Origin of the sequence: Bradyrhizobium tropiciagri (assembly GCF_018130545.1) — a bacterium.
GTDB classification, from domain to species: domain Bacteria; phylum Pseudomonadota; class Alphaproteobacteria; order Rhizobiales; family Xanthobacteraceae; genus Bradyrhizobium; species Bradyrhizobium tropiciagri_A.
Map to the genome: position 1 here is coordinate 1 of NZ_JAFCKF010000014.1, position 57,671 is coordinate 57,671.

At 64.6% G+C, this 57,671-nt stretch carries 49 protein-coding genes and 1 pseudogene (1 of these 50 running past the window's edge); 23 read left to right on the forward strand and 27 right to left on the reverse strand.

Features of this window, described 5'->3' with window-relative positions; genetic code table 11:
* The 4 genes and pseudogenes from JQ616_RS39575 to JQ616_RS37650 all read left to right on the forward strand — a co-directional run.
* A pseudogene (locus tag JQ616_RS39575) lies at window positions 1-98 on the forward strand (chemotaxis protein CheW); the annotation flags it as partial.
* 43 nt (window positions 99-141) lie between these two features.
* Window positions 142-531 (forward strand): response regulator, encoded by a 390-nt coding sequence (locus JQ616_RS37640; protein WP_212023242.1) that lies wholly within the window; start codon window positions 142-144, stop codon window positions 529-531.
* A 35-nt stretch (window positions 532-566) separates the two neighbouring features.
* Window positions 567-1,424 carry a CheR family methyltransferase gene (locus tag JQ616_RS37645; RefSeq protein WP_212023243.1) on the forward strand — a complete coding sequence of 286 codons (858 nt, stop codon included), beginning with the start codon at window positions 567-569 and terminating at the stop codon, window positions 1,422-1,424.
* Between the two features lie 3 nt (window positions 1,425-1,427).
* Window positions 1,428-1,745 (forward strand): PilZ domain-containing protein, encoded by a 318-nt coding sequence (locus JQ616_RS37650; protein ID WP_212023244.1) that lies wholly within the window; start codon window positions 1,428-1,430, stop codon window positions 1,743-1,745.
* Between the two features lie 180 nt (window positions 1,746-1,925).
* Here the strand turns inward: JQ616_RS37650 and JQ616_RS37655 are convergent, their stop codons facing one another.
* Complete coding sequence (locus tag JQ616_RS37655; protein WP_212023245.1) at window positions 1,926-2,234, reverse strand: hypothetical protein; 309 nt, start codon at window positions 2,232-2,234, stop codon at window positions 1,926-1,928.
* 152 nt (window positions 2,235-2,386) lie between these two features.
* Between JQ616_RS37655 and JQ616_RS37660 the strand changes: the two genes are divergently transcribed.
* From JQ616_RS37660 to JQ616_RS37670, 3 genes are all read left to right on the forward strand, one after another.
* The gene (locus tag JQ616_RS37660) at window positions 2,387-3,019 is read left to right on the forward strand and encodes a response regulator transcription factor (RefSeq protein ID WP_092121810.1); all 633 of its coding nucleotides are present in this window, start codon (window positions 2,387-2,389) and stop codon (window positions 3,017-3,019) included.
* Between the two features lie 171 nt (window positions 3,020-3,190).
* Window positions 3,191-4,930, forward strand: a complete 1,740-nt coding sequence (gene araD, locus JQ616_RS37665) for an L-arabinonate dehydratase (RefSeq protein ID WP_212023246.1) — start codon at window positions 3,191-3,193, stop codon at window positions 4,928-4,930.
* A 146-nt stretch (window positions 4,931-5,076) separates the two neighbouring features.
* Window positions 5,077-5,796 (forward strand): ribonuclease activity regulator RraA, encoded by a 720-nt coding sequence (locus tag JQ616_RS37670; RefSeq protein WP_212023247.1) that lies wholly within the window; start codon window positions 5,077-5,079, stop codon window positions 5,794-5,796.
* 238 nt (window positions 5,797-6,034) lie between these two features.
* Here the strand turns inward: JQ616_RS37670 and JQ616_RS37675 are convergent, their stop codons facing one another.
* The 8 genes from JQ616_RS37675 to JQ616_RS37710 form a co-directional block, all read right to left on the reverse strand.
* On the reverse strand, window positions 6,035-8,140 hold the full coding sequence (locus JQ616_RS37675) for a S9 family peptidase (protein WP_212023248.1): 2,106 nt from the start codon (window positions 8,138-8,140) through the stop codon (window positions 6,035-6,037).
* 197 nt (window positions 8,141-8,337) lie between these two features.
* A complete protein-coding gene (locus tag JQ616_RS37680; RefSeq protein ID WP_212023249.1) occupies window positions 8,338-10,056 on the reverse strand; it encodes an ABC transporter permease in 1,719 nt (572 codons plus the stop codon).
* Between the two features lie 146 nt (window positions 10,057-10,202).
* Entirely contained in the window at window positions 10,203-11,267 is a 1,065-nt protein-coding gene (locus JQ616_RS37685) for a substrate-binding domain-containing protein (protein ID WP_212023250.1), read from the reverse strand.
* A gap of 23 nt (window positions 11,268-11,290) precedes the next feature.
* Complete coding sequence (locus JQ616_RS37690) at window positions 11,291-12,343, reverse strand: ABC transporter ATP-binding protein (RefSeq protein WP_349630107.1); 1,053 nt, start codon at window positions 12,341-12,343, stop codon at window positions 11,291-11,293.
* Window positions 12,344-12,605: 262 nt separating this feature from the next.
* Window positions 12,606-13,790: a pyridoxal-phosphate-dependent aminotransferase family protein gene (locus tag JQ616_RS37695; RefSeq protein ID WP_212023252.1), complete on the reverse strand. Its 1,185-nt coding sequence runs from the start codon at window positions 13,788-13,790 to the stop codon at window positions 12,606-12,608.
* Between the two features lie 132 nt (window positions 13,791-13,922).
* Window positions 13,923-14,693 carry an LssY C-terminal domain-containing protein gene (locus JQ616_RS37700; RefSeq protein WP_249137847.1) on the reverse strand — a complete coding sequence of 257 codons (771 nt, stop codon included), beginning with the start codon at window positions 14,691-14,693 and terminating at the stop codon, window positions 13,923-13,925.
* 96 nt (window positions 14,694-14,789) lie between these two features.
* Window positions 14,790-15,515, reverse strand: coding sequence for a thermonuclease family protein (locus JQ616_RS37705; protein WP_212023254.1), 726 nt, complete (start codon window positions 15,513-15,515; stop codon window positions 14,790-14,792).
* 125 nt (window positions 15,516-15,640) lie between these two features.
* Complete coding sequence (locus JQ616_RS37710) at window positions 15,641-17,368, reverse strand: hypothetical protein (RefSeq protein WP_212023336.1); 1,728 nt, start codon at window positions 17,366-17,368, stop codon at window positions 15,641-15,643.
* 369 nt (window positions 17,369-17,737) lie between these two features.
* Here JQ616_RS37710 and JQ616_RS37715 point away from each other — a divergent pair, with 369 nt between their 5' ends.
* Window positions 17,738-18,589, forward strand: coding sequence for a caspase family protein (locus tag JQ616_RS37715; RefSeq protein WP_212023255.1), 852 nt, complete (start codon window positions 17,738-17,740; stop codon window positions 18,587-18,589).
* 176 nt (window positions 18,590-18,765) lie between these two features.
* On the opposite strand, the gene JQ616_RS37720 is transcribed toward JQ616_RS37715, so the two are convergent.
* Window positions 18,766-19,644 carry an efflux RND transporter periplasmic adaptor subunit gene (locus JQ616_RS37720; protein ID WP_212023256.1) on the reverse strand — a complete coding sequence of 293 codons (879 nt, stop codon included), beginning with the start codon at window positions 19,642-19,644 and terminating at the stop codon, window positions 18,766-18,768.
* Between the two features lie 70 nt (window positions 19,645-19,714).
* Window positions 19,715-20,605, reverse strand: coding sequence for an alpha/beta fold hydrolase (locus JQ616_RS37725; RefSeq protein ID WP_212023257.1), 891 nt, complete (start codon window positions 20,603-20,605; stop codon window positions 19,715-19,717).
* Window positions 20,606-20,661: 56 nt separating this feature from the next.
* On the opposite strand from JQ616_RS37725, the gene JQ616_RS39990 reads away from it, so the two are divergent.
* The 3 genes from JQ616_RS39990 to JQ616_RS37740 are packed head-to-tail and all read left to right on the forward strand — an operon-like array spanning window position 20,662 to window position 21,942.
* Entirely contained in the window at window positions 20,662-20,826 is a 165-nt protein-coding gene (locus JQ616_RS39990; RefSeq protein ID WP_433996040.1) for an SNF2-related protein, read from the forward strand.
* Window positions 20,823-21,062, forward strand: coding sequence for a hypothetical protein (locus JQ616_RS37735; RefSeq protein WP_212023259.1), 240 nt, complete (start codon window positions 20,823-20,825; stop codon window positions 21,060-21,062). The genes JQ616_RS39990 and JQ616_RS37735 overlap by 4 nt, the downstream gene beginning before the upstream one ends.
* Complete coding sequence (locus tag JQ616_RS37740) at window positions 21,049-21,942, forward strand: HNH endonuclease (RefSeq protein ID WP_212023260.1); 894 nt, start codon at window positions 21,049-21,051, stop codon at window positions 21,940-21,942. The genes JQ616_RS37735 and JQ616_RS37740 overlap by 14 nt, the downstream gene beginning before the upstream one ends.
* A 730-nt stretch (window positions 21,943-22,672) precedes the next feature.
* On the opposite strand, the gene JQ616_RS37745 is transcribed toward JQ616_RS37740, so the two are convergent.
* From JQ616_RS37745 to JQ616_RS37760, 4 genes are all read right to left on the reverse strand, one after another.
* The gene (locus JQ616_RS37745) at window positions 22,673-22,918 is read right to left on the reverse strand and encodes a hypothetical protein (RefSeq protein ID WP_212023337.1); all 246 of its coding nucleotides are present in this window, start codon (window positions 22,916-22,918) and stop codon (window positions 22,673-22,675) included.
* Between the two features lie 250 nt (window positions 22,919-23,168).
* The gene (locus JQ616_RS37750) at window positions 23,169-23,378 is read right to left on the reverse strand and encodes a cold-shock protein (RefSeq protein WP_029084280.1); all 210 of its coding nucleotides are present in this window, start codon (window positions 23,376-23,378) and stop codon (window positions 23,169-23,171) included.
* A gap of 189 nt (window positions 23,379-23,567) precedes the next feature.
* A complete protein-coding gene (locus JQ616_RS37755; protein WP_212023261.1) occupies window positions 23,568-26,006 on the reverse strand; it encodes an adenylate/guanylate cyclase domain-containing protein in 2,439 nt (812 codons plus the stop codon).
* 135 nt (window positions 26,007-26,141) lie between these two features.
* A complete protein-coding gene (locus JQ616_RS37760) occupies window positions 26,142-28,229 on the reverse strand; it encodes an AsmA family protein (protein WP_212023262.1) in 2,088 nt (695 codons plus the stop codon).
* 211 nt (window positions 28,230-28,440) lie between these two features.
* Here JQ616_RS37760 and JQ616_RS37765 point away from each other — a divergent pair, with 211 nt between their 5' ends.
* The gene (locus tag JQ616_RS37765; RefSeq protein ID WP_212023263.1) at window positions 28,441-29,115 is read left to right on the forward strand and encodes a Crp/Fnr family transcriptional regulator; all 675 of its coding nucleotides are present in this window, start codon (window positions 28,441-28,443) and stop codon (window positions 29,113-29,115) included.
* Between the two features lie 385 nt (window positions 29,116-29,500).
* Window positions 29,501-30,136 carry a pyridoxamine 5'-phosphate oxidase family protein gene (locus JQ616_RS37770; protein WP_212023264.1) on the forward strand — a complete coding sequence of 212 codons (636 nt, stop codon included), beginning with the start codon at window positions 29,501-29,503 and terminating at the stop codon, window positions 30,134-30,136.
* An 18-nt stretch (window positions 30,137-30,154) separates the two neighbouring features.
* Here JQ616_RS37770 and JQ616_RS37775 read toward each other — a convergent pair whose 3' ends face one another.
* The 4 genes from JQ616_RS37775 to JQ616_RS37790 all read right to left on the reverse strand — a co-directional run bounded on the left by JQ616_RS37775 (window position 30,155) and on the right by JQ616_RS37790 (window position 36,873).
* Window positions 30,155-33,307 (reverse strand): efflux RND transporter permease subunit, encoded by a 3,153-nt coding sequence (locus tag JQ616_RS37775; protein WP_212023265.1) that lies wholly within the window; start codon window positions 33,305-33,307, stop codon window positions 30,155-30,157.
* Between the two features lie 13 nt (window positions 33,308-33,320).
* Window positions 33,321-34,238 (reverse strand): efflux RND transporter periplasmic adaptor subunit, encoded by a 918-nt coding sequence (locus JQ616_RS37780; protein ID WP_212023266.1) that lies wholly within the window; start codon window positions 34,236-34,238, stop codon window positions 33,321-33,323.
* A gap of 275 nt (window positions 34,239-34,513) precedes the next feature.
* On the reverse strand, window positions 34,514-35,167 hold the full coding sequence (locus JQ616_RS37785; protein WP_212023267.1) for an OmpA family protein: 654 nt from the start codon (window positions 35,165-35,167) through the stop codon (window positions 34,514-34,516).
* Between the two features lie 137 nt (window positions 35,168-35,304).
* Window positions 35,305-36,873 carry a caspase family protein gene (locus JQ616_RS37790; RefSeq protein ID WP_212023268.1) on the reverse strand — a complete coding sequence of 523 codons (1,569 nt, stop codon included), beginning with the start codon at window positions 36,871-36,873 and terminating at the stop codon, window positions 35,305-35,307.
* Window positions 36,874-37,349: 476 nt separating this feature from the next.
* On the opposite strand from JQ616_RS37790, the gene JQ616_RS37795 reads away from it, so the two are divergent.
* Window positions 37,350-38,156, forward strand: a complete 807-nt coding sequence (locus JQ616_RS37795) for an N-acyl homoserine lactonase family protein (protein WP_212023269.1) — start codon at window positions 37,350-37,352, stop codon at window positions 38,154-38,156.
* An 8-nt stretch (window positions 38,157-38,164) separates the two neighbouring features.
* Window positions 38,165-39,097 carry an NAD(P)-dependent oxidoreductase gene (locus JQ616_RS37800; protein ID WP_349630108.1) on the forward strand — a complete coding sequence of 311 codons (933 nt, stop codon included), beginning with the start codon at window positions 38,165-38,167 and terminating at the stop codon, window positions 39,095-39,097.
* A 187-nt stretch (window positions 39,098-39,284) separates the two neighbouring features.
* Here JQ616_RS37800 and JQ616_RS37805 read toward each other — a convergent pair whose 3' ends face one another.
* Window positions 39,285-39,845 carry a MarR family winged helix-turn-helix transcriptional regulator gene (locus JQ616_RS37805; protein WP_433996041.1) on the reverse strand — a complete coding sequence of 187 codons (561 nt, stop codon included), beginning with the start codon at window positions 39,843-39,845 and terminating at the stop codon, window positions 39,285-39,287.
* A 178-nt stretch (window positions 39,846-40,023) separates the two neighbouring features.
* On the opposite strand from JQ616_RS37805, the gene JQ616_RS37810 reads away from it, so the two are divergent.
* The 5 genes from JQ616_RS37810 (at window position 40,024) to fahA (ending at window position 45,599) form a co-directional block, all read left to right on the forward strand.
* On the forward strand, window positions 40,024-41,652 hold the full coding sequence (locus tag JQ616_RS37810) for an FAD-dependent oxidoreductase (RefSeq protein ID WP_212023271.1): 1,629 nt from the start codon (window positions 40,024-40,026) through the stop codon (window positions 41,650-41,652).
* Between the two features lie 9 nt (window positions 41,653-41,661).
* On the forward strand, window positions 41,662-41,889 hold the full coding sequence (locus tag JQ616_RS37815) for a DUF2783 domain-containing protein (protein WP_050425419.1): 228 nt from the start codon (window positions 41,662-41,664) through the stop codon (window positions 41,887-41,889).
* A gap of 27 nt (window positions 41,890-41,916) precedes the next feature.
* Entirely contained in the window at window positions 41,917-42,870 is a 954-nt protein-coding gene (locus JQ616_RS37820) for an MBL fold metallo-hydrolase (RefSeq protein ID WP_212023272.1), read from the forward strand.
* A 2-nt stretch (window positions 42,871-42,872) separates the two neighbouring features.
* Entirely contained in the window at window positions 42,873-44,219 is a 1,347-nt protein-coding gene (hmgA, locus tag JQ616_RS37825) for a homogentisate 1,2-dioxygenase (protein WP_212023273.1), read from the forward strand.
* A gap of 108 nt (window positions 44,220-44,327) precedes the next feature.
* The gene (fahA, locus tag JQ616_RS37830) at window positions 44,328-45,599 is read left to right on the forward strand and encodes a fumarylacetoacetase (RefSeq protein WP_212023274.1); all 1,272 of its coding nucleotides are present in this window, start codon (window positions 44,328-44,330) and stop codon (window positions 45,597-45,599) included.
* 103 nt (window positions 45,600-45,702) lie between these two features.
* Here the strand turns inward: fahA and JQ616_RS37835 are convergent, their stop codons facing one another.
* Both JQ616_RS37835 and JQ616_RS37840 read right to left on the reverse strand, forming a co-directional pair.
* Window positions 45,703-46,014 (reverse strand): DUF1272 domain-containing protein, encoded by a 312-nt coding sequence (locus JQ616_RS37835; protein ID WP_212023275.1) that lies wholly within the window; start codon window positions 46,012-46,014, stop codon window positions 45,703-45,705.
* An 87-nt stretch (window positions 46,015-46,101) separates the two neighbouring features.
* Window positions 46,102-46,578 carry an Lrp/AsnC family transcriptional regulator gene (locus tag JQ616_RS37840; RefSeq protein WP_212023276.1) on the reverse strand — a complete coding sequence of 159 codons (477 nt, stop codon included), beginning with the start codon at window positions 46,576-46,578 and terminating at the stop codon, window positions 46,102-46,104.
* Between the two features lie 123 nt (window positions 46,579-46,701).
* Between JQ616_RS37840 and hppD the strand changes: the two genes are divergently transcribed.
* On the forward strand, window positions 46,702-47,820 hold the full coding sequence (hppD, locus tag JQ616_RS37845; protein ID WP_212023277.1) for a 4-hydroxyphenylpyruvate dioxygenase: 1,119 nt from the start codon (window positions 46,702-46,704) through the stop codon (window positions 47,818-47,820).
* A 51-nt stretch (window positions 47,821-47,871) separates the two neighbouring features.
* Here the strand turns inward: hppD and JQ616_RS37850 are convergent, their stop codons facing one another.
* From JQ616_RS37850 to JQ616_RS37870, 5 genes are all read right to left on the reverse strand, one after another.
* Complete coding sequence (locus tag JQ616_RS37850) at window positions 47,872-49,188, reverse strand: MFS transporter (protein WP_212023278.1); 1,317 nt, start codon at window positions 49,186-49,188, stop codon at window positions 47,872-47,874.
* Window positions 49,189-49,341: 153 nt separating this feature from the next.
* Window positions 49,342-50,451 (reverse strand): CaiB/BaiF CoA transferase family protein, encoded by a 1,110-nt coding sequence (locus JQ616_RS37855; protein WP_212023279.1) that lies wholly within the window; start codon window positions 50,449-50,451, stop codon window positions 49,342-49,344.
* Between the two features lie 318 nt (window positions 50,452-50,769).
* Entirely contained in the window at window positions 50,770-51,570 is an 801-nt protein-coding gene (locus tag JQ616_RS37860; RefSeq protein WP_212023280.1) for an FAD binding domain-containing protein, read from the reverse strand.
* Window positions 51,571-51,581: 11 nt separating this feature from the next.
* On the reverse strand, window positions 51,582-53,921 hold the full coding sequence (locus JQ616_RS37865) for a xanthine dehydrogenase family protein molybdopterin-binding subunit (protein ID WP_212023281.1): 2,340 nt from the start codon (window positions 53,919-53,921) through the stop codon (window positions 51,582-51,584).
* 90 nt (window positions 53,922-54,011) lie between these two features.
* Window positions 54,012-54,497, reverse strand: coding sequence for a (2Fe-2S)-binding protein (locus JQ616_RS37870; RefSeq protein WP_024583646.1), 486 nt, complete (start codon window positions 54,495-54,497; stop codon window positions 54,012-54,014).
* 404 nt (window positions 54,498-54,901) lie between these two features.
* Between JQ616_RS37870 and JQ616_RS37875 the strand changes: the two genes are divergently transcribed.
* Together JQ616_RS37875 and JQ616_RS37880 are read left to right on the forward strand one after the other, a co-directional pair.
* A complete protein-coding gene (locus JQ616_RS37875; RefSeq protein WP_249137836.1) occupies window positions 54,902-56,617 on the forward strand; it encodes a PQQ-dependent dehydrogenase, methanol/ethanol family in 1,716 nt (571 codons plus the stop codon).
* Window positions 56,618-56,645: 28 nt separating this feature from the next.
* Window positions 56,646-57,671, forward strand: partial view of a c-type cytochrome gene (locus tag JQ616_RS37880; RefSeq protein WP_349630109.1) — the 5' portion only. It continues 198 nt past the right edge of the window; 1,026 of the gene's 1,224 nt are visible here — the first part of the coding sequence; its start codon is at window positions 56,646-56,648; the stop codon falls past the right edge of the window.

The window sequence follows — 57,671 nt, forward strand, 5'->3', positions numbered from 1 at the left end:
TCGCCGGCGGCGTCCACCGCCTCGACGGCCAGCTCATGGTCGTCCTCGATATCGATCGCGTGCTCGAACTGGTGCCCAAAACAGCTGCTGCAGCGTAACGTTTCGCCGCGGAGACGGCGAATTCTACAAGGAGGCCTACACATGAAGACATGTCTTGTCGTCGACGATTCCGGTGTGGTGCGAAAGATCGCGCGCCGCATTCTCGAAGCAATGCAATTCACCGTCATCGAAGCCGAGGACGGCGCGGTTGCGCTCGAAGCCTGCAAGCGTGCACTGCCGGATGCGGTGCTGCTCGACTGGAACATGCCCGTGATGGACGGCTTCGAATTCCTCGTGCAGCTCCGCCGCATGCCCGGTGGCGATCAGCCCAAGGTCGTGTTCTGCACCACCGAGAACGGCATCGACCACATCTCGCGGGCGCTGCATGCCGGTGCCAACGAATACATCATGAAGCCGTTCGACAAGGACATCGTGATCGCGAAATTCCAGGAAGTGGGTCTGCTGGCGCTCGATGCGTCGGCCGAAGCCTAATACCCAGTTTCAACCTTTGCTTTTGCGAGGCTCCCGTGACGCCCCCCGACTACGAGTATCTGCGTAAGCTCTTGAAGGACCATTCCGGTCTCGATCTGTCTGCGGACAAGCAATATCTGATCGAGAGCCGCCTGCTGCCGCTGGCACGCAAGAACGGCCTGTCCAGCATCCCCGACCTGGTCGCCAAGATCCGGGCCGGCTCGTCCACCCACACCGTCCAGGTGGTCGAAGCCATGACCACCAACGAAACCTTCTTCTTCCGCGACAAGGTGCCGTTCGACCATTTCCGCGACACCATCATGCCCGAGGTGTTGAAAGCGCGCGCCGCGCGCCGCAGCGTCAGGATCTGGTGCGCCGCCGGCTCGACCGGCCAGGAGCCCTATTCGCTGGCGATGTGCCTGAAGGAGATGGGCGCGGCGCTCGCGGGCTGGCGGGTCGAGATCATCGCGACCGATCTGTCGCAGGAGGTGCTGGAGAAGTCGAAGGCCGGCATCTACAGCCAGTTCGAGGTGCAGCGCGGGCTGCCGATCCAGCTTCTGGTCAAGTACTTCAAGCAGTCGGGCGAACTCTGGCAGATCAATCCCGAATTGCGCTCGATGGTGCAGCATCGTCAGCTCAATCTGCTGCACGATTTCTCCCAGCTCGGGACCTTCGATGTGATCTTCTGCCGCAACGTCCTGATCTATTTCGATCAGGACACCAAGATCAACATCTTCAACCGTCTCGCCCGCCTGATGGAGCCCGACGGCTTCCTGGTGCTCGGCGCCGCCGAAACCGTGGTCGGTCTGACCGATACGTTCAAGCCGATTCCCGAGCGCCGTGGCCTGTACCGCCCGAGCGGCGTGCGCCCGGCGCTTGCGATGCCGAGGCCAGCCATGGCGGTCGGATATTGAGCGATGACCGAGGACGGCAAATCCGTTGAGCGGGTCACCTTCAGCCGGGGCGTCGATGTCTGCATCATGGCCATCGACGGCACCTGGCGGCGCGATTGCCAGCTCAACGCCATCTCCGACAACGACGCGTCGTTGACGGTCGAGGGTTCCATTCAGGGGCTCAACCTGAAGGAGTTCTTCCTGCTGCTGTCCTCGACCGGGCTCGCCTATCGCCGCTGCGAACTGGTCCGCGTCAACGGCACCGAGATGGACATCAGCTTCCTCAAGGGCAAGCCGAGCAAGCGCCGCTCGGCAGCCGACGAAGAGCGGGCCAGGGCTTGAAGTCAAGCAGGGCTTGAGGTCCAAGAGGGCCTGACGTCAAGACGGCCGCATCTGGCCCGGGCGGGCATGGCCTGCCGACAATCCGAAATGATGTTTGGAACGGATCGCCGCCCCATGGGTTGGGCGAGGTTCGGACGATTTGGCGCGATTGCCGCGAACCGGACGGTTGCCGGCCCTGGGTCAGTTCAAAACGCGCGCCGGTGCCCCTGAACCGCGCAGCCGGTCGAGTGCCACGCCGAGGCCGCTGCCGCTGGCCTTCAGGGCGGTCGAGGCTGCGACATAGCGCGGGGTGACGTCGTCAAGCACGAAGATATCGGCGGCGGCGTCCTGCTCGGCCAGCAGGGCCTCGCGCGCAATCGCCGCTTCGATCAGCCGCAGGCTCGCCTGGACATGGCCAATCAGCGCGACCAGGTCGGTCACGATCAGGTTGTAGGGATCATTGCCCTCGTCCAAACACACTGCAACGCCGTCCACCGCTGCATTTTCCATGCATGTTTCTCCACTGCCCCAGTTTTAGGGAACGCGGTGCTACTTGTGCGTTAAGCGGACGTCCCGTACAAATACGGGTCCATTGATCGAGATGGTCTAGTTAGTTCTTGTGCAGTCTGGGCAGCACGCTTCACCACTGATGGACGATGCATATGGTTGAGAATGGCGCTCCTCGCGGGGAAATCTTTGTAGTCGACGACGATCCCGCCGTTCGCGAGACGCTTTCCGTGGTCCTGTCGACCGCCGGTTACAAGGTAATCTGCTTTGCGGACGGTGCGGCGCTGCTCGCGGTGGCGCGCAGCCGGACCCCGGCCTGCATCCTGCTCGACGTGCACATTCCCGGCAAATCGGGCCTCGATATCCTGAAGGAGTTGCACGGCGAGGATTACCCGGCGCCAATCTTCATGATCTCCGGGCAGGGCGACATCACGATGGCGGTCAGCGCCATCAAGAACGGCGCGCTCGACTTCATCGAGAAGCCGTTTCGCGGCAATGAGATCGTCAGCCGCCTGAATGAGGCGATCGACGCCTATACGCGGCGCCAGGCCGAGACCTCGGCATCGCGCATCGCCGCGCTGCACTTCCCGGGCCGCGAGCCGCTGACCCGCCGCGAGCGCGAGGTGCTTGAGCAATTCACCGCCGGCGCTTCCAACAAGGAGGCCGGGCGCCATCTCGGCATCAGCCCGCGCACCATCGAGGACCACCGCGCCAACATCATGAAGAAGCTCGGCGCGCGCAACGCCGCCGATCTGGTCCGTATCGTGATGACGGCGCAGCAGAAGTAAGCCCAAAGCCGGTCTTGCCCTGATTTTCGCATCGCCGAGTTTGTGCAGCGCACGTTCGGCGAGCGGCACATCTGCGCCTGGCGCGGGACGACACGTCCGGAAATCCTGTATATGCGTGGCGTAGGGCCTACGCGCCGTGACCGCGCGCGAGCAAAGTCGAGACACATGGCGATGACGAAAAAGAACAAGACCCCGGATCAATTGCGCAGCGCGCGCTGGTTTGCGCCCGATGATTTGCGGGCCTTCGGCCATCGCTCGCGCGCGATGCAGATGGGCTACGCGCCGGAGGAATGGCGCGACCGGCCAGTGATCGCGATCATCAACACCTGGTCGGACGCGCAGCCCTGTCACATGCACTTCAAGAGCCGGGTCGACGACGTCAAGCGCGGCGTGCTGATGGCCGGCGGATTTCCGCTGGAGCTGCCTGCGCTGTCGCTGTCGGAATCGCTCTTGAAGCCGACCACGATGCTCTATCGCAACATGCTGGCGATGGATGCCGAGGAGCTGCTGCGCGGCCATCCGGTCGACGGCGTGGTGCTGATGGGCGGCTGCGACAAGACCACGCCGGGGCTCTTGCTCGGGGCCACCAGCATGAACCTGCCGGCGATCTATCTGCCGGCCGGGCCGATGCTGCGCGGCAATTGGAAGGGCAAGACGCTCGGCTCCGGCTCGGATGCCTGGAAATACTGGGACGAGCGCCGTGCGGGGAAGATCTCCGACAAGGACTGGGTCGACATGGAGGCCGGCATCGCCCGCAGCTACGGCACCTGCATGACCATGGGCACCGCCTCGACCATGACCGCGATCGCCGAAGCGATCGGCATGACCTTGCCCGGCGCCTCGTCGATCCCGGCGGCCGACGCAAACCACATCCGCATGAGCTCGGAGGCCGGCCGCCGTATCGTCGAGATGGTGTGGGAGGATCTGACCCCGCAGAAGATCCAGACGCGCAAGGCCTTCGAGAACGCGATCACGGTCGCGATGGCGATGGGCTGCTCGACCAACGCGATCATCCATTTGATCGCGCAGGCGCGCCGCGCGGGCCAGGATATCTCGCTCGATGATTTCGAGATCGCGAGCCGCAAGGTGCCTGTGATCGCCAATGTACGGCCGAGCGGCGATCTCTATCTGATGGAGGATTTCTTCTATGCCGGCGGGCTGCCCGGCCTGATGAACCGGATCAAGCCGCATCTGCATCTCGATTGCATGACCGTGTCGGGCAAGACGCTCGGCGAGAACATCGAGGGCGCCGAGGTCCACAATGACGACGTCATCCGCAGCGTCGACAACCCGATCTACAAGGAGGGCGCGCTGGCGGTGCTGAAGGGCAATCTCGCGCCCGACGGCTGCGTCATCAAGCCAAGCGCCTGCGATCCGCGCTTCCTCAAGCACACCGGGCCGGCGCTGGTGTTCGATGACTATCCGTCGATGAAGAAGGCGGTCGACGATCCCGATCTCGACGTTACGGCCGATCACGTGCTGATCCTGCGCAATGCCGGCCCGCAGGGCGGCCCGGGGATGCCGGAATGGGGCATGCTGCCGATCCCGACCAAGCTCGTGAAGCAGGGCGTGCGCGACATGGTGCGGCTGTCGGACGCACGGATGAGCGGCACCAGTTACGGCGCCTGCATCCTGCATGTCTCGCCGGAATCCTATATCGGCGGTCCTCTGGCGCTGGTGAAGAACGGCGATCGCATCACGCTCGACGTCGCCGCGCGCACCATCAATCTCGATGTGCCCGAGGCGGAGCTGGCAAAACGCCGCGCGGAATGGAAGCAGCCGGAAAAGCGCTTCGAGCGCGGCTATGGCTGGATGTTCTCCAAGCACATCAAGCAGGCCAATGAAGGCTGCGACTTCGATTTCCTCGAGACCGGGTTCGGCAAGCCGGTTGGCGAGCCGTCGATTTACTAGTCACTGTCATTCCCAGTGCGCAATTGCGCACCTGGGGGCATCGCAAAGCGATGAGCCCGGAATCCATTTCGCCACAACACGTGGGGCTTGATGGATTCCGGGCCAGCGCCTTCGGCGCATCCCGGAATGACGAAGGAGAGAGCCCAATGTCAAAATTCAGCGACGCCACCCGCAACAAGCTGAAATCCGTTTCCACCGCCACCGTCGCGACCGCGCTGTTCAAGCGCGGCTTGCGCATCCAGATGATCCAGGATGTGCACCCTTTGAGCCCGGATCAGTCGACCATGGTCGGTGAGGCCTTCACGCTGCGTTACATGCCGGCGCGCGAGGACCTCAACACGATCGAGGTGTTTCGCGATCGCGCGCACCCGCAGCGCAAGGCGATCGAGGATTGCCCGCCGGGTGCGGTGCTGGTCATGGACAGCCGCAAGGATGCGCGCGCGGCCTCCGCCGGCGCGATCCTGGTGACGCGGCTGATGAAGCGCGGCTGCGCCGGTGTCGTCACCGATGGCGGCTTTCGGGACTCGGCCGAGATCGCGCGGCTCGGCTTTCCGGCGTTTCATCACCGGCCGAGCGCGCCGACCAATCTGACCTTGCATCAGGCGATCGAGATCAACGTGCCGATCGGTTGCGGCGATGCGCCGGTGTTCCCCGGCGACGTGATCCTCGGCGACAGCGATGGTGTCATCGTGATCCCGGCGCATCTCGCCGACGAGATCGCCAACGAGACCTTCGAGATGACCGCGTTCGAGGATTTCGTCACCGAGCAGGTCCAGAACGGCCGTGAGATCTTCGGACTTTATCCCGCGACCGACGAGCAGACGCTGAAGGATTTCGCGGCGTGGCGGAAGGCCAAGGGGCGGTAGCGGCGCTGCCACACCCTCCGCCGTCGTCGTTCCTGAGCGATTGCCACGCATTCCGCCGTCGTCCCGGCGAAGGCCGGGACCCATACCGCGTGATCTATCGAGCGCGGAGGTCGCGGTACCACAGCAGGCAACGGGCGGTCTTCGCCAAACTCTTCCCTGTGGTTATGGGTCCTGGCTCCCGTGCGCAATTGCGCACTAGGCCAGGACCACGATGGGGAGGTAGCCGGGCTACGCTGCCCTACACCTCCGCCTTATCAGCCATCCCGACCGCCCACAGCGCAAACGCATACACGATCGCGACTTCGTCCAGCCGGTTGAAGCGGCCAGAGGCGCCGCCGTGGCCGGCGCCCATGTTGGTGCGCAGCAAGACCGGGCCGCCGCCGCGCATGGTGGCGCGTAGCCGCGCGATCCATTTCGCCGGCTCCCAATAGGTGACGCGTGGATCGGTGAGCCCGCCCATCGCCAGGATCGCCGGATAATCCTTTGCCGCGACATTGTCGTAGGGCGAATAGGACAGGATGGTGCGGAAATCCGTCTCGCTCTCGATCGGGTTGCCCCATTCCGGCCATTCCGGCGGCGTCAGCGGCAGCGTGTCGTCGAGCATGGTGTTGAGCACGTCGACGAACGGCACCTCGGCGACGATGCCAGCGAACAGCTCCCCGGCGCGGTTGGCAACCGCGCCCATCAGCATGCCACCGGCCGAGCCGCCATGGCCGACGATGCGTTTTTCGCTCGTGTATTTCGTCTCGATCAGCGCGCGCCCGGCGGCAGCGAAATCGTCGAACGTGTTGGTCTTCTTCTCGCGCTTGCCGTCGAGATACCAGCCCCAGCCCTTGTCGGCGCCACCGCGGATATGGGCGATCGCATAGACGAAGCCGCGGTCGACCAGCGACAGCCGGTTGGCTGCGAACGACGCCGGCATCGCCATGCCGTAGGAGCCGTAACCATAGAGCAGCAGCGGCGCCTTGCCGTCGCGAACGAAATCCTTGCGATGCAGGATCGAGACCGGCACCTGCGCGCCGTCATGCGAGGTCGCCATGATGCGCGTGGTGACGTAATCGGCCGGGTTGTGGCCGGACGGAATCTCCTGGCGCTTGCGCAGCACCCGGGTCCGCGTCGCCATGTCGTAGTCATAGACCTCGGACGGCGTCGTCATCGACGAATAGGCAAAGCGCAGATTGGTGGTGTCGAACTCGTAGCCACCCATGGTGTCGAGCGAATAGGCCGCTTCGTCGAAGGCGATCGCGTGCTCGTCACCCGTCTTGAGGTCGCGGATGATGATCGCCGGCAGCGCATTGGCGCGCTCCAGCCGCACCATGTGGCCGGCATAAAGCTCGACGTCGAGCACGTAGACGCCTTCGCGATACGGGATCAGGTCGCGCCAGTTGGCGCGCGCGGGCGCGGCCAGCGGCGCGGTCACGACCTTGAAGTCGATGGCGTCGTCGGCATTGGTCAGGATGAACAGCTCGTCGCCGCGGTCGGCGATCGAATATTGCACGCCTTCCTCGCGCGCCGCGACGAGGCGCGGCGGTGCGTCGGGATTGCCGAGGTCGATCAGCCGCTGCTCGGATGTCTCATGATCGCCACCCGCGATCACGCAGAAACGGCCGCTGGCGCTCTCATGCAGATGGGTGAACCAGCCGGGATCCTGCTCCTCATAGATCAGGGTGTCGTCGGCTTGCTTGGTGCCGAGCTTGTGGCGCCACACCTGCATCGGGCGGTGATTGTCGTCGAGCTTGACGTAGAAGAAGCTTTTGGAATCCGCGGTCCACACCACGCCGCCGTCGGTCTCCTCCACGAGGTCGTCGAGATCGCCGCCGGTTGCCCAGTCGCGCACGCGGATCGAGAAATACTCCGAGCCCTTGGTGTCGGCGCTCCAGGCATGCAGCCGGTGATCGTTGGAATGCCGGCTGCCGCCGAACTTGAAATATTCGTGGTCCTTCGCCAATGCATCGCCGTCGAGCACGACATGCGCCTCGCCGCCGTCGCGCGGCGTGCGGCAATACAGCTCGTGCTGGCCGCCCTCACGGTACTTGCGGAAATAAGCGAACGGGCCATCCGGCGACGGCACGCTGGAATCATCCTCCTTGATCCGCCCGCGCATCTCCTTGACCAGCCGCTTCTGCAAGCCGTCGGTATGGCCGAGCAGGCTCTCGGTGTAGCCGTTCTCGGCTTCGAGATAGCTCCTTATATCGGGATCGAGGATCGAGGGATCGCGCAGCACCTCCTGCCATTTCGGATCCTTGATCCAGGCATAGTCGTCGCTCACCGTGATGCCGTGGGTGGTGAAGGAATGCGGCCGGCGCGGCGCGACGGGGGGCGATGTTGTGGTGAATTTGGTCACACGATCCTCATAATGCGGGGTTCCGCTTTATATCGGGATGAATGTGGCGATTGCCAGATGGGCGAGAGCGCAGGTGCCGCTGCGTAGGGTGGGCAAAGGCGCGGAGGCGCCGTGCCCACCATTCCCGGCGTACTCGCGATGGTGGGCACGCTTCTCGCTTTGCCCACCCTACCCACTACTACAAATTCATCCCTGCGCTACCCATTTCGCAGCTTCGCGCCGGCATTGCCGCTGGACATCGGGATCTGGTTCACCGCCAGCACCACGGCGAAGGTGATCACCAGCATCGCGATGCCGAGCACCGCGATTGCGGCGAGGTCGCCGCCTTCGTTGAGATCGTAGATCAGCACCGACAGCACCTTGGTCTGCGAAGTGAACAGCACGATCGCGGCCGACAGTTCCCGCATCACGCCGATGAAGATGAAGCACCAGGTCGCGATCACGCCGGTGCGCAGCAAGGGCGCCGTGATCTGGCGCAGCGCCTGCAAGCGCGTCGCGCCTAGGATGCGGCTTGCTTCCTCGAGCTCGGGATGGATGGTCGCGAACGCCGCCTGCAATTGCTGATAGGCCGAGGGCAGATTGATGGTGAGGAACGCCAGCAGCAGGATCCACAGCGTGCCGTAGAGCACGAAGGGCGGTCGCGTGTAGCTCAGGAACAGGCCGACGCCGAGCACGATGCCGGGCACCGCGATCGGCGCGGTGGCAAGGAAGCCGAGCACGCGGTGGCCGGCGATCACCCTGCGCGTCGTGACATAGGCGATGACCAGCGCCAGGATGGTGCCGATCGTCGCGGTCGCGGTGCCCAAAATCACGGTGTTCTTCAGCGCAAGTTGGGTCGACGACAACTCGGTGAACACGAAGACGATGTTGTGCAGGGTCGCCGTCGACGGCGTCACCAACGTGGTGGCGTTCGGCGAGAACGCGGCGTTGAGCAGTGCGAGGTAGGGCAGGAAGACGGGATTGAGCAACACCAGCAGGCAGAAGCCGAGCGCGGCCCAACGCCAGCCGCGCAGCTCGACCCGGCGCGGCGCGCCATATTTGCCGCCGATCACCGAATAGCCGCGGCGACCGAGCAGCGCCTTCTGGCCCTGCAGCAGCAGGATGGTCAGCACCAACAGCGGCACCGCGGCGGCGGCCGCGAGTTCGAGCTTCGGCGGATACTGGAACAGGCTCCAGATCTTGGTCGTCATGGTGTGGAAGCCGGCCGGCAGCGCCAGGATCGCCGGCGAACCGAACAGCGTCATCGCCTGCAGGAAGGCGATCAGCGCGCCTGCGACCAAAGCAGGGAGCGCCAGCGGGATCGTCACCCGCCGCGCCGTGGTCCAGGCGTTGCCGCCGAGGATCGCGGAGGCGTCCTCCAGCTCGCCCGGCATGGTGTCGAGCGCATTGGCCACCAGCACGAACACGAACGGGAACGTGTAGCAGGAGATCACGAAGATGATCCCGGTCATCGAATAGATGTTGAACAGCGCGTCGGCGTCTTCGCCGGCGAACAGCCGGTAAAGCTGGTTCAGGAGCCCCGAATTCGGTGCCGCCAGCAATTCCCAGGCGACGGCGCCGAGGAACGGCGGCGTCACGAACGAGGCCGTCACCAGCGCGCGGATGGTCTGCCGTCCCGGCATGTCGGTGCGCGACACCAGCCAGCTCAGCGGTGCCGCAACGATGCAGCAGATCAGCGCCGAGCTGGTCGCGATGATCGCGGTCGTCAGCAGCGGATCGAGGAAATCGGGATTGCTGAACAGCGTGACGAAGTTTGCAAGCGTCGGATGGCGGTTCTTGTCGGTGAAGGCGTACACCGCAAGCCAGGACAGCGGCAGCAGGATCAAGAGGATGAGGACGGCGGCGAACAGCCACAGGACGGGGCGGGTCCAGTCGATGCGGGGGGTGGCGGCGGGAGAGGTGGTGGTTGTCGTCATGCGGAACGTCTCCCTTCGTCATTCCGGGGCATCGCGAACCGATGAGCCCGGAATCCATTGGGCCACTGGTGCAGGCGGTCAAATGGATTCCGGGCTCGCGCTTCGCGCGCCCCGGAATGACAACGGTGAGAGTTACGTCGCATCGCTCAAACCCGAAACAACCGCGCATAGCGCGTCTTGATCTCTTCGGTCATCGCCTCCACCCCCGCCGGATCCTCCTTCATCAGCTTGATGTCGGAAAGCTTGCGCCGGCCGGCCTTGGGCTGCACCTGGGCGTGCAGCGAGTATTGGCCGGTGAAGTCGACGAAGAATTGCTGGGTCTCGCGGGTGTGCAGCCAGGCCTGGAACAGCTTCGCGGCGTTCGGATGCGGCGCGCCGGCGAAGATGCCGGTCGGACCCGAGATCGTCGGCGTGCCTTCGGTCGGATAGACCGGCTCGACCGGCTGTCCGGCTTCCTTCAGCAGCACGATGCCGTATTCGTTGCCGTCCGCCATCACGGCGCGCTCGCCGAGCGACAGCTTCTTCGGCGGATCGGTCGAGGACTGCACCTGCATCACCCGCTGCTTGGCGAGTTTCTCCAGATACGGCCAGCCGAGTTCGCGCACGATCTGGAACGTGGTGGTCATGATGGTGCCGCTATAAGCCGGATGGCCCTTCACCATCTTGCCCGCCCACTTGGGATCGAGCAGGTCGGCAAAACTCCTCGGCGCGTCCTCCGCCTTCACCAGATTGGTGTTGTAGGCGATCGACGACAGCCACAGCCGTGTGGTGACGGCCATGCCGTCCGGGTCGCGATAATTGTCGGGGAAATGCTTCGCGACGTCCTCGGGCACGAACGGTATCAGCCAGCCGCTCTTTGTCCACGGAATGAAGTGCGAGGCGTCGGCGCTGTTGACGACGTCGGCGGCGTGGATGTTGGCGTCGAATTCCTGCGCCACGCGCTGGAACAGCCGCTCCGAGCCGGATCGCTCGATCTGCACATTGATTCCTGGATAGGCCGTCTCGAACGCCTTGCCGAGTTTTTCGCCGACCGGCAGGTCCATCGACGAATAGAATACCAGCGTGCCTTCCTTCTTCGCCGCGGCGACGAGATCGGGCGTGATCGCAACCGGCTCGGGGGCCGCGGCGCGCGCGGGCGAGGCGAACACGGTGCCGGCCGCAAGCGCCGCGGAGCCTTTCAGGACATCGCGTCTGGAAACTGGCTTCCGCATCGCGTCCCTCCGCCTCTCTGTGTTTATCGGCTGAGCGCGCGGCAGCGCCCGGGCGGCAGGGTCAACCAGACCTCGCTGCCCTTCTCGACCGCGGTCTCCGTCGGGGTGGTCACCCGCAGCGAGGTGCCGTCAACGGTTTCCACCATGTAGTCGCGGTTCATGCCGAGATAGACCTGTCGCGTCACGATGGCCTTCAGCGTGTTGGGCACGGCGCCTGGCGCCTGCGTCGAGAGCTGGATCTCATGCTGGCGGATCGCGACCGGCGCGCTCTGGCCGCCCGTCAGCCGGGCGCCGACCACTTCCAGTGTCGCGCCGGCGAATTCGACGTGGGTCGCGTCGCGCGCGGTGCCCTTGATCACATTGGCCGCGCCGATGAAGCGCGCGACGAATTCGGATTCCGGCCGCGCATAGATGTCTTCGGGGCTGCCGAGCTGATCGATCTTGCCGGCGTTCATCACGGCGATCAGGTCCGCGGTCGTCATCGCCTCGGACTGATCATGGGTGACGTAGACCGTGGTGTAGCGATATTCATCATGCAGGCGGCGGATCTCGAATCGCATCTCCTCGCGCAGATTGGCGTCGAGGTTGGACAAGGGCTCGTCGAGCAGCAGCGTCTCCGGACCGACGATCAGCGCACGCGCCAGCGCGACGCGCTGCTGCTGGCCGCCGGACAGCTCGCCCGGATAACGCTGCGCCAGCGGTTCCAGCTTGGTCGTCGCCAGGATCGCGGCGAGTTTCCTCGCGATGGTGTCACGATCCATTTTGCGCAGGCGCAAGCCGTAGACGATGTTCTCCGCCACCGTCATGTGCGGCCACAGCGCGTAGCTCTGGAAGATCATCGACATGTTGCGCTGCTCGGGCGGCAGCGTGCGCGCCTTCGATGACACCACGCGGTCGCCGACGCGGATCTCGCCGTCGGATGGTTCGAGGAACCCTGCGATCAGCCGCAGCGTCGTGGTCTTGCCGCAGCCGGACGGCCCGAGCAGGCAGACCAGCTGGCCGTGATCGATTGTGAGGGAGACGTCATCAACCGCGACAAACGATCCAAACCGCTTGACCAGGCCGCGCAATTCCACCGATGCCAAGCGATCCCTCCATCTCACATTGTCGCAGGGATCCGGGCCCGGCTGTTGCCGGCAGTAAAGCGGAAATCGATGACGGCGAAAAGTGGACGTGCCCCGTCAAAAAGTAGAGGCTCCCGTTCGTTCCGCTATCTTTCGCATTGTGCTCCGTCATCCCCGCGCAAAGGCTTCGCCTTTGTCGCTGGAGGTGCGAGCCTTGCGGCGCAATAGCGCCGCTCCTCAGGATGACGGGTTAGAGCCAGAGACCGCGCTGCCCCTACGCCTTCACGTTCTCGCCGAGCCACTGGATGGCGGCGTCGGCGCCGGCCTTGCCGTGCGGGATGTTCAGCGCGGTCAGTGCGACCTCGATGACGCCGAGTGTGCCGAGGATCATCGGCGCGTTGACGTGGCCCATATGCGCGATGCGGAACGCCTGGCCCTGCAGATCGCCGATGCCGGTGCCGAGCACCACGCCGCATTTCTCCTTGGCATAGCGCTGGATCGCGGCAGGGTCGGCGCCCTTCACGGTCACGGTGGTTACCGTGTTGGAGCGCTCATTGGGCTCGGCGATATTGAAGCCGAGCACCTGACCCTCGCCCCAGACCGCAACCGCGCGGCGCACCGCTTCGCCGAGCAGCCGATGCCGCTCGAATGCGTTCGCCAGGCCTTCGGCGTGCAGCATGTTGATCGCCTCGCGCAGCGCGAACAGCAGATGCACCGGCGCGGTGCCGGCATATTTGCGGTAGTGCTCCGAGCCCTCGCGCTCGGTCCAGTCCCAATAGGGCGTGCGCAGATCGGCCTTCTTGTGCGCGTCCCAGGCACGGTCGTTGGCAGCGACGAAGCCGAGGCCGGGCGGCGTCATCAGGCCCTTCTGCGAGCCACTCATCGCGACGTCGACATACCATTTGTCCATCTCGAACGGCATGCAGCCGAGCGAGGCGACGGTGTCGACCATGAACAATGCGGGATGGCCGGCGGACTTGATCGCCTTGCCGATCGCCTCGATGTCGTTATAGGCACCGGACGCGGTGTCGACCTGCACCACGAGGATCGCCTTGATCGCGTGCTCCTTGTCGCGCCGCAGCCGCTCCTCGAGCTCGGCGACGCGGACCGCGCGGCGCCAGTCGCCCTTCAGCACCTCGACATCGGCGCCCATCGCGGCCGCAGCCTGGCCCCAGCCGATCGCGAAGCGCCCGCTCTCGAGCACCAGCACCTTGTCGCCGCGCGACAGCACGTTGGAGAGCGTTGCTTCCCAGGCGCCGTGACCGTTGGCGATGTAGATGTAGGACTTGCCTTTGGTCGCGAACAGGTTCGAGAGATCGCGCAGCAGGCTGTCGGTCAGTTCGAGCATCTCGCTGGAGTAGATATCGAGCGCCGGGCGGTGCATCGCCTGCAGCACCTGATCAGGCATCGTGGTGGGCCCGGGGATGGCCAGAAATTCCCGGCCCGCGCGAACGGTCATCGTCCTGTTCCTTTTGGGTAAAGCGCGCAAATCATGCGTGTGAGGGGTCAAGTCCAGAGAATATTCCATTGCGGCTGCGATTGCGAGCAGGCGGAAGCAATCCAGCGTTTCCAAAACCGCGTAGCAGGGGCCTTATTTGTCGATCGTCTCGACCACCGCGCGCCAGATCTGGTCCTTGAACTCGGTCGCGGCGGGGCTCGGGATCTGCTCGACGGCGCCGTCGTTCTTGCGGCAGGCCTCGACCAGCCGCAGCACCCAGATCTCGCCGTCGGTGTAGTAGAGATCGCCGCCGCCATTGTGTCCGTCGAAGGTCGGGCCGATGCCGGTGACCTGATATTTCGCGGTGACCATGCCGGCGGATTCGAGGTCGGTGGCAAGCAGCGCGCGTTCGGCGTCGAGGTCGGCCGCGATATGATGGGTCACCGCGCCGGTGTAGCTGGAGATGCCGACGCTGCGGTCGAGCGTCGCAGCACCGAGCCACACCGGGCGCTTCTCCTGACCCTGGTCGAGCACCTTCCAGAACCGGACATGGTTGCGGCGATCGGCGCTCGATCCGACCGGCCGCTCGAAGGCGAGGTCCTCGCGGCGGCCGAGATAGAACAGGCTGCTCACCGGTGCATCCTTGTAGGGCCGATCGAGCAGCACGGAGCCGACGATCTCGATCGAGGATTTCAGCGTCACCGGATCGGCTGGAAACCAGCCGGCTTCGTGCATCGCGCAGACCAGGTCCCTGGTGTCGCCGATCAGCCCGACATTCATCGGATCGCCGGGAATGCCCTGCGCGGTGCGGGTCACCATCGGCAGATTGGCGAGGCCCTTCTGATGTTCGTGGTGCGTCCACAGCGCCGGCAGCACCAGATAGGCTGCGATCAGATAGATGACCAGCACGAACAGCAGCAGCATCTGCGCTCGCCGGAGGCGGCTGCGCCGGTGCGGCGCAGGCGGAATGGTTTCGACATCGGTCACAGCACACGCTTCCAGATCAGTGCGTCGCGCGCCTCAGCGCCGCGTCTCGCGACAGCCGGCGGCCTCGGCTTCCTCGACCGAGCAGAACCAGCGCGTGCCCTTTGAGATCTTCATCTCGATCTTGGCGTACCAGCGGCTGGTGCGCTGATGAAAGATGCATTCGCCGGAGCGGTTGACGTTGCCCTTGATGGTGCAGTCGGGCGAGGGCGCCACCGGCCCGGAGGCCGAGGCGAGCAGGATCGCGTTCGCGCCGTCCGGCGGCTTCACCGCGCCGAGCACGGTGGTCTTCTTGTTGCGCACCCGCCAGTCCCACGGCGCGATGAACGCGCCCTGCCACATCCCGGCTTTGGCCTCGCGCGCGGCTTTCTCGGCCGGCTCATAGTCATGCGAGATGCGGGTGAAGGCCAGCGCCCAGCCATTCTCGACCATCCATTTCTGGATGTCCTCGCCGTCGACCTCGCAGCGCGCGATGGTGCGGCCGCGGCGGTCGACCGAGCGGGCGTGACAGGTCCAGCTCTTGTTGCCGGCATGCTTGATCAGCTCGTCGCGCGCGGCGACGCCGCAGGTCCAGCGCTCACCCTTGGTGTTGAGGCAGAGCTGGTCGGTCGACGGTGCGTCGATGCCACCGAGCCGGATCTTGACGCTGCCGATCATGAGTTGGTCGCCGTCGCGGATCTTCGGCACACCGGTGATGTCGGCAGCGACAGCCAGCGTCGGTAGCGAGAGCAGCAGGCCAGCAGTGAGCAGCGTCTTCAACATCGGCGTTCCCGGCCAGGTTCTTCGTTCAGAGATTTTGGCGTCCAGTGCCCAACGATTGTGCGGGCAATTGGGCAACCGTGCCAGTGGTGTCGTGTTTCCGCCAGTCTCAACTTCGCGTCATCCGATTATGAATGAGCCATTCGCTTCCTCGCCAGCGCCAGGGCCATCAGCACGAACGCCGATGTCACTTCGGGCCCGCCGACCAGGATGCGCGTCGGCGTCTTCATCTTGTTCCATTCATAGGCTCTGTAGGGCCCCTTGCGGCCGCCCTCGCCGAGGCCTTGCACGATGCAGTGCAGCGCTGGCGTGAAGCTCGAGACCTCGGCGCCGAGATGCGCCAGCGCCATCAGCGCCAGCGCGGCGTCGAACGGGTTCATCTCATGGGCGATCAGCTCGCCTTGAACATAGCCGAGCACGCGGGCGCGGATCAGCGCGAATACATTGCCGGGATCGATGATGCGCTGCGCTGCCAGCGGCAGCGCGGCGAAGGCGGCGTAGCAGCGGCCGAAATAGGCCGAATAGAGCTCGGGCAGATAATAGATATGCGAGCGCGGATTTTTGAACGCGCCGCTCTCGACCAGATTCCTCTGGAAGGCGATGATGCGATGCACCGTCTCCAGCCGCTGCGGCGTCTCGATGATCTGCCAGCGGGCGAGGTTGCGGAACGAGACCTCGAGGATATCGAGGTTCAGCGTCGGATCGAGGTCGTTGCCATAGGGCCGCTCGCCCCTGAGGTTGTCGATCCAGGTGACGACGCCGCCCTCATAGTCGATGTTGTCGTTCAGCGGCACCGTGACGCGCGGCTCGTTGGCGCCTGCGCGTACCTGGTAGCCGCGGTAGAAATCGAGCAGCGGCTGCGTGAGGATCGGATCATCGGAGCCGGCTTGTGTTGCGGCTGAGAACGAGCACGCGGTGGTGTCGCAGTCGGGCACATAGATGCCGAAGCCGAGGTCCTGCTTGATTTGGGCGAAGAACCGCGAGAAGCGCGGATGCCGTCCCGGCGCCAACGCGGTGATGACCTTCACCGTGGAGCCGTCATGCGACGGCACATCCTCGGCGCTGGTCTTGAGGCAGAAGTCGACCATGTCAGCGATCGCGCGCCGCGCCGTGCCCGCCTCACTCGGTGACGCGAGCCCGGTCTCGACAAAGCTCAGCAGTGCCTCGGTGAAGAAAGCATCGTAATAGGCCGAGCGGTGGCGGATCTGCACCGGCTCCCACATCGGCTCGGCGATGCCGCGCCAGGCCGGGTTGATCAGTGCGCGCGCCGGCGAATGCGCGATGAAGATCCGCGCCAGGCCGAACAGCAGGGTCGAGTTCTTGTAGCCGCGCGCGTTCAGCCCGGTCAGCGCCATCAGCATCTCGCGCCCGCCGATGTCGGGATCGCCGATCAGGTTGAACGCGGCATAGGTCGGGATGAAGCCGCATCTGCCGAATGAACCGAGCAGATGCGCGCCGGTTGAGCGGATGACGCGGTCGATCTCAGCCATCGCGGGCGGGCGGCCCGGCGCGCTGGCGGCCGGCGGGGCGGGGTGACGGACGCCGATGCCGTCCATCAGGTCAGCGACGGGGGTGCCGACCGCGGCCCAGTCCGGTGCGTCGGCATCGCGCGCCTTGGTCAATGCCGCGCGCAGGCCGGCAAGGCGGTCGGGGTCGTTCAGTGCGGGGAGGCCGGTGCGGCGGAGCAGCGCGCGCAGCGGCGGATTGCCGAGCGCGGTCCGGTAAAATTTTCCGAGATGGGCATCGCCGCCGCGATAGGCCTGCAAGACGGGGTCGCAGACGTCGTAGAGCGACGGGCCGTCCTTTTTGGCGGTCAGCGCCCGGCACACGGTGCCTGCGATCTCGTGAAGGCCCAAGAAGCTCAAAGCATCCCTTTCTCAAGGAACCGGTTAACGCCGCCGCTTGGACAGTGTTTCCCCCGGTCCTCCCCCAAACTCGCAAGCCTTTGGAAAGCTACATGAATCGGTAAAAAACACAAATGTGATGAAGGTCACGTAACGGGATCTTAACGGCGTCAATGCCCTGTGCCGGGCGGCAGCATGCAGCAAACCGGGTTGCCCCGGCCGGCCGTCCGGGTTAAGGGAATGTTTGTTGCAGCGCCGCAAATTGAGATCAATCAACGGCACACACAGCTCAACCCCATTAAACCTGACCGCCACTGACGCGTTTACCCGGCGCGATTTCGTTCGAGCGCCATCGGGATAAGGATTGGGACTAGGAACGCTATGAACCTTAGGCAGCTTCAGATTTCCCGTCGCACCATCGCCGTCTGCGTGGCGGTGGCCGGCACGGTGTCGCTGGCGATTGGTGCCCATGCCGCGCTCAACAAGCGCACCCTCGACGTCGTCAAGGGTGGCGATAAGGCTGTGACCAGCGAGCTGACGGGCAGCATTCCGACCGGCACCTCCCGCCTCGCACTGATCATCGGCAACGGCCATTACCCGGACGCAGCCGCGCCGCTGGCCCAGCCGATCAACGATGCCCGTACGCTGTCGTCGGCGCTGCGCCGCGAAGGCTTCGACGTCGACGTGGTCGAGGACGCCACCAAGGACGACATGTTCCGCGCGGTCGAGCGCATGAAGGCCAAGATCCGGCCCGACACCGTCGTGATGCTGTTCTTCGGCGGCTACGGCGTGCAGGTCGGTCGTGAGAGCTACATGATCCCGGTCGATGCCACGATCTGGAAGGAAGCCGACGTCAAGCGCACCGGCGTCAGCGTCGAGTCCGTGCTCGACGCGATGAAGGAGCGCGGCGCAAAAGCCAAACTCGTCGTGCTCGATGCGTCGCGCCGCAATCCCTATGAGCGCCGCTTCCGCGCCTTCTCGCACGGCCTCGCGCCGATCAGTCCGCCGGAAAACACCATCGTGCTGAGCTCGGCGACGCCGGGCAAGGTCGCCGACGACAGCAAGGGCACCAACAGCGTGCTGGTCTCCGAGCTGATCAACAACCTCAACGCCCAGGCCGGCGCCGAAACCGCCTTCAACAAGACCCGCGTCGCGATCTCGCGCGCCAGCGAAGGCGAGCAGGTGCCGAGCGTGTCGTCCTCGCTGCTGGAAGACATCAAGCTCGGCGGCTGAGCTTTCCTCGGCCCAATGTCCCTACGTCGTCCCGGCGAAGGCCGGGACCCATAACCACAGGGCCGCGTTGTTAAAGCGCGCTTTGGCCACAGCTCGTTAGACAATTCACATTGGTGGTTATGGGTCCCGGGTCGCGCTGCGCTTGCCCGGGACGACACTTTGAACGTGGGCAGCGCTTACTTCGCGTCGGCGCTGGCGCCGACCGGCCGCACCGGATCGCCTTCGCGCAGCAGCGCGCCGGCGCGGGCGACGACGATGTCGCCTTCCTGGATGCCGTCGCGGATCTCGACCTGTCCCGCCGACATCAATCCGGTCTCGACCCGCCGCGTCTCGACGCGGCCGCCGCGCACCACCTGCACCACGGTGCCGGCGGTGGAATAGAGGATCGCGGTCAGCGGCACCGCGACGCCGCAGCTCTGCCCGGTCTTGATCTGCGCCCGCCCGCTCGAATTCACCAGCAGCCGCTTGTTGCCGCCGATCGCGACGAACACCTGGCCGAGCTGGCTGTTGGGCTCGATGGTCGGCGCGATCCGCCGCACCTTGCCGTCGACATCGCCGGCGCCGAGGATCCGCAGCTTTGCGGTCTGCTCGGCCTTCAGCTTGGCGATGTCGCGGGTCGGCACCATGCCGACCAGATCGTATTCGCTCTTGGCGATGATCGAGAAAAGCGCGTCCTTGCTAGATGCCGGCGCGCCGACGATCGCCGACGATGCCGAGATCGTGCCCGCCACCGGCGCCGTCACATTGCTCGTGTTGGTGCCGTCGGTCAGCTTCGCCAGCACCTGGCCCGCGGTGACGGTGTCGCCGGGATCGGCCATTACCTCCGCCACCTTCAAGCCGAAACGGTCCGGGCGGATCTGCTGCTCGTCGCGCGGCATTACGATGCCGGAAACCTCGACGATATTGCCGAAGCAGAACTTCGACGCCTTCAGCACGGTGACGGCGGCGCCCTTCGGCACGGCGTCGGCCTCGCCCGCGGCAGATACGGGAGAAGCCGCGAGGAGCAGCAGCGCGGAGGCGGCGAGGGCGGCAGCGCGCAGGCGGGGCAACGTCATCGGCGAACTATTCCCAAAATGCAGCGCGTTTTCGAGCGAAGTGGGTACCGGTTCGCGTAAAGAAAACGCGTCAATTGAAGCCCCTCCTGAATACCAGATGCGGCCGGGCCGAGCCAGCCGGCTGCGCTGCGTCGGCTGGGCTCGCACCCGCGGCGATCTCCAGCTTCGCCAGTTCCTCGGCACGCCAGATGTGGCGCAGGATCTCCGGGTTGACCCGCTCGGCATGCGTCACCGGCAGCATGTGGCCGGCGGCCGGCAGATGCCGGAGCTCGGCGCCATCAATCAGCGCGGCGAGTTTTGCGACAATGCGCTGCGTCACATAGGGCGACAGCCCGCCCGACATCACGAGCGTCGGCACCTTCAACGCGGCCGCGGCGGCCGCCACGCCGGCGAGATCGAGCGCGGCGTTGAAATCGTAAGGCAGCTTGTCGGCCTGCTCGATCATCCGCAGCCGCCCGCTCGGCGAGAACTGCTCGCGCGGACCGGAGCCGGCCCAGAACGCGGTGAACGCCTCGATCGCCTCCAGCACCGCGCCGTCGAAAATATCCTGCGACACGATTTGCGCGATCCGCGCGAAGCGATCGTACAGCCGCGCGTCGGCAGGCGTATCACGCAGCAATGTGGGGAGCACCGGCTCGATCAACGTCAGGCTGCGAACGCGCTCGGCATAAGGCGAAGCGGTCGCCAGCCGAAATGCGATCGCTCCGCCATAGGAATGCCCGATCAGATGGATCGGCCCACGGGCCTTGGCGAGCCAGGGCTCGAGCCGCGCGATCTCGCCATCCAGCGTCCGCGGCCAGTCGCGCCCGCAGGCGGCGACGCCATAGCCGGAAATATCCGGCGCCATGAACGGATGGCCGCCGAGCGCGCCCGCAAGCTTGGTCCATTGCCGTCCCGACCCCAGAGAGCAATGCAACGCCACCACCGACGCCGAAGCCGGCGTCCCGTCCAATCCCGTCATCAAACCCATCCTGCTTGTTCTTGTTGTCACAGGCCGCGCGTTCGCACGCGCCCGTCATGACGCGAGCGAGACGGGGGATGGGTGCGATCCTTGCTGACGAAATGGGCCTCGGAAAGACGATCCAGGTAATCGCGCTTCTTGCTGCCCCTGAGCGCGCTCGGATAGCCTGGATGACGGCGCGCTCTTCAGCCCGGCGATTATCGATGGCCACAAAGCAGTGAAAATCAATACATCGCATCCGTACTACCACAAGGTCTACATTCCGAATCTGGCCCGTGGCGTCACAATTCAAGGCATGGATTCGTTATTGTGGGGTCTCTGCATTGCAGAACTCAGTACGATTAGCGATGCGACCGCCAAACATTTCGAGGAGATGCGCTTCGAGGTGTCGCGAATCCTGAGAAAATTAGTCGAGGATCTGCCTGAGCCGGAGGCGGGAGAAGATGTGGCAGCCTGATGCCAATCTGCTTGCTGCGAATTTGTCGAATCATTTTGGGCTGATTCTCATCGGCTTAGTGGAGCGCGATGATCAAGGGCATCCGCGGATAGAAATCCGGCCAGCGGACCTGCATCGTCACGATGGATTCCGTGTTGTTGTCGAATTGGGATGGCGAAATATCCGGGCGACATTCGTTCCTGGCGCATTTGCGCGAAATCTGATTGGCGAGATGGCGGCAGCTTCCTCGGAAAGTAAGGCCCTGTTTGTGGGGCTCGCGCAACGAGCAGCAGATGAAGGGGCGATCGTAACGATGGCGATCAATGGAAACAGTGTTAGCCCGACTGAAATAATGATGTGGCCGGCAACTTGGCAGCGTCTCGACCTAATTCTCCAGAAATCGCCGCTTGCCGTGAATACCGAAGACAACGACGAAAATGACCGCCAGCTTGAGGTCTGGACGCGTCGCTTTACCGGAATGGTCCTTTCTCTAATGCCCATTGAAGCGGTTGAAGAGCCAGCTGAACTAAATCCTGATGGATTGCCGGAAGGAGCCTGCGTTCGGGTGGAGGTCAATCGCTATGAACGTAGCCGGATCAATCGGGCGAACTGCATAGAGATGCTTGGCGACAGCTGCAAAGCATGCGGGTTCAATTTCGGGCGTGCGTATGGCCCATTTGGTCAAGGTTTCATCCACGTTCATCATATAGTTCCGGTGTCAGAGCTTGGCGAAAATTACGTCATCAATCCGGTCCGCGATCTTGTTCCGCTTTGTCCTAATTGCCATGCGATGGCGCACCAACGAAAGCCTCCGTTAGGCATCGAGGATCTAAAGCACTTACTTGCAACGGGCCGCTCCCCTGGATCGACTTCTTCAGCCGAGCCGTCTGAAAGACTCTGAGTAATAGTCCAATCCGGTATAGCTCGAAGGGCGTTTATCAGATCATATTCCGATATTCAGAATTTATCTTGACTTCCACCCCAACTCACCTGTACAACTTCCCCCGTCCCGCCCGGCAAGAGGGGCGTATCGCGATCGTCACGAACGTGCGGCGGGATGTGATGGACGCTGGCGGCGCGCACGACGACACGCGCTGATCGGCGGACGGTGAAGTCGTGTGGTCCTGACGCCCTAGTGGTAGGTGTCTTTTCGCATTGCGCGGTGCGCGTTGCGAAGACGGTGACAACAAAGCCCAGTCTCGCCGGGGAGAGCACGAAGTAAGCCGTAACCCATTGCGCAGGGAAGGCCGGATGTTCCGGTTTCGCCTGTGGTCCTACCTCCCGTGCTTTTTGTTGCACGGGACCCGCGGGTGCAATCGGCGCCCGGCCTTCCCTGCGCCCTCTCATGTGAAAGAGGGTGACACGATCGCATCCCTCGGGCGCAACGCGCCGCGAGATGGCGAACGCGTATCCCTCAGCTGTTTGACAATGTTGATCGAGACACGATCGCTGCAGCGATGAACGCTTTCAATCCGTCACCCTGAGGAGCGCGCTCTTGCGCGCGTCTCGAAGGGCGACGGGCAGGAGCGGGGCCGTGCATCCTTCGAGGCTCGCCCGGCGGCGCAATTGCGCCGCAAGGCTCGCACCTCAGGATGACGGAATTACAAGTGACACAAGGAGCAGACGCAGCCTCAGCGCACGATGCGCTTCACCCGCGGCTTCTTCTTGGCAGCGGCAGCCGGCGCCGCATCCGTTTCACTCGCTGCTTCAGCCTCGCGCGCCTCGCGCAGCGCGCGCAGGCGCTCCATGTTCTTGCGCACCGCGAGTGCGTCGCGCTCGACTTCGGCCATGGCGCGGGCGCCTTCCTCAGCGGCCAGCCGCTGGCGCTCGGCTCGCTCGAGGCTTGCGGGCGATGGGGCGGGCTTGCTTGAGGTCATCGGCATCCCTTCAAAAGTGAGATCCTGCAAAAGTGAGATCCTGCGCGGAGCTCCGCGTCTGTCGCGTGAGATGGCGACACGGTGCTCCCAGGCATCACGCGGAATAAAGATACGCAAAAACCCGCCCAATCCGATCGGGACCGAGCGGGTCGCGACGTCATCCCAGTACATCCGTGGAATGACGAGGGGCACGATCCCCGGCGTCAAACGCGGAAAGCGTCTGCGCGGAGATCGGGCCTAAGCAAGAGCTTCAGACGATCTGAAGGTTCTCGGCGCTGGTCTTGCCGCGCATCTTGTCGGTCTTCAGTTCGAACGAAACCTTCTGGCCTTCAGCCAGGCCGGTCAGACCGGCGCGCTCGACGGCGCTGATGTGAACGAACACATCCTTGCTGCCATCGCTCGGCTCGATGAAACCAAAGCCCTTCTGGCCGTTGAACCACTTCACAGTACCTGTTGCCATCTTCTCTTCTCCAAAATGCGCTGATGCGCAGTGCTGCGCAGGATTGCGCATCATCGATTGAACTCACGATGTCTTTGGAGGAGGGCCGTTCTGACCATTCAACAAGGCACAACGGCTAATCGAATGTCGCAAATATACACACTTTCCGCGTGAATGCAAGGTTTGGCGGTAATGGGTTCCGCCGCGGTGTCACTCGGCTGCGGTGGCTTCCGCTGATGGCTCGCCTTTCCAGCTCAGGATCTCTGCGGCCAGGATCGGATGATTGAAACCCTTCAGCACGAGATCGTCGATGGCGCGACCTTCGACGCAAGTCTCGACCATGCCGTAGACGCGGCGGCTCACCACGATCTGGCCGGCCTTGGCCTCGCCGCACAGGCGGGAGGCCAAGTTGGTGACGCTGCCGATCGCGGCATATTCCAGCCGTTGCTCGAAGCCGACCTGGCCGAGCGTAGCATAGCCGAGTGCGATGCCGATGCCGAAGCCGAGGCTGTGCCCGCGGTTGCGCCACTTCTCGGTCAGCGGGCCGACCGTGTCGCGCATCTCCACCGCCATCTTCACGGCGCGCGCGGTGTGGTCGGCGAGCTGGATCGGCGCGTTGAACAGGATCATCACGCCGTCGCCGGCATATTTGTCGAGCGTGCCTTCGTATTTGAAGATCAGCTTGCCGAGGGCTGCGTGATATTCGCGCAGCACGTTCATCGCCTCCTCGGGCTCGGTCGCCTCGGTGAAGGCGGTGAAGCCGCGCAGGTCGCAGAACACCACCGTGACTTCACGGCGATGGCTGTCGAGCAGGCCCTCGGGATTGTCCGACGAGGCGATCAGCTGCGCCACCTGCGGCGCCAGGAAGCGCTCCAGCCGTCGGACGCGCTCGAGCTCGCCGAGCTGGGTCTCGACCCGCTGCTCCAGCGACTTGTTCCAGTCCTTGAGCTGCTCGGTCTGTTCGCGCAGCTTGTCGGCCTGCTCGCGCACGGTGCTGTTGGCTTGCTCCAACGCGTGGCTCTTCTGGTCCACTTCGGTGAACAGCCGCGCATTGCGCATCGCCAGCACCGCCTGGTGCGCGAAGGTCTTCATCAATCCGATCAGGCTCGCGGGGAAGTCGCCGGCTATCTTGCGCAGCACGACGAGCGAGCCGAGCACGCCCTGCTGATCGACCAGCGGCACGATCAGCACCGAGTGGAAGCCGGCGCCGACCACGACATCGCGCAAGGGATGATCGGGCTGGTCGGTGAGATCCGGGAACGCCAGCGGCTCGCCCTTCGCCGCGGCTTCGCCAAGCGGACTGTTATCAGCCTCGATCGTGCGATGGCTGCCCTCGGCCTCGCCATCGATGCCGATCGATTGCGTCAGGTTGAAGCTGCGCTGCGCGGCGTCATAGCCATAGATCAGCACGGCATCGGCATGGGTGATCTCGAGCGCGCGCGCGGCGACCGTCGGCAGCACGGCGTTGAGGTCGAGCGAGGACGCCACCGCGCGGCCGACCTCCTCCAGCACCTTCAGCTCGTTAATCGACTGCGCGAGGTCACGGGTGCGCTCCTTCACCTTGCCTTCGAGGTCGGAATAGGTCTCGGCAAGCTGTCCCGCCATGCTGTTGAACTGGCCGGCGAGCTCTTCCAGCTCATCCGCGGTCTTCACCTCGATGCGATGGCCGAAGTCGCCGGCGCCAAGTCGTCTGGCGCCGGTGCGCAGCGCGGTGATCGGCACCAGCATGCGCCGCGCCAGGATCGTGCCGGCGATGATCGCGACCACGAGGCCGAGCGCGATCAGCAACGCAACGCGCACCAGCTGGTCGCGGATCGGGGAGAGCGCCTGCGCGGTCGGCTGCTCGTAGAACACGTGCCAGCCGAGGTCGGGAGCCGCGGTCGCCGTCGTCAGCACCGCGTTGCCGTCGACATCCTTGCCGGATGCGATAGGCCTGCCGCTCGGCCGCAGCACGGCGGCGACCTGCGGCAATGCGGAGAGGTCCTTGCCGACCTCCGGCCCCTTCGATGAGCTCGCCAGCACGCGGCCCTTGGCGTCGACGACGTAGGCATAGGCGAGACGGCCGACCTGGGAGTCGCCGAAATAGTCGTTGAGGAAGCGCAGGTCGATCTCGGCCACGGTGACGCCGGCATTGAAGCCGGAATGCTGCTCGCCGATCGACATGAAGGGCCGCTCGTCGCGAAAATACGCCGGCGCGTAGGCGGTGCCGCGGCTGACGGTCTCGATGAAGCGGAGGTCGCGGGAGAGGTCGGTGTTGGAGTTCACCGTGACGGTCTGGCGCGACAGCCGCAGCAGCTCCTGGCCCTGGCTGTTGATCAAAGTGAGCTGGCTCACCGCCGGCACCTGGCCGAGCAGCTGGGCATAGTCGGCACGGCGCAGCTCGATCGTGTTGGAGGAGGCGCGGGTCACCCAGGAGATCTGGCGCTCGAGATCGGAGATCGCCTGCTCGATGCGTTTGGCGGTGGCGTCCGCCTTCTCGCTCATCGCATCGGTCAGCGTGCTCTTGATGCCGCGGTAGCTGATCCAGGTTTCGAGCGCGCCGTTGACCGCGAGCACGAACACGACAAGGCCGACCAGCGCGAGGACGTATTTGGCGAACAGGCCGCCGCGCAGGAACCAGTTCTTGCCGTTGTCCGCAGCCCCGTTCATCCAGCCTCGTCCGTCCCCTCCAATCCGTCGGGTGCGCACCTGTATCTGCTGCTGTTTAGCACGGATCGGCGGGGCGAGGCGGCCCCTCGGGCCGCATGGTTAGCCCTGGATAATGGCGGGGGATATCCGGGAATATCAGCGATTGAACAGCTGACGCAGCACGTCCTTCATCGCGGGATTGTCGTGCTGCTCGGCGGTCTCGCCGGGCGGAGGGGACGGCGGCGGGACCTGATCGGTGGCCGGCGGCGCCTCCGCCTCGGGCTTGGTCAGGCTGCGGCTCGGGCGCGAGGCGTTGCCCTGGTTGAGGGTGGAGAGGCCCTGCTGCAGCAGGTTCCCGATGGTGTCGCCGAGCTGCCCGCCGAGCGGGTTGCTCTGGCCGGCGGTGCCTCCGGCTGGACCCTGGCCGGTGCCGGGCTGCGTACCGTTTCCACTGCCGCCCTGCGCGCCGTTGAGGAGGTTGGTGAGCCCGTTGAGCCCCTGGCTCAGGCCCTGTTGGCTCAGACCCTGGCCGTTGGCGCCGAACAGGCCCTTGCCCATCTCCTTGAGCTTGGCATAGGCGGCCCCGGGATTGTCGAGGATGCCCTGCATCTCCGGATAGATCCGCGGGGAGACCCAGGGTCCCTCGAGCATCACCGGGATGCCAAGGCCGACCGGATTGCCGGCGCGGCCCTGGCCTTCGGTGGTCATCACGAGCTGCGGCTCGACCCGGAACCCGATCTGGCGGGTGTTGAGGTCGATGGTGCCGACGCCGGTCATCTTCACCAGCGGGCCGATCAGATTGAGATCGGTGGTGACGGCCTGACCCTTGTCGACCTTGAACGAGGCCGAGAGCTGGCTGAGATCGGTCGACAATTCCTGGCCCTGCTGCCAGCCCGACAAGGGGCTGGTGGTGAGGTTGCGGATCATCTGCGCGACGTTGAGGCCGAGGATCTTGCCGTCCTGGAACACGACGAAAGCGGTGCCGCCGAGATTGCCGACGATGGCGCGCTCACTGCTGCCCTGCGAGGTCAGTGCGAGCTTCGCCTGCATCTTGCCGTCGAGCTTGTCGAATTCGGCGAGGCTCTTCAGCACCGGCAGCGCGCGCACGCCGGCGAGGTCGAGCCGCATCGCGTAGGTTGGAGCAGCAGCCCGCGCGTCGATCGTGACGTCGCCATTGGCGGTGCCATCATAGGCGCCGAGATTGGTGAGCCTGCCCTTCAGCACGCCGCTGTCGACCGACGCATCGATCGCCGCCTGCGAAAAGCGTCCGTTGCCGATCACGAGCTCCGGCGTCGAAATGCGCGCCTGCGCGTCGACGTAGTTCAGTCCGTTGAGATCGATCGACGCGTTGCTCCAACTATTCGTGCCCAGTGGCTGCGTCGTGTCGGAGTGGCCCGGCGGCAGCGCAATCGCAATGCGCTGGAAGTCGAGATCGAGCTTCACCAGCGGCTTGTTGCTGGCGAAATCGACCGAGGCCCAGCCGGTGAAGCCGCCATCGCCGAGCGTGCCGGACACGCCGTTGAACATCAGAACCGTGCCGTTCAGGCGCAACTCCGCATTGGCCTTGATCGCTGCGGGCAACAGGCCGGGCGCATCGATGTTGAACTCGGCCGGCATGCTCTGGCGCTCCAGCGGCGCTTGCGGCGCGGTCGCGCGGATCTCGAACTTCAGCGCCTTGTCGCTCGCGCGGGCGTTCCCGGTGACGACGACCTTGCGGTCGTCGCCGATGGTCGCGTCGGCATTGAGCGTCTCGATCCGGCTCTCGACCCGGTCGCGCAGATTGGCGAACACGACCGTGCCGCCGCTGACACTGACGTGCCGGATCGTGATGCCGCCGCTGTCGGACGCCGACGACTTCGCCGGCGGATTATGGTCGCGGGTGCGCTCGCGCTGCAGCGGCAGGTTGACCACCGGCTTGACGATCGCGAGGTCGGTGATCTCGGGCCGGCCCGACCACAGGCTCGACAGTGTCATCTCGGCGTCGACGCTGGCGGCGGCGAACCGGTTATTGGCCTCGCGGTCCCGCGGGTCCTGCAACACGACGTCGTTCAGCGTCAGATTGACCGTCGGCCAGAGGCCAATCCTGGCGCCGCCGTGGATGGTGAGCTGGTAGCCGGTCTGCCGCTCGACCCGCTCGGTAATGGCAGACGTGAGGAACGAGGTGGGGATCCCGATCACGGCCACCAGCGCGAGGATCACGACCACGGCCGCAACGGCAGCCCCGGCAAATCGCAGTGCTCTCATGTCGATATTCCAGGCCGGGCAAGCAGGGTTCCGCCGCGCAAGGACACGGCCGTTCGCACGAGATTATCCCGCAAACGGGACCTCGCTCCAACGCCGGGAAAAATAATCCGTTACCAGCATGAACTTATGTGACCTCAAACACACTCTTATGAGGGTGATTTTTGCTAACCGGGCGGCGGGGACTGCTCGGATTGATTTGGAAGGCAGTACAATGAACAAACAGGCCGAATTTGCGGTCATTCTGAAGATGAATCCGATGTTCGCCGATCTCGGTGCGGACGAGTTGCAGCGGCTTTCGGGCCTTTGCCACACCCAGCAGTTGGCGACCGGCGAGGTGCTGTTCCAGAAGGGAGATCCCGGCGATGCCTTGTTTGGGGTCCGCCGCGGCCAGATGCGGATCGAAACCGGTGCCTCTGACGGCAGCCGGCTGACGCTCAACTTCATGGGATCCGGCGACCTGTTCGGCGAAGTCGCCGTGCTCGACGGGCAGGATCGCACTGCGGATGCGACCGCGGGCGAGCCGACCGAATTGTTCGTGCTGCGGCGGGAGGATTTCCTGAGCTTCCTCGAGCGTGAGCCCAAGGTTGCGGTCCGGTTGATCGAATTGCTGTGTCAGCGCATCCGCTGGCAGAGCGAGCGGATGGAAGAATCCGTGCTGCAGCCGTTGCCGGTCCGTCTCGCGCGCCGGCTGTGTGCGCTGGCCGAGGATTTCGGTTCCGAGGTTCACATCTCGCAGGAGCAGCTCGGCATCTTCGTCGGCGCCGCGCGCGAAAGCGTCAACCGGCAACTGCAGACCTGGCGCAAGGACGGCATCGTCGACCTGCAGCGCGGCCGGATCATGCTGCACAACATGACCAAGCTGACGGCGGTCGCACGCAACGATTAGAAACGCTTTCGAGCGAAGCCGACAATCGGTTCGCCAAGGATCGCGACAAAGGGGACGCCAGGCGGAACGCATGCAACGTGCGCGCGAGAATGTGAATCTCTCGCGCGCTTTGCCTGCGAATGTTGACGCACTCTTGCCTAAAAGAGTTGCTTGCATGACGAGGCCGCTGTCGCTTTCATTGCGGTGCCGGTCCTTGGGGTGACACCCAGCCTTGCTGGCCTCACACCATCCACCTGCAAACCCCTGCGGTCTTTCCCGTTGACCGCAGGGGTTTTGCGTTCCGGGCACCGCTGAGCGTTGCGGCCGCAGCTAATGCGCGCTCCCTCCAGCCGGCATCAATTCCCGCGCTGACGTGGTATAGACGGACCATAAACGGGAGTTCGCAATGAGCAGCCAGAACGCGGGCGGCAAGCCGCCGGTCAAGTCGCAGGAGGATCTTCGTGGGCACTTCGGGCAGGTGAGCCCGCTCGCGGAGAAGAAGGTCCTCCACCATCTCGATAAGTTCTGCCGCGACTTCATCGCGCTGTCGCCGTTTCTCATCATTGCTTCCAGCGACGGCAATGGCCATGCCGACGCCAGCCCGCGCGGCGATGCGCCGGGCTTCGTCTCGGTGCTCGACGACAAGACGCTGCTGATCCCGGATCGGCGCGGCAACAACCGGGTCGACACGTTCGGCAATATCATCGCCTCGCCCGGGATCGGCTTGATCTTCATGGTGCCCGGCATCAACGAGACGCTGCGCGTCAACGGGCGGGCCGAGATCTCGCAGGAGGCGGACCTGCTGACGCCGCTGACGGTACAGAACGTCACGCCGGTCATTGGTCTCAAGGTTCATGTCCATGAGACCTATTTCCATTGCGGCAAGGCGCTGATGCGCTCGAAGCTCTGGAATGCCGACGCGCAGGTGGAGCGCCACAGTTTCCCGACGCTCGGCCGGATCATCGCCGAGCAGACCGCCGCGGTCGAGGTCGAGGTCGCCGAGAAGGCGATGGAAGAGGCCTATCGCACGCGGCTGTATTAGCCGCGCCGCGAATTCGGCTCACTCCGCGGCGGGCGAGATCATGCTTGGCGGGCCGGGCGGCCGCTTGGTGTCGTCGGGCTTCGGCTCGCTCGGGGTCAGCTCGTGGTCGGCATGCGAGACCACGAGCCGCTTGCCAAAGCGCCAGATCAGGCTGCCGATGTCATCCATCACCATGAACATCGCCGGCACGAACACCAGCGACAGCACGGTCGAGAAGATCAGGCCGCCGATCACTGCGAGCGCCATCGGTGAGCGGAACTCGCCACCGGCGCCGAACGCCAGTGCTGACGGCATCATGCCGGCGGCCATCGCGATCGTCGTCATCACGATCGGGCGGGCGCGCTTCATGCCGGCGTCGATCATGGCGTCCTCGCGCGCCTTGCCGTCGCGGATCGCCTCGACCGCGAACTCCACCAGCATGATGGCGTTCTTGGTGACGATGCCCATCAGCATCAGGATGCCGATCCACACCGGCGTGGTGAGCTGCTTGCCGGTCAACAGCAGCGCGCCGATCGCGCCGCCGATCGAGAGCGGCAGCGAGAACAGGATGGTGATCGGCTGCAGGAAGGTGCCGAACAGCAGCACCAGCACGGCATAGACCATCATCAGGCCGGCGGTGATCGCGGTGGCAAAACCGTCGGACAGCTCCGCGAGGCTCTCGGCGTCGCCGGACGGGCTGACCTTGACGCCCTTCGGCAGGCTCTTCATGACCGGCAGGTCGTAGATCAGCTTGGTAGCGTCGCCGAGCGCGGCGTTGCCGACGAGGTCGGCGGCGACGGTGGCCTGCCGTTCGCGGTCGTAGCGGTTGATGCTGGTCGGGCCCTGGTCGAGCTGGATGTCGGCGACGACGGATAGCGGCACGCCGCCGCGTTCGCCGCGCTGGCCGAGTGGCACCCGCAGCTGCTCCAGCATCTGCAAATCGCTGCGCGCATTGTCCTCGAGCTGGACGCGGATCGGGACCTGGCGTTCGCCGGCGTCGAACTTCGCCAGCGCCGGGCCGACATCGCCGATGGTGGCGACGCGGATGGTCTGCGACAGGCTCTCGGTCGAGACGCCGAGCCGGGCCGCGAGCTCCGCGCGCGGACGGATGCGCAGCTCGGGCCGGTCGAGCGCGGTTTCCGAGATCACGTTGGCGATGATCGGGATCCGCTTCATCTGCGTTGCCAGCTCGCTGGCGACGTTGTTGACGATGTTGCTGTCGGTGCCCGTGACGACCAGCGAGATCGCACGCAGGCCGTTCTCGTCGAGGAACCAGAACCGGATGTCGGGGACGTTATCGAGCTCCTTGCCGATCGACAGCTCTAGCTCGCGCTGGGTAATCTTGCGGTCGGCCTTCGGCGTGTAGTTGATGATCAGCGCGGCGCGCCGCACCTCCTGGATGCCCGGCGGCACGCGGCCGCCATCGACGAACACGCTGCGCACTTCGGGCCGCTTGCGCAGGCGCGCCACGATCTCCTCGGTGACCTTCTCGGTGTAGGCAAGCTGCGAGCCGGGCGGCAGCTCCATCGCGAGCAGCGAGCGCGCGGTGTCCTGCGCGGGCAGGAAGCCCTGCGGCAGCAGCGTGATGCTCCAGATCGAGGCGGCGAACACCGCGAAGCCGACCAGCACGGTGATGTAATGGTGCTTCACCGACCAGGTGACCAGGCTGTGATAGGTGCGCAGGATACGGCCGGGCGGCGGGTCGTCGTGGTCGTGATGCTTGAGGAAATAGGCCGCCAGCATCGGCGTCACGAAGCGCGCCGCGAGCAGCGAGAAGAACACCTGCACCGACACGGTGATGCCGAATTGCTTGAAGAACTGCCCCGCGATCCCCGACATGAAGCTCGCCGGCGCAAAGATCGCGATGATGGTGAGCGAGATCGCGATCACCGCAAGGCCGATCTCGTCGGCGGCTTCCAGCGCGGCACGATACGGCGTCTTGCCCATCCGCATGTGGCGGACGATGTTCTCGATCTCGACGATGGCGTCGTCGACGAGGATGCCGGTCGACAGCGTGATGGCGAGGAAGGAGACCAAATTGAGCGAGAAGCCGAGCAGGTCCATCGCCCAGAAGGCCGGGAAGATCGACAGTGGCAGCGAGACTGCGGCGATGATCGTGGCTCTGATGTCGCGTAGGAACAGCAGCACGATGATGACGGCGAGAATTGCGCCCTCGAACAAGGTCGAGATCGCGGCCTCGTAATTGCCCTTGGTGAACTCGACCGAGGTGTCGATCAGCTTGAGGTCGACGTCGGGATAGGCGACCTTCAGCGCGTCGATCCGCTTCTGCACCGCGGCCGCGACAACGACGTCGCTGGCGCCCTTGGAGCGCTTGATGCCGAGCGCCACGACAGGCTCGCCGTTGAAGCGGGCGAAGGTGCGGCGGTCGGCGATGGTGTCGGTGACGGTGCCGAGATCGTCGAGCCGGATCTCGCCGCCGCCGAACAGCGGAATCATCGTGCCGGCGAGCTCGTTCAGCGTCTTGGCGCCGGCGAGCGTTCGGATCGCCTGGTCGTTCTTGCCGATCTCGGCGCGGCCGCCGGCGACGTCGACATTGGTGCCGCGCAGGATCTGACTGACATTGACCGCGGTGAGCCCCACCGCCTGCAGCTTGTCGGGATCGAGCGAGACCAGGATCTCGCGCTCGACACCGCCGATGCGCTCGACCTGGGCGACGCCGCGCACGCCCTGCAACGCGCGCTTGACCACGTCGTCGACGAAATAGGACAGCTGCTCGGGCGTCTTGCCGGGCGAGATCGCCGCATAGGTCACGATCGGCAGCCCGATCACGTCGACGCGCTGGATCAGGGGCTCGGTGACGTTCTGCGGCAGGTTGGCGCGCACCCGGGTCACCGCGTCCTTGACGTCGTTGAGCGCGCGGTCGGTGTTGGTCTCCAGCGCGAACTGGATCGTGGTCACCGACAGGCCGTCGGTGATCGAGGAGGAGATGTGGCGCACGCCCTCGACGCCGGAGACACCGTCTTCGATGGTCTTGGTGACCTGCGATTCAAGTTCCGACGGCGCGGCTCCGAATTGCGAGACCGCGACCGAGATCACCGGAATGTCGGCGCTCGGCAGCCGCGTCACCGCGAGCTTGGTGAAGGAGACCCAGCCCAGCACGAGCAGGATGATCGAGAAGACGATCGAGGGAAGCGGGTTCCGGATCGACCATGCCGAGATGTTCAAAGCCATGAGCGTGCCCGAATTAGCGTGATCGCGTGCGATCGAGTTCGTCGGCGAACATGGTCTTGATCTGGTCGCCGTCATGCAGCGAGGTGCCAGCATCGGCCACGACGATTTCGCCGACGTCGAGGCCTTCAAGGATTTCGGTCGAGGTGTCGGAGGTCAGTCCGACGCGCACCCTGCGGGTCTCCACCGTGTTGTCCTTTACGACCTGCAAGGTCAGGCGGTCGATCGCGGTGCGCGGCACCGCGACGCCGCAGGAGCGCTTGGCGTCGATATTGGCGCGCGCGAACATGCCGACCTTCAGCGTCGGATTGTTGTTGATGGTGATGCGGACATGGCCGAGCTGTGTGGTGCGGTCGATCTGCGGCGAGATCTGGCGGACCTTGCCGACCATGTCGGGCGCGTCGTCGCGGCTGATCCGCACATTGGCGCCGGGATTGAGCTTGAGGAGCTGGAAGCCCGGCACCTCGGCGTCGAGCTCGATCTCGTTGCCGATCGAGATCTTGAACATCGGGGGAGCCTGCGGCGAGGCCGGGGCGCCGGGCGCGGTGCGGACCTCGGTGACGAGCCCGGCCGCCGGCGCCCGCAGCACGATCGGCTTGGCATTGGCCTGGGCGGCCTGCTGCGGCGGCGGGGTCAACCGCGCCAGTTCCTGGTTCTCGGTCACGGTATCGCCCTCGTGGACCAGCACGTCGATGACCTTGGAGCCCTCCTGGTCGACATTCACCTGGGCCTCGCGGCGCGGCACGATGAAGCCGGTGACGCGGACCATGTCGGAGAAGCAGGCATTGGTCGACTTCGTCACCACCACCAGCGCCTGGCCCGGCGTCTCCTTCTCCTCAGGGTGGGAGCGGTGCTCGAAGGTGTAATAGGCAATGGCCAGCGCGATGAAAACCACCGTGCCGAGCGCAGGCTTGAGGTATCGGGAAAAATTCATCGCCTGATCAATCCAGAGCCTGGCGCGTATCGACAGGGATCGTCTTGGGTGCTCGTCGAAGTCTCATCACGCTCGCCATCGTATTCCCTAGGCATGCGGAAGGCCGGTGTCCATTGTTCCGGATCGTGCCCTGACGTCATGTGAGGCGGGTCACCGGTGGGGAGCTCTGGGCTTCTGCCCTCAAGCAAATGCGCCCCGCCGGGGTGCGGGACGCATTGTAGCCTCAAAAAGCGGCCACGCCACCGCCCATCATATCCAGATCATTTGGACGAGTTTCACTTGGACGCGGTGTCCTTGTTTTCCACGTTCACGACCTGGACGCGGCGGTTGACGTCCGCCATCGGGTGGCTGGGGTCCTTCAGCTTGCTCTTGCCATAGCCGACGGTGACGAGATCGGTGCCGTTGATGCCATATTTGTCGACCAGATAGCGCTTGATAGCGTCGGCGCGGCGCTCGGAGAGGCCCTGATTGTAGTCCTCGCCGCCGGCGGCGTCGGTGTGGCCGGCGACCACGAAGGTCGAGCCCTTCAGGTCCTGATTGGTGAGGGCGCGGCCGAGCGCCTGCACCGAGGGCAGTGACTTGGCGCTGATATCAGCGGAGTTGTAGTCGAAGTTGATCTCGAGATCGATCTTCGGCTTGTCCTGGACGATGGTCGCGATTTCCTCGCGCTCGGTCGAGGACAGCGAGCGGGTGGCGCGGCCACGGACGCTCTGCACGAATTTGGCCTGGTCGGCGTTGAGCCCGGGCGAGGTGGTCTGCGGGCCGACCGAGAGCCCGCGGGTCAGCGGCTTCTTCTCGGGCGTCAGCGCCTTGATGATCTGGTCCTCGGTGACGTCGTCACCGGCGCGGGCGGCCACCATGCCGAACGACAGCACGGCGCCGGCGGTCATGATTGAAAGGATCGCGGCCTTTGCCGACGGCTTGAACATTTCGGTCCCTCCTGCGCAGGCCTGCGCGGTTCCATGCAACTCTTCAGTTTGCCGGCATCGCTGCCCGGCACGCACCCTCTGATTAGTCGCGCAATTGCAGCGGCGGTTCGAGCCCCGGGCGGGCCTCGATCGATTTGTCACTGCACGCCGTACTCGGCGAACTCCTTGACGATGTTGGGGTCCATCGCCTTGGCGTTGGCGATGTCGAGATCGCCTTCCGCGACCGCGCCGTTGCGCTTCTTGGCGAGGCCACGCCCGTAGAGCGACGAGGTCAGCCGCGGATTGATCTTCAGCGCGGCGTCGAAATCGGCGATCGCGTTCTTGTTCTGCCCGCCCTTCAGGTTCATCAGGCCACGGCTGTCGAGCGCATCGACGAAATTCGGGCGCAGCCGCAGCGCCTCGTTGCAGTCCTTCAGTGCCGCCTGCAGGTCGCCGATCACGGTGCGGACCCAGCAGCGGTTGTTATAGGCCTCGACATCCTTCGGGTTCAGCCGCAACGAATTGGTGAAGTCCTTCACCGCGAGGTCGTAAGCACCCTTGCTGGCATAGACCTGGCCGCGGCGATACAGCGCGGCGCCATCGTCGGGGTTCTTGTCCAGCTTCTCGCTCAGGCTCTTGATGGTGGGATCGTCGGCGAGCACGGGCGAATTGCTCGGCGCCGGCGTCGGCTGGATCACGACCGGCGGGGGAGGCGCGGGTGGCGGTAGCGCGATCTCGGGACCCTTCGGCGCGGGCGGCGGCGAGGCCGGTGCTGTCGCGACGGGAGATTTGGGCGGTGCAGGTGGCGGTGTCGGTGCTGTTGCCGCTGGAGGCGCCGGTGCTGGCGTCGGCGTTGCCGCGGGCGGTGCCGGCGGGGGCGCGACTGGCGGCGCCGTCGCCACCTCGGTTGATGGCGATGCGGCCGGCGCGGGCGCAGCATTCGACGTTCCCGGCGCGCCGCCTGGAATGGCTGCGCCGGCTGGAATAAACGAGAAATCCTCGGCGAGCGACGACGAGATCCACGGCACCTGTTCCTGCCGGGAGGCCCGGGTCACGCCGACGCGGGTGCGGTTGAGCGTTTCCTCCGCCATCAAATCGGGGGTGCGGATTTCCTTCAGGAGTTCCCGCACGAACAGGCTGTGGTCGCTGCCATTGTCGGAGACGACCGACGACAGCGCCGCCGAGTACATGACGAGCGTGCCGTTGGGCGCGATCACCGGGGCGAGGCCCGCCGAGAAGCTGCGGAAACGGCGTTCGAACGGGTTGCGCCTGGAGGCGTCGATCAGGGCGATCTTCACCCCGGCGCCACGGCTGTTGATCTCGCCGAGCACGGTCTCGAGGCTGAAGCCGTCGCGGCGAACGTCGGCCTCGGCCCAGATCTGCGCGTCGATCGGGATCATGTAGCTCTGCCGGTTCGACTGGATGCCGTAGCCCGAGAAGAAGACCAGCGCGACCGAGCCCGGCTTGATCTTGCCATAGAGGCGGTCGAAGGCGCGGCGCATACCGTCGCCGGTCAAGTTCTCGCCGACCTCGACGGTGAAGCCGTCGCGCTTCAGCTCATCGGCGACGTCCCGGGCGTCGTTGACCGGCTCCTTCAGCGGCGCGTCGGCATCGGGATATTTGGCGTTACCGATGACCAACGCGAAACGGTCGCCGGCGGCGAAGGACGGGAGAGGCGACGCGATTGAAAAAATCAGCGTGGCGAGCAAGGCAAGGCGGATTTTCATAATCGCGGCAAATCCAGATCGCGGCATTCCAATGAATGGCGCCGCTTCCAGCCTGCGCCTCGGGAACCTTACTCTAGAGCCTTTTCCGTTCCGATGGAAATCGGAACGGGGGCTCTAGATTCTTGTTTTGACGCGTTTTCTTCACGCGAACCGGTAACCACTTCGCTCGAAAACGCTCCTCACGAAAATCCATTATCAAACCACGGCCAAACCTCCGTCAACGGCTTGCGGCAGCGTCGTTTATCGCGGTGACGCCGGCGAGGCCGCAGTGCAACAGTCTGCGATCATGGCGGCCATCGCCGTCGCGGCATGGTGCTGGTTCCGGTGAACCGATAATGTGACTGCATTCACAGAGGCTCTGTGCCGCCCTGTCATGCGCTCGTCGTACTCCGCGCGGTTTGACCTTTGCGCAGGGCGATGGCTTTGTGTCCGGGACGGCAAGCCATTCAACAAGACTGCAAACAAGAGCGAAACCGATGGGAAACGCCTACGAGATCTACGCCCTGCGCTATGCGACAATGTCGCCGCGCACGCCCCACCTCAACTTCCTGGTCCCTGATCCGCACGACACCACGGCGCAGGATCTCGATTATTTCGTCTGGCTGATCCGCGGCCACGGCCGTGACATCCTGGTCGACACCGGCTTCAACGCCGAGGAGGCCAAGGCACGCGCTCGCAAGCTGACGCTCAACCCGGTCGATGCGCTGGCCGGCTTCGGCGTCAGCGCCGATGCGATCCGCGATGTGATCGTCACCCATCTGCACTATGACCACGCCGGCAATCTGGATCGCTTCCCGAACGCCAAATTCCATTTGCAGGAACGCGAGATGAGCTACGCGACCGGCCGCTGCATGTGCAACGGCATGCTGCGCCATCCGTTTTCCATTGAGCACGTCACGCAGATGGTCCGGCACGTCTATGGCGAGCGTGTCACTTTCCATTCCGGCGACGGCGAGATCGCACCCGGCGTCACTGTGCATCGCGTCGGCGGCCATTCCGACGGTCTGCAAGTGGTGCGGATCGAGACCGCGCGCGGCCCGGTGGTGCTGGCGTCGGATGCCGCGCACTACTATGCCAACCTGCACAAGAAGAGCCCGTTCCCGATCGTCTACAATGTCGGCGACATGGCGCAGGGCTGGGAGACCGTCGAACGGCTCGCCGGTCATCCCGACCGCTTCATCCCCGGTCACGATCCGATCGTCAGCGAGATCTATCCGCGCGCCAGCGACAAGGTCGATGCGTTCGCGCTGCATCTCGCGCCGTCACGATCGTTCGCGAAATAGCCTCGCCGATCGAGCGAGGCGCATCTGCAACACCTCAAGAAACGTCAAGAAGAAGCGATATGACTGATTATAAGACTCTCGGATTCATCGGCCTCGGCGTGATGGGTGAGCCGATTTGCCGCAACCTGGTCAAGAAGAGCGGCAAGCGTGTCGTGGTGTTCGACCTTTCGGCCGAACCGCTGCAACGCTTGCGCGCCGACGGTGCGGAGGTCGCTGCGTCGGTTGCCGATGTCATCAGGCAGAGCGATGTGCTGTTCCTCTGCCTGCCGAGCGCCAAACACGCGCGCGCGGTGTTCGAGGGCGACGGCATCTTGAAGAACGCGAGAAGCGGCCAGGTGGTGGTCGATCTCGGTACGTCCTCGGTCAGTCAGACCCGCGACTTCGCCGGGCAGTTGCAGGCCAAGGGCGCGGCCTGGGCCGATGCGCCGATCGCGCGCACCCGGCAGGCGGCGCAGGACGGCACGCTCAGCGTGATGGTCGGTGCGGTGCCTGCGCTCTATGCCGCGATCGAGCCGTTGATTCGCTGCTTCGCCACCGACGTCACCAATTGCGGCGAGGTCGGCGCGGGGCAGGTGACAAAAATCCTCAACAACATGGTGCTGTTCGAGACTGTGAACGCGCTGGCTGAGGCCGTCGCGGTGGCGAAGCACAATGGCGTCGATCCGAAGCTGTTGCTTGACACCCTGTCGAAGGGCTCGGCCGACAGCTTCGCGCTGCGCAACCACGGCATGAAGGCGATCGTGCCCGGCGTGTTTCCGGAGCGCGCCTTCTCGACCGAATATGCGCTGAAGGATCTGTCCTACGCGCTGGAGCTCGCGGCAGATGCCGGCATCAAGATCCGCGGCGCGGAGCTGATCGGCACGGTGTTGCAGGAGGCAATCGACAAGGGATCGAAGGACAATTATTTCCCCGTCATCGCCAGGCATATCGACGGGGCATGACGGGGATAGGGGCGCGTGCGAACCCAACCCCCAGCGTCGTCCTGGCGAAGGCCAGAACCCATAACCACAAATGTTGATTGTTGCGCTTCGCTGGAACGACGAATCCCGTTCACAACTCCGGCCGCGGAGTATGGGTCTTGGCTTTCGCCAGGACGACAGCGGAGTGTGTGTCCAACGCGGTGCGTGTCTAATACACGTCCTTCGCGTCCGCCTCTTCGCTGGTCTGCACCAGCTCGAGGCTGCTCTCGACCTTGCCGAGCAGGCGTCCGAGGTCGCGGCGTTCCTGCGCGGAGAGGCAGGACAATATCTCCTGCTCCTTGCGTAGCAGGCGCGGGATCAGCTCCTCGTACAGGGCTTGGCCCTTCTTGGTCAGTCGCAGGCGGAATTCGCGGCGGTCATCGGCGTTCTCGACGCGCTCGACGATCTCGCGCTCCATTAGCGCCGACACCGCGCGGCTGATGGTGGATTTATGGGTGCGGGTGCAATGCGCGATGTATTGCGCGCTGCAGGGATCGCTGCGGAAGCCGAGCGTCGCGAGCACCCGCCACTCCGGAATGTCGAGGCCGTAGCGCGCCTGATATTCGCTCGACAGCGCCGAGGACACCTCGGCCGCCAGCCGGTTCAGGCGGAACGGCATGAAATGAAAGAGATCGAGGCGCTTCTTCGCCGGCGCGACATCGTCGCGCGCGTCCGCTTCCACGGCGCTGCGCGGCCGGGCTGGAGGCTGGCTTGCAGAGGTCCTGGCCAAAAATTCCTCCAATTTGAGTTGACGGCGGGCCCGACTGGGAGTTTAAGATAGTTGCAAGTGAGACTAATTTAGCAAGGTCGCGGCCGGCCCGCAAGGTCCTGTCGCAAGCCAGTCACACAAGCCGCAGCCCATGCCACAGACAAGGGCCGGCGCACCAGGGAACATCCAGGGTCACGCAATGGCATCAGCCAATACGGCACAGGCCAAAACCCAGTTCGGCTATCGCCGCCACCCCGACCAGGAACGGTCGGGCGCCAATGTCGCGCAGCATCCGGTCGTCGTGGTGGGTGCCGGGCCGGTGGGATTGTCGCTTGCGATCGATCTCGCCCAGCGCGGCCAGCGCGTGGTGCTGCTCGACGATGCGGACCGGATCGGCGAAGGCTCGCGCGCGATCTGCTTCTCGAAGCGCTCGCTGGAGTTCTGGGATCGCCTCGGCGTCGGCGACCGCATGGTCGAGAAGGGCGTGGTGTGGAGCGTCGGCAAGATCTTTCACGGCGCCTCGCAGCTCTATCAGTTCAACCTGCTTCCTGAGGAAGGCCACAAGCGGCCCGCCTTCATCAATTTGCAGCAGTTCTACGCCGAGGCCTATCTGGTCGACCGCGTCGAGCAGCTGCCTGATATCGACCTGCGCTGGCGCAACAAGGTGATCGCGCTGGAGAGCCGCAACGACGGCGTCGCGCTGACCATTGCGACTCCTGAAGGCTCGTACCAGGTGCACGCCTCCTTCGTCGTCGCCTGCGACGGCGCGCGTTCGTCGCTGCGGCAGATGGTCGGCGCGGAGTTCGCCGGCCAGGTGTTCGAGGACCAGTTCCTGATCGCCGACGTCAAGATGACCGCGGCGTTCCCGACCGAGCGCTGGTTCTGGTTCGATCCGCCGTTCCATGCCGGGCGCTCGGCGCTGCTGCACAAGCAGCCGGACGACATCTGGCGGATCGATCTGCAACTCAATCCGGATGCCGATCCGATAGCCGAGAAGCAGCCTGAGAATGTCCGGCCGCGGATCGAGCGCATGCTCGGGCATGACAAGTTCGAGTTCGAATGGATCTCGCTCTACAAATTCCAGTGCCGCCGGATGGCAAAGTTCATCCACGGCCGCGTGATCTTCGCCGGTGATTCCGCGCATCAGGTCTCGCCGTTCGGCGCGCGCGGCGCCAATTCCGGGCTCGAGGATGCCGAGAATCTGGCGTGGAAGCTCGACCGGGTGCTGCGCCGGCTGTCGCCGGAAGCATTGCTGGAGAGCTACCACATCGAGCGCAGCGCGGCGGCGGATGAGAACATCCGCGAATCCACCCGTTCGACCGATTTCATGGCGCCGGTGACGAAGCAGGAGGCGCGGCTGCGCCAGGCGGTGCTGTCGCTCGCCAAGGATACGGAGTTCGGCAAGCGCATGGTCAATGGCGGGCGGCTGTCGGTGCCGTCGGTCTACGACACGCCGCTGTCGAGCGGCGATCGTGACAACTGGCGCGGTGGCCCGCGGCCGGGCGCTTCGATGCTGGATGCGCCGGTGACCGAGCAGGGCGGCGGTTCCAGCTATCTGACCGAGGTTTTCATCAGGCAGGGAACGCGTTTCACGCTGCTGGAGTTTGGCAATGGCGCGGCGGTCGATGTGCCCGAGGGCGTCGGCTCCATCCGGGTCGGCGCCGAGGGCGGGTTGGTCGATACGCAGGGCCTTGCTGGCAAGCGCTACGACGCCGAGCCCGGCACCGCCTATCTGTTGCGGCCGGACGGTTATGTCGCGGCGCGCTTCCGCAACGCCGCACGGCCGGCGCTCGATGCGGCGCTGGCGCGCGCTGCCGGTTTGAGCTGAGGAGCAGTCATGGCGCTGTCGACCAGTTCGAATTTCGCAAAGCCCGATGACGCCTTTCGCGCCATCGTCGAGGCGCATCGCGGCCTCACCGACGCGCAGAGTGCCGATCTCGACGCCGCGCTGGTTTTGGTGCTCGCCAACCATATCGGCGATCTCGACGTGCTGCGCGAAGCGATCGCGCTGGCGAAGCGGCGGACGTTGGACGCTAGCCAGCAACAACAGCAGCAACAACAATAGACTGATCAAACGGACAGGATTGAACTGATGGCCAAAGGTTTCGCATCGACCACGGATCTCGCGGAGAAGAAGGTCACCTTCTCCGAGATCGGCACCGATCTCTATGCCTTCACCGCCGAGGGCGATCCCAACACCGCCGTGATCGTCGGCGAGGACGGCTGCCTGGTGTTCGACGCGCAGGCGACGCCGGCGATGGCGAACAAGGTGATCGAGCGGGTCAAGACCGTCACCGATAAGCCGATCAAATATGTCGTGCTGTCGCACTATCACGCGGTGCGCGTGCTCGGCGCTTCCGCCTATCACGCGCAGGGCATCGTCGCCTCGCAGGAGACCTATCGGCTGATCGAGGAGCGCGGCCAGCAGGATTGGGATTCCGAATACGGCCGTTTCCCGCGGCTGTTCCAGGATGCCGCGAGCATCCCCGGCCTGACCTGGCCGACGCTGACCTTCGAAGGCGAGATGTCGATCTATCTCGGCAAGCGCGAGGTGCGGCTGATGCAGCTCGGCGCCGGCCACACTTCGGGTGACATCGTCGCCTGGGTGCCGGATGCCGAGGTGATGTTCTCCGGCGATCTGATCGAGTATCACTCGGCCTGCTATTGCGGCGATGCGCATCTGCGCGAATGGCCGATGACCCTGAACGAGATACGCGCCTTCAATCCGAAGGCGATCGCGCCGGGTCGCGGCGATGCGCTGAAGGGCCTCGAGACCGGCCGCGACGCAATCGCGATGACACGCGATTTCGTCACCACGCTCTACGGCGCTGCCGAATCGTCGGTCGCCAAGGGCCGCAGCCTGAAGGAATCGATGGCGGCGACGCGCGAGGTGATGGATCCGAAATTCTCGAAGTTCGCGATCTACGAGCACTGCCTGCCGTTCAACGTTTCGCGCGCCTATGACGAGGCGTCCGGGATCGACGATCCCGTGATCTGGACCGACAAGCGCGACCAGGAAATGTGGGCCGCCCTGCAAGGAGGATAGTGATGAACATCAATACCTCGCCTGATCAGATCGTGCGCAGCTCGGGGCAAGTCACGCCGGGCTACATGTCCGGCTTCGGCAACAGCTTTGAGACCGAGGCCTTGCCCGGCGCGCTGCCGATGGGGCGCAACTCGCCGCAGCGCTGCGCCTATGGGCTTTATGCCGAGCAATTGTCCGGCTCGCCGTTTACGGCGCCGCGCGGCACCAACGAGCGCTCCTGGCTCTACCGCATCCGCCCGTCGGTGCGGCATTCCGGCCGCTTCGCCAAGGCCGATGCCGGACTGTGGCGCACCGCGCCTTGCCACGAATACGACATGCCGATCGCGCAACTGCGCTGGGATCCGGCGCCGATTCCGAAGGAGGACATGACCTTCCTGCAGGGCGTGCAGACCATGACCACGGCGGGCGATGCCAACACACAAGCCGGCATGGCGGCGCACGTCTACCTCATCACCAAGTCGATGGTCGATCAGCATTTCTACAATGCCGACGGCGAGATGATGTTCGTGCTGCAGCAGGGCAATCTGCGCTTCGTCACCGAGTTCGGCCGCATCGATGCCGAGCCGGGCGAGATCGTGGTGATCCCGCGCGGCGTGAAATTCCGCGTCGAGCTTCCGTCGGGACCTGCGCGCGGTTATCTCTGCGAGAACTACGGCGGCGCCTTCACGCTGCCGGAGCGCGGCCCGATCGGCGCCAACTGTCTCGCCAACTCGCGCGACTTCCTGACGCCGGTAGCTAGCTACGAGGACAAGGACACGCCGACCGAGCTCTACGTGAAATGGGGCGGCTCGCTGTTCAAGACCACATTGCCGCATTCGCCGATCGACGTGGTCGCCTGGCACGGCAATTACGCGCCCTACAAATACGATCTGCGCACTTTCTCGCCGGTCGGCGCGATCGCCTTCGATCATCCCGATCCCTCGATCTTCACGGTGCTGACCTCGCCGTCGGAGACCGCCGGCACCGCGAATATCGACTTCGTGATCTTCCCGGAGCGCTGGATGGTGGCCGACAACACCTTCCGTCCGCCGTGGTACCACATGAACATCATGTCGGAATTCATGGGCCTGATCTACGGCGTCTACGACGCCAAGCCGCAAGGTTTCGTGCCGGGCGGTATCAGCCTGCACAATTGCATGCTGCCGCATGGCCCCGACCGCGAAGCCTTCGAGCACGCCAGCAACAGCGAGCTGAAGCCGGTGAAGCTGACCGGCACGATGGCCTTCATGTTCGAGACCCGCTACCCGCAACGGGTGACGCAGCACGCCGCGACGTCGTCGACGCTTCAGGACGATTACTCTGATTGCTGGAAGGGCCTCGAGAAGAAGTTCGACCCGAACAAGCCGTAGAGATTCATGTCGTCATGGCCGGGCTTGACCCGGCCATCCATCTTTTCAAAGAGCGATGGATCGCCGGGGCAAGCCCGGTGATGACGAGTTAGTCACTGGAGACGCACCGTGCCCCACCCCAACGACCCCAAACTCCGCTCCTTCATCGACGTCGCATCCACCTCCGATTTCCCGATCCAGAACCTGCCCTATGGCGTGTTCTCCTCGAAGGACGGTCTTGCGCCGCGCGTCGGTGTTGCGATCGGCGACTATGTGCTCGACCTCTGGGAGCTCGAGCAGGACTCGCGGCTCGATGTCGGGCCGCTCGGCGTATTCTCGCAGCCGTCGCTGAACGCCTTCATGGCGCTCGGGCCGAAGGTGTGGACCGCGACGCGAGCGCGGATCAGCGAGCTGTTGCGCTCCGACCATCCTGAGCTGCGCGACAACAAGGAGTTGCGCGCGCGGGCACTGGTGCCGATGGCTGATGTCAGGCTGCACATGCCGTTTGCCGTCGCGGGCTACACCGATTTCTACTCGTCGAAGGAGCACGCCACCAATGTCGGCGTCATGTTCCGCGGCAAGGACAATGCGTTGCAGCCGAACTGGCTGCACATGCCGATCGGCTACAACGGCCGCGCCTCGACGGTCGTGGTTGGCGGCACCAAGGTGCGGCGTCCGCGCGGGCAGCTGAAGCCGCCGACTGCAGAGGTGCCAAGCTTCGGCCCGTGTAAACGGCTCGACTTCGAGCTGGAGATGGGGGTCGTCGTCGGACAGGCATCTGCGATGGGCGAGATGCTGACCGAGCAGCAGGCCGAGGAGATGATCTTCGGCTTCGTCATCCTCAACGACTGGAGCGCGCGCGACATCCAGCAATGGGAATATGTGCCGCTCGGCCCGTTCCAGGCCAAGGCGTTCGCAACCTCGATCTCGCCGTGGGTGGTGACGCGCGAGGCGCTGGAGCCGTTCCGGATGCAGGGCCCGAAGCAGGAGCCGGAGCCACTGGCCTATCTCAAGCAGGCCCAGCCGAACAATTACGACCTGCAGCTCGACGTCGGCTTACGTGCCGGTGCGATGAACGAGGCGAAGACGATCTGCAGCACCAATTTCAAATACATGTACTGGTCGTCGGTGCAGCAGCTCGTGCACCACGCCTCATCCGGCTGCGCGATGAATGTCGGCGATCTCCTCGGCAGCGGCACGATCTCCGGTCCCGAAAAGCACCAGCGCGGCAGCTTGCTCGAAATCAGCTGGAACGGCACCGAGCCGGTCGAGTTGGCGAGCGGCGTGACGCGCTCGTTTCTCGAAAACGGCGATTCGCTGGTGATGCGCGGCTGGTGCCAGGGTGACGGCTATCGCGTCGGGTTCGGCGAGGTCGAAGGCACGATCGTCGCGGCGGAGTGAGCCGTCACTCCGTCATTGCGAGGAGCAAGGCGACGAAGCATCCATCGCACCGCTTGCGCGGGACCATGGATTGCTTCGTTTCGTTCGCAAAGACGAGAGGAAGTCATCGCTCCTCGGGCCTGATATCCCGTAGCCGCGCGGTATGCGCCGCACAGTCATCGAGACTGTATTTCAGATGCACCCGCTTGTCCGACGGCGGCTGGTTCACGGTGCAGACGCCCGCTCGCCATGGCTTGGCGGGACGGATCGGCCGCGGGGCGAAGCCGCCGCCGCAGTTCGGGCAGACATTGCCGAGCTTGGTCTCGGCGCAATCCGCACAGAACGTGCATTCGTAGGAACAGATCCGCGCGTCGAGCGCGCTCGGCGGCAGGTCCTTGTCGCAATATTCGCAGTTCGGTCGCAGCTGCAGCGCCATGTTCGTCTCTCTAGCCGGGTGTTGGAAGGAATGATCGCAAATCGGACCGGGAAAGCGAATGACGTATTTCCCTCGTTTCGCGCCGGATCAGGTCGGTAGCGATTTCAGCGGCAGCTTGGTGCTCTCCTTCAGGCGGTCGAGCACGATCGATGACCGCACATGCGCCACGCTCTGGTGCGGCATCAGCACGTTGTTGACGATGTCGGACAGGCTTTTGAGGTCGCGCAGCATCACCTTGAGCACGTAGTCGGCATCCCCGGTCAGCGCGTAGGCCTCCTGGATGTCGTCGACCCGGTTGACCAGCTCGCGAAACCGCTTGGCGTTGTCGGGCGAGTGGGTCGCGAGCGTGATGTGGATGAAGGCGATCAGGCCGAAGCCGAGTGCCTCGCCGGCGAGGTCGGCGTGGTAGCCCGCGATCACCTTCTCCTCCTCCAGCCGCATCCGCCGCCGCGAGCATTGCGAGGCCGACAGGCCGACCAGATCGGCCAGCTGCTGGTTGGTGAGCCGGCCGTCGTCCTGCAGCGCGGCGAGCATTTTGAGGTCGAAGGCGTCGACGTCAGGCATGCGCCAAATGTCCATTTCATGCACAGATCATGCGCAATTCTAGCAAATCGATGGGCATTTCGCACGCACATTGCGCAGCGAGTGACGGAAACTGATCTCCAGACAAATCAGGGAGTTACCGTCATGGGACCGTTTCCGCACGATGCGCCGCCGGCCGAAATCAGCGCCGACAATCCGATGGGCACCGACGGCTTCGAGTTCGTCGAATACGCCCACCCCAATCCGGCCGAGCTGCACGCGCTGTTCAAGCTGATGGGTTTTGTCGCGGTCGCCCGGCACAAGACCAAGGCGATCACGGTCTATCGCCAGGGCGACATCAACTATCTCGTCAACGAGGAGCCTGATAGTCACGGCTTCAACTTCGTCGCCGCGCACGGCCCCTGCGCGCCGTCGATGGCGTTTCGCGTGGTCGATGCCAGGCAGGCCTATGAGCGCGCGATCGCGCTCGGCGCGGAGTCGGCGGATGTGTCGTCTGCCGAGAAGACGCTCGATGTGCCCGCGATCAAGGGCATCGGCGGTAGCCTGCTGTATTTCGTCGACCGCTATGGCGCCAAGGGTTCGGCCTATGATGCCGAGTTCGAATGGTTAGGCGCCGCCAACCCGCGCCCTGCGGGTTCCGGCCTGTATTACATCGATCACCTCACCCACAACGTCCATCGCGGCCGCATGGATGTCTGGACCGGCTTCTATGCAAAGCTGTTCAACTTCCGCCAGATCCGCTTCTTCGACATCGAAGGCCGCGCGTCGGGCCTGTTCTCGCGCGCGTTGACCAGCCCGGACGGCAAGATCCGGATCCCGATCAACGAGGACGCCGGCGATTCCGGGCAGATCGAGGAGTATCTCAACATCTATCACGGCGAGGGCATCCAGCACATCGCCTGCGGTGCGCGCGATATCCATGCGACGGTCGAGAGATTGCGCGCGGACGGCCTGCCGTTCATGCCCTCCCCGCCCGACACCTATTTCGAGCGGATCGACGCCCGTCTGCCCAAGCATGGCGAGGACGTCGTGCGGCTGCAGAGCAACGGCATCCTGGTCGACGGCGAGGGTGTGGTCGAGGGCAGCCAGACCAAGGTGCTGCTGCAGATCTTCTCTGCGAATGCGATCGGGCCGATCTTCTTCGAATTCATCCAGCGCAAGGGCGACGATGGCTTCGGCGAGGGCAACTTCAAGGCACTGTTCGAATCGATCGAGGAAGACCAGATCCGCCGCGGCGTGCTCAAGGTCGATCACGCCGCTTAGTCATTTCCGAGCCGATGCGCGGCGGAGATGATCCGCCGCGCTTCTGTGCATCTAGCGCGACACGCCGGCCAGAGCGGTGGCCGGTGCGGTATCCTCGGAGCCGCCCTTCAAGGTCGCGGGCACCTTGATCGCCAGCGTCGCAAGCACGCTGATCACGCTCATGATGATCACGTACCAGACCCATGACAGCTTATCGCCGGTAGCGCCGATGATCCAGGTGAACACGATCTGCGCGGTGCCGCCGAAGATGGTCACGCCCAGCGCGTAGGCGATGGAAAGTCCCGCCGTCCGCACGGCGGATGGGAATATCATCGGGATGAGGATGATGCCGGCGCCTGACGACATCGCGTGGATCGCCATCAGGAATGCGGCGGTCGTCACGAACACCAGCGGCGAGCCGGACGAGATGACAAGCTGCAAGGCCGGGTAGAAGAGCAGCGTCACGATCAGGCGCGGGACCACGGCCATCGTCTTCACGCCGAACCTGTCTGCAAGCGCGCCGCCGACCAGCGAGAACACCAGTCCGCTGAGGCCGGTCGCGAGGCTCCCTGCCATCGACCAGCCCTGGCTGTAGTGCAGCGTGTTGATGGCGTAGGTCGCCGTGTACAGGAAGAAATATTGGGAGATGGTCGCGCCGGAGATCAGGAGGATGCAGAGCGCGATCTTCTGCCAATGGTTCGACATGACGTCGGACAGCACGCGACCGACGCTGTCATGCGCTTCCTCGGCGTCCATCGTCTCGTCGAGATTGCGGCGGATGTAATAGCCGACCGGCGCGATCAGGATGCCGAGCAGGAACGGGACACGCCAGCCCCAGCTATCTGTGGCGGCAGGCGTGATGGTGAACGCCAGCAACAGGCCGATCAGGCCCGAGATCACGCTGCCCATGTTCTGGCTCGCGAGTTGCCAGCTGCCGAAGAATCCCTTGCGATGCGCCGGCGCGCTTTCCAGCAGATAGGTCGTTGCCGGCCCCATCTCGCCGCCGGCGGAAAAGCCCTGCAGCAGCCGCGCGAACACCAGCAGGATCGGCGCAAGCACGCCGATCTGCTGGTAGGTCGGCAACAATCCGATCATGCCGCTGCCGACCGCCATCAGCCAGATGGTCAGGGTCATCGCCGGGCGTCGGCCGAAACGATCGGCATAGGCACCGATCAGGATGCCGCCGAGCGGCCGCGCCACGAAGCCGACGCCGAACGTTGCGACCGACAGCAGCAGGCTGGTGCTCGGATTTTCCGCAGGGAAGAACGCTTTCGCAAGCCAGGTGGCGAACGCCGCATAGACGGTGAAGTCGTAGAACTCCAGCGCGTTGCCGAGGATCGCGGCGCCCACCCGCATGGTCTGCGAGGGCGGCGGGCGATCATTTGGCATTCGGTTCACTGGCATACGGCTCATAAGGCACCCCTGCGTCAATTTGACCGACAACAAGCAAGAGGTGCGCCGTAATGCAATGGCTTTTCGCGCGCCGTCCCGGGACGACGCGCTTGCCTGGATGCCTTTCGGGTTAACTTGCGGCTTGGTCGCTCAGCGCGTTTTCCACGCGCTGGTCACGTCGCCGATGCTGGCCAATTCCGGCTCACGGATCGCCGACGGCGTGCGCGAGAAGCGCGGCGCTGGCGCGGGCTGGGTGACGCCGTGGCGTTCGACGAACACCTGGCGCGCCGCCATGTGCGGATGCTTGGGGGCTTCCTCCATGGTCAGGATCGGCGCGAAGCAGATATCGGTGCCTTCCATGATCGTGCACCAATCGGCGCGCGACTTGGTCTTGAACACCTTCTCCAGCTTCGCCTTCAGCGTCGGCCAGGCCTTGCGGTCCATCTGGGCGTCGAAGTCGGCGTCGGTGAGGTCGGCGTGCTTGCGCAGCAGCGCATAGAACTGCGGCTCGATCGAGCCGATCGAGATGAAGTTGCCGCAGGAGCATTCGTAGACGCCGTAGAAATGCGCGCCGCCGTCGAGGAAATTCTGGTCGCGGCCGCCGCTCCAGCGGCCCTGCGCGGCCATGTCGTAGAACATCGACATCAGCGAGGCCGCGCCGTCGCACATCGCGGTATCGACCACCTGGCCCTTGCCGGACTTCTGCGCTTCGAGGAGCGCAGCGAGCACGCCGACCACGAGATAGAGCGCGCCGCCGCCGAAATCGCCGACCAGATTGAGCGGCGGCACCGGCTTCTCCTTGGTGCCGATCGCAGCGAGTGCACCTGTGATCGAGATGTAGTTGATGTCGTGACCAGCGGCATTCGCCAGCGGGCCTTCCTGGCCCCAGCCGGTCATACGGCCGTAGACCAGCTTCGGATTGCGTGCGAGCACGACATCGGGGCCGAGGCCAAGGCGTTCCATCACGCCGGGACGAAAGCCTTCGATCAGCGCGTCGGCATGGCTGAGCAAATCGAGCACTTCAGCGATCGCCGCCTTGTTCTTGAGATCGAGCTCGATGACCTTGCGGCCGCGGGTCGCGACCGCCTTCAGATTCTTGCCCGCGCCGACCCGGTCCAGCGTGATGACCTCGGCACCCATGTCGGCGAGCAGCATGCAGGCGAACGGGCCGGGGCCGATGCCGGCGAATTCGACGATGCGGAAGCCGGTGAGCGGGCCCGAGGTGCGAGCGGCGGTTTGGGAGGCGGGCTTGTCGAGCACGTTGTTGTTCCGTTGTTGCTAAAGGGAAGTATTCGAAAGGGGCGTGTTCAGTTGTCCGACGCGGGGAATCGTACCGGCGCGGCCGTCAAAGGCGCGGCCTGGCGGTCGGTTGCCATGGCGATTGGTGTTCGTTGGATCTGCCGAACGTCATAAGTCCTCTCCCCGCGCCGTCCGTCCGACGGTATTTTTAATTAGCTGATTAGCTAAATTCTCTCGCCTAATGGGGGATGTGGCAAGCTCTTTCGGCTGGAATGCCAGCAAAACGCGAACGGCGCGCATCGCTGCGCGCCGTCTGCATAGGTTCCGGAAGGATAGAGGCTAGCCGGCCGCGGTCACCGCCCGCTGTCCCATCACCTTCACCAGGTTCGCGCGGTAAGCCGCCGAGCCGTGGATGTCGGCGAGCAGGCCGTTCGCCGGGATCATCACGGCATCAAGCGCCGCGGCCGCCCAGTTCGCCTTCAGCGCCTGCTCGATCGGCGCCACCCGCATCACGCCGCTCTGCGACGCGCCGGTCGCGGCGACGCGAACGTCGCCTGCCTTGGTCTTGGCGACGAACACGCCGGTCAGCGCGAAGCGCGAGGCCGGATGCCGCATCTTGGCATAGCCCGCCTTGGCCGGGACCGGGAACGACACCGCGGTGATCATCTCGCCATCCTCGAGCGCCGTCGTGAACAGGCCCTTGAAGAAGTCTTCCGCCGAGATCGAACGCTTGTTGGTCTTGACCGTCGCGCCGAGCGCCAGCACCGCCGCCGGATAATCCGCCGCCGGGTCGTTGTTGGCGAGCGAGCCGCCGATCGTGCCGCGATGACGCACGGCCGGATCGCCGATCATCGAGGCGAGGTGCGCGAGCGCCGGGATCGCCTTCTGCACGGCCTCGCTCTGCGCCACGTCGTAATGCGTGGTCGCGGCCTTGATGGTCACGGTGTCGCCGGACACGTCGATGCCGATCATGTCCTTGATCTTGGCGACGTCGATCACGTCGGATGGTGCCGCAAGCCGTTGCTTCATCACGGGGAGCAAGGTCTGTCCGCCGGACAGGAACTTGGAGTCCGTGCCCTTGGCGAACTGCGCCACGGCATCGTCGATCGAGGATGCGCGGTGATAATTGGTCTCGTACATCGTATCCTCCCTCAACCGTGAATGGCGTGCCAGACGCGATCGGGCGTCGCCGGCATTTCCAGCTTGTTGTTGCCGATGGCGTCCGTGATCGCGTTGATCACGGCAGCAGAGGCGCCGATCGCGCCGGCTTCGCCGCAGCCCTTGACGCCGAGCGGGTTGCCCGGACACAGCGTCGTGGTGTGGGAGAGCTGGAACGACGGCAGGTCGTCGGCGCGCGGCATGGTGTAATCCATGAACGACGCGGTCACGAGCTGGCCGGTGTCGTCATAGACCACGCCTTCCAGCAGCGCCTGGCCGATGCCCTGGGCGAGGCCGCCATGAACCTGGCCTTCGACAATCATCGGGTTGATCAGCCGGCCGAAATCGTCTGCTGCTACGAAGTTGACGAAGGAGGTCTTGCCGGTACCGGGATCAACCTCGAGCTCGCAGATATAGGCGCCGGCCGGGAAGGTGAAGTTGGTCGGGTCGTAGAACGCCGTCTCCTTCAGGCCGGGCTCCATGCCGTCAGGCAGATTGTGCGCGGTGTAGGCCGCGAGCGCGACCATCGGCAGCGCGATCGCCTTGTCGGTGCCGGTGACCTTGAACTCGCCGTTCTCGATCACGATGTCGCTCTCGGACGCCTCGAGCGCATGTGCCGCGATCTTCTTGGCTTTCGCCTCCACCTTTTCCATCGCCTTCACGATCGCCGTGCCGCCGACCGCGAGCGAGCGCGAGCCGTAGGTGCCCATGCCGAACTGCACCTTGTCGGTGTCGCCATGGACGATCGAGACCTGGCTGATTGGCACGCCGAGCCGCTCCGCAATGATCTGGCAGAACGTCGTCTCGTGGCCCTGGCCGTGGCTGTGCGAGCCGGTGAGCACCTCGATAGTGCCGACCGGGTTGACGCGGATCTCAGCCGATTCCCACAGGCCGACGCCGGCGCCGAGACTGCCGACCGCCTTCGACGGCGCGATGCCGCAGGCCTCGATGTAGCAGGAGAGGCCGATGCCGCGCAGCTTGCCGTCAGCTTTCGCCTTGGCCTTGCGAGCCGGGAAGCCGGCATAGTCGATCGCCTTCATCGCCGCATCAATCGAGGCGTGGAAGTCGCCGATGTCGTACGCCATAATGACCGGCGTCTGATACGGGAACGTGGTGATGAAGTTCTTTTTGCGCAGCTCGGCCGGATCGACCTTCAACTGCCGCGCCGCGGTCTCCATCATCCGCTCGATCAGATAGCTCGCCTCGGGACGGCCGGCGCCGCGATAGGCGTCGACCGGCGTGGTGTTGGTGTAGACGCCGATCACCTCGGCATAGATCGCCGGGATCACGTATTGGCCCGACAGCAGCGTCGCGTAGAGATAGGTCGGCACCGCCGACGAGAACAGCGACATGTAGGCGCCGAAATTGGCGTGGGTCTTCACCCGCAGGCCGAGGATCTTGTTGTCCTTGTCAAACGCCAGCTCCGCCTTCGAGACATGGTCGCGGCCATGCGCGTCGGTGAGGAAGGCTTCCGAACGGTCGCCGGTCCACTTCACCGGACGATTGACCTTCTTGGAGGCCCACAGCGCCACCATCTCTTCCGGATAGATGTAGATCTTGGAGCCGAAGCCGCCGCCGACGTCGGGGGCGATCACGCGCAGCTTGTGCTCGGGCGCGATATTGTAGAACGCCGACAGCACCAGGCGGGCGACGTGCGGGTTCTGCGACGTCGTGTAGAGCGTGTAGTGCTCCTCGGCCTGGTCGTAATGCGCGACCGCTGCGCGCGGCTCCATCGCATTCGGCACCAGGCGGTTGTTGGTGAGGTCCAGCGTCACCACATTGGCGGCCTTGCTGAACGCATCCTTGACCGCGGCTTCGTCGCCGAGATGCCAGTCATAAACGATGTTGCCGGGGGCCTCGGGATGCAGCTGCGGTGCGCCCGATTTGATGGCAGCCTTGATGTCGGCCGCCGCGGGAAGCTCTTCGTAATCGACGACAACGGCTTCCGCCGCGTCCTTGGCCTGGTTCTTGGTTTCGGCGATCACGACCGCGACCGCCTGTCCGACGAAGCGCACGGTTTCCGGCGCCATCGCCGGCCACGCGCCCATTTTCATCGGCGAACCATCCTTCGAGGTGATTGCCCAGCCGCAGATCAGATTGCCGACCTTGTCGTCGACGATCTGTTGCCCGGTCAGCACCGCGATCACGCCGGGCATCTTCATGGCCTCAGCGGAATTGATGCCCTTGACCTTGGCATGTGCATGCGGGCTGCGGATGAAGTGAGCGTAGCTCATGCCGACCATTTTAACGTCGTCGACGTAACGTCCTTGTCCGGTGATGAACCGGCGATCTTCCTTGCGCACGACGCGTGCGCCAATTCCTTCAACACCCATGGTCTAGTCCTCCCGACCGGAGATTCGATTTGCCGCCGTTTCCATCGAGATCGGCGGTGATGAGCTTGATCGTATGCGCTGCGCGAGCTGCTATTCGGCGGCCTGCGCGACCTTCATGCGGCCGGCAGCGTCGAGCACCGCCTTGACGATGTTGTGGTAGCCGGTGCAGCGGCAGATGTTGCCTTCGAGCTCGTGACGAACCGTTTCCTCGTCGAGCTTGCCGCCATGGCGGTGCACGATATCGACCGCGGACATGATCATGCCGGGGGTGCAATAGCCGCACTGCAGGCCGTGATTGTCGCGGAACGCCGCCTGCATCGGGTGCAGCTCGTCGCCCTTGGCGAGGCCTTCGATCGTGGTGACGTTGGAGCCTGCCGCCTGGCCGGCCAGCATGGTGCAGGATTTCACCGCCCGTCCATCGACATGGACGACGCAGGCGCCGCACTGGCTGGTATCGCAGCCGACATGGGTGCCGGTGAGGTTCAGATTTTCGCGCAACAGGTGCACGAGGAGGGTTCGGTCCTCGACGTCGACCGAGACCGCCTTGCCGTTTACCGTCAGTTTGACTGTAGACACGCGTTTCTCCCAATAGCTTCGTTATGGGCCCAGTAGACCACGCTTCATTTGGGACGTAACCGCGATCAAAGTCGTAGTTGCGGCCCTGTCACGAAGGCTCCGGGCTGTACCTCTGATCCTAGCAGGCGGCCGTTCGATGGGCAATTTGCAAGCGGCTGCCGGCGTGCTCCGGCGTGACGAAAATGCGCTGCGGCGCAAGCGATTTTGGGCCGACTGACGCGGCTTGCGGCGCGCAAAATTCGTCGTCGTGATTGCTACTACCTTCCGCCTATAACGACGCAGAGGCGTTGCTGGCATTTTCATCGCCGATGTAGCGACAGAAGATCGCTGATCCATGCATTTGGGTAGAGAGACGCGCGCGCGATGTATCCATCGCGGCAACGAAACCATATTGGAGGAAGCCAATGAAGCTGAGGAGCGGGATTTTCTTTGCCGGCGTGTCGCTGGTCGCCATGGTGATGGCAGGCATGGCTGCGTCGAACGCGAATGAGTCCGTCGCAAAGGCGGTGTCCGATCCGAACGGATGGGCGATCGCCGGTCACGACTACGGCAATACGCGTTTCAGCCCCTTAAAGCAGATCAATTCCGAGAATGCCGGCAAGCTGCAGCTGGTCTACTCGCTGTCGCTCGCGTCGCTGCGTTCGAACGAATCGTCGCCGGTGGTGATCGGCAAGAACCTGTATGTCTCGACCTCGTGGGGTCCGAAATACGTCTATGCGATCGACGCCGCGACCGGCGCGCGCAAATGGACCTGGCAGCCCGATATTCCGGATGACGTGCTTCAATACGCCTGCTGCGACGTCAATAACCGCGGCGTGTCCTACGCCGACGGCAAGATCTTCGTCGGCCGCCTCGACGGCAAACTGACTGCGCTCGATGCCGAGACCGGCAAGGAGCTCTGGACCTCGACCGTCGTCGACTACAAGCAGGGATCGGTGATCACCTCGCCGCCGCTGATCGTCCGCGACAAGGTCATCACCGGCTTCGGCGGCGGCGAATATGGCGTCCGCGGTGCGTTGCAGGCGTTCTCGCTGAAGGACGGCAAGCTGCTCTGGCAGACCTACACGGTCCCGGCGCCCGGCGAACCCGGTAGCGACACCTGGAAGGGCGACACCGGGCTGCATGGCGGCGGCGCCGCCTGGCTGGTCGGCTCCTACGATGCCAAGTCCGACACGGTCTACTGGGGTACCAGCAATCCGGGTCCGTGGAATACCGGCGTGCGCTCCACCGGCGACGGCAATTTCGGCAAGCTGACCAACCTCTACACCGCCTCGACGCTGGCGATCGATCCCAACACCGGCAAGATCAAGTGGCACATCCAGGGCACGCCGGCCGATGCCTGGGATTATGACGGCGTCAACGAACTGCTGCTCGCCGACCTGAAGATCAAGGGCGCCGAGACGCCGGTCCTGATGAAGGCGGACCGCAACGGCTTCTTCTTCGTGGCCAACCGCGAGACCGGCAAGGTGATCTCGGCCGAGAAGTATGTGTTCGCGAACTGGGCCAAGAAGTGGGACATCAACACGATGCGGGCGGAAGAGGATCCGGACAAGCGTCCCGGCCCGGGCCACCCCGCCAAGGACATCTGCCCGAACCTGATCGGCGGCAAGAACTGGCAGCCGATGTCGTTCAACCCGCAGACCGGCCTCGTCTACATCCCGAGCAACAACGTCTGCATGGATTGGTCGGTCTCCGACGTGAACTACAAGCGCGGGGTGTTCTATCTCGGCGCCGAATTCCCGACCAAGCCCGGTCCCGGCGGCTTCCTCGGCGAACTCGTGGCCTGGGATCCCGTGGCCAACAAGAAGGTCTGGAGCATCAAGGAAGACCTACCCTTCAACGGCGGCACGCTGACGACCGGTGGCAATCTGGTGTTCTCGGGCAATCTGCACGGCGACTTCCGCGCCATCGATGCCAAGAACGGCAAGGTGCTGTGGAGCAAGAACCTCGGCAGCGGCATCGGTGCCGGACCGGTGACCTATTCGGTCGACGGCAAGCAGTATGTCGCGATCGTGGTCGGTCGTACCGCGGCGCTGCCGGCCTTCCTCGGTGACATCGGCAAGAAGATGGTCGCCGCGGCGCCGGAAGGCGGTTCGCTGTTCGTGTTCGCCCTGCAGTAACCATCGCGTAATGGAGGCAGCATTGTCCGTGTCCAGCATCAAGTCGAATGAAGTGCCGAGCTCAACGCGTAGCGTACAGTTGGGCAAGGCGATCCGGACCGTGCTGCTCTCCGCCGCGCTTCTTGCGCCGGCCCTGTCGGCCGGCGCGGACGAAGCAAAACCGCCGCTGCGGCTCTGCGCCGATCCGACCAACCTGCCGTTCTCAAGCGACGAACCGGGCAAGCCCGGCCTCTATCTCGAGATCGGCCAGGCGGTGGCGCAAAAGCTCGGCCGCACGGTGAGCTATAATTGGTACAAGTCCTATTTCGGCAAGCGCACCGTGCGCGAGACGCTGCTCAGCAAGCAGTGCGACGCCATGGTCGGGTTGCCGCTGATCGACGATTTCATGGGGCCTTCGGTGATCTTCTCGAAGCCGATCGCCCATGAAGGTTATGCGCTGGTCGGCGCCAGGGATCGCAAGCTCGCCGCCATCGACGACCTCAAGGGATTGCGGGTTGCGGTGCAATATCAGTCGACGCCGCAGAACCTGCTTGCGATGCGTGACGACATCCGGAAGGTCACCGTGCTCAGCCCGGAGGAGGGCATGACGGCCCTCGAACAGGGCAAGGTCGATGTCGCGTTCATCTGGGCGCCGGTGGCGGGTTGGCTCAACAAGACCAGCTACGGCGACAAGTATCAGATCGTGTCGACCGAGGGCGACGGCCTGCTCTGGGCGACCGCGATCGGTTTTGCCAAGGCGTCCGGCGCGCTGCGCGACGAGGTCGACGGCGTGCTGCCGTCGCTCGGGCCGGATATTGCCGCGCTGTTTGCCAAATATGGCGTGCCGAACGGCGCCCCGGTGAAGTTCGGCCAGGCGGATCGGGCGACGACTTCGTCAGTCGGGACAAGCGAGCCTGTCACGGTTGGGCAGGCGGCCGCGGCCGAGAAACCGGTCCAGACCGCCGCGACCACCGGGGATGCTAAGGGAGATGCCAAAGGGGATGCCAAGGGGGATCCAAAGGCGGGCCGGGAGGTGTTCAACGGAACCTGCGCCCATTGCCATGGTCCTGACGCA

Excerpts from the sequence above, each read along its gene's own strand:
- JQ616_RS37705 (WP_212023254.1), bottom strand. The coding sequence starts at position 15,515 with ATGTTGAAGACGCTGCTCACTGCTGGCCTGCTGCTCTCGCTACCGACG.
- JQ616_RS37655 (WP_212023245.1), bottom strand. The coding sequence starts at position 2,234 with ATGGAAAATGCAGCGGTGGACGGCGTTGCAGTGTGTTTGGACGAGGGC.
- JQ616_RS37840 (WP_212023276.1), bottom strand. The coding sequence starts at position 46,578 with ATGCCTGACGTCGACGCCTTCGACCTCAAAATGCTCGCCGCGCTGCAG.
- JQ616_RS37650 (WP_212023244.1), top strand. The coding sequence starts at position 1,428 with ATGACCGAGGACGGCAAATCCGTTGAGCGGGTCACCTTCAGCCGGGGC.
- JQ616_RS37775 (WP_212023265.1), bottom strand. The coding sequence starts at position 33,307 with ATGGCTTTGAACATCTCGGCATGGTCGATCCGGAACCCGCTTCCCTCG.
- JQ616_RS37695 (WP_212023252.1), bottom strand. The coding sequence starts at position 13,790 with ATGACCGTTCGCGCGGGCCGGGAATTTCTGGCCATCCCCGGGCCCACC.
- JQ616_RS37640 (WP_212023242.1), top strand. The coding sequence starts at position 142 with ATGAAGACATGTCTTGTCGTCGACGATTCCGGTGTGGTGCGAAAGATC.
- JQ616_RS37670 (WP_212023247.1), top strand. The coding sequence starts at position 5,077 with ATGTCAAAATTCAGCGACGCCACCCGCAACAAGCTGAAATCCGTTTCC.
- JQ616_RS37700 (WP_249137847.1), bottom strand. The coding sequence starts at position 14,693 with ATGCTGCTGCTGTTCGTGCTGGTCATCTATCTGATCGCAGCCTATCTG.
- JQ616_RS37780 (WP_212023266.1), bottom strand. The coding sequence starts at position 34,238 with ATGAATTTTTCCCGATACCTCAAGCCTGCGCTCGGCACGGTGGTTTTC.
- JQ616_RS37750 (WP_029084280.1), bottom strand. The coding sequence starts at position 23,378 with ATGGCAACAGGTACTGTGAAGTGGTTCAACGGCCAGAAGGGCTTTGGT.
- JQ616_RS37740 (WP_212023260.1), top strand. The coding sequence starts at position 21,049 with ATGTGGCAGCCTGATGCCAATCTGCTTGCTGCGAATTTGTCGAATCAT.
- JQ616_RS37790 (WP_212023268.1), bottom strand. The coding sequence starts at position 36,873 with ATGAAAATCCGCCTTGCCTTGCTCGCCACGCTGATTTTTTCAATCGCG.
- JQ616_RS37860 (WP_212023280.1), bottom strand. The coding sequence starts at position 51,570 with ATGTACGAGACCAATTATCACCGCGCATCCTCGATCGACGATGCCGTG.
- araD (WP_212023246.1), top strand. The coding sequence starts at position 3,191 with ATGACGAAAAAGAACAAGACCCCGGATCAATTGCGCAGCGCGCGCTGG.
- JQ616_RS37680 (WP_212023249.1), bottom strand. The coding sequence starts at position 10,056 with ATGACGACAACCACCACCTCTCCCGCCGCCACCCCCCGCATCGACTGG.
- JQ616_RS37785 (WP_212023267.1), bottom strand. The coding sequence starts at position 35,167 with ATGTTCAAGCCGTCGGCAAAGGCCGCGATCCTTTCAATCATGACCGCC.
- JQ616_RS37660 (WP_092121810.1), top strand. The coding sequence starts at position 2,387 with ATGGTTGAGAATGGCGCTCCTCGCGGGGAAATCTTTGTAGTCGACGAC.
- JQ616_RS37760 (WP_212023262.1), bottom strand. The coding sequence starts at position 28,229 with ATGAGAGCACTGCGATTTGCCGGGGCTGCCGTTGCGGCCGTGGTCGTG.
- hmgA (WP_212023273.1), top strand. The coding sequence starts at position 42,873 with ATGAACATCAATACCTCGCCTGATCAGATCGTGCGCAGCTCGGGGCAA.
- JQ616_RS37720 (WP_212023256.1), bottom strand. The coding sequence starts at position 19,644 with ATGACGTTGCCCCGCCTGCGCGCTGCCGCCCTCGCCGCCTCCGCGCTG.
- JQ616_RS37815 (WP_050425419.1), top strand. The coding sequence starts at position 41,662 with ATGGCGCTGTCGACCAGTTCGAATTTCGCAAAGCCCGATGACGCCTTT.
- JQ616_RS37745 (WP_212023337.1), bottom strand. The coding sequence starts at position 22,918 with ATGACCTCAAGCAAGCCCGCCCCATCGCCCGCAAGCCTCGAGCGAGCC.
- JQ616_RS39990 (WP_433996040.1), top strand. The coding sequence starts at position 20,662 with ATGACGCGAGCGAGACGGGGGATGGGTGCGATCCTTGCTGACGAAATG.
- JQ616_RS37835 (WP_212023275.1), bottom strand. The coding sequence starts at position 46,014 with ATGGCGCTGCAGCTGCGACCGAACTGCGAATATTGCGACAAGGACCTG.
- JQ616_RS37865 (WP_212023281.1), bottom strand. The coding sequence starts at position 53,921 with ATGGGTGTTGAAGGAATTGGCGCACGCGTCGTGCGCAAGGAAGATCGC.
- hppD (WP_212023277.1), top strand. The coding sequence starts at position 46,702 with ATGGGACCGTTTCCGCACGATGCGCCGCCGGCCGAAATCAGCGCCGAC.
- JQ616_RS37685 (WP_212023250.1), bottom strand. The coding sequence starts at position 11,267 with ATGCGGAAGCCAGTTTCCAGACGCGATGTCCTGAAAGGCTCCGCGGCG.
- JQ616_RS37715 (WP_212023255.1), top strand. The coding sequence starts at position 17,738 with ATGAACCTTAGGCAGCTTCAGATTTCCCGTCGCACCATCGCCGTCTGC.
- JQ616_RS37765 (WP_212023263.1), top strand. The coding sequence starts at position 28,441 with ATGAACAAACAGGCCGAATTTGCGGTCATTCTGAAGATGAATCCGATG.
- JQ616_RS37725 (WP_212023257.1), bottom strand. The coding sequence starts at position 20,605 with ATGACGGGATTGGACGGGACGCCGGCTTCGGCGTCGGTGGTGGCGTTG.
- JQ616_RS37810 (WP_212023271.1), top strand. The coding sequence starts at position 40,024 with ATGGCATCAGCCAATACGGCACAGGCCAAAACCCAGTTCGGCTATCGC.
- JQ616_RS37820 (WP_212023272.1), top strand. The coding sequence starts at position 41,917 with ATGGCCAAAGGTTTCGCATCGACCACGGATCTCGCGGAGAAGAAGGTC.
- JQ616_RS37795 (WP_212023269.1), top strand. The coding sequence starts at position 37,350 with ATGGGAAACGCCTACGAGATCTACGCCCTGCGCTATGCGACAATGTCG.
- JQ616_RS37850 (WP_212023278.1), bottom strand. The coding sequence starts at position 49,188 with ATGCCAAATGATCGCCCGCCGCCCTCGCAGACCATGCGGGTGGGCGCC.
- JQ616_RS37770 (WP_212023264.1), top strand. The coding sequence starts at position 29,501 with ATGAGCAGCCAGAACGCGGGCGGCAAGCCGCCGGTCAAGTCGCAGGAG.
- JQ616_RS37875 (WP_249137836.1), top strand. The coding sequence starts at position 54,902 with ATGAAGCTGAGGAGCGGGATTTTCTTTGCCGGCGTGTCGCTGGTCGCC.
- JQ616_RS37755 (WP_212023261.1), bottom strand. The coding sequence starts at position 26,006 with ATGAACGGGGCTGCGGACAACGGCAAGAACTGGTTCCTGCGCGGCGGC.